49 protein-coding genes and 1 pseudogene (1 of these 50 running past the window's edge) are annotated in these 57671 nt (G+C 56.9%); 27 read left to right on the top strand and 23 right to left on the bottom strand.

The window, feature by feature from the left end; all coding sequences use genetic code 11:
• Window positions 1–86 precede the first annotated feature (86 nt).
• Window positions 87–1292: a serine-type D-Ala-D-Ala carboxypeptidase gene (dacC, locus tag C5687_RS10835; RefSeq protein WP_032672410.1), complete on the bottom strand. Its 1206-nt coding sequence runs from the start codon at window positions 1290–1292 to the stop codon at window positions 87–89.
• A gap of 241 nt (window positions 1293–1533) precedes the next feature.
• On the opposite strand from dacC, the gene C5687_RS10840 reads away from it, so the two are divergent.
• Window positions 1534–2160 (top strand): glutathione S-transferase family protein, encoded by a 627-nt coding sequence (locus C5687_RS10840; protein WP_047958105.1) that lies wholly within the window; start codon window positions 1534–1536, stop codon window positions 2158–2160.
• Here the strand turns inward: C5687_RS10840 and C5687_RS10845 are convergent, their stop codons facing one another.
• Together C5687_RS10845 and bssR are read right to left on the bottom strand one after the other, a co-directional pair.
• Window positions 2161–3279 carry a PQQ-dependent sugar dehydrogenase gene (locus C5687_RS10845; RefSeq protein WP_104556930.1) on the bottom strand — a complete coding sequence of 373 codons (1119 nt, stop codon included), beginning with the start codon at window positions 3277–3279 and terminating at the stop codon, window positions 2161–2163.
• A 106-nt stretch (window positions 3280–3385) separates the two neighbouring features.
• Complete coding sequence (gene bssR, locus C5687_RS10850; RefSeq protein WP_025756097.1) at window positions 3386–3769, bottom strand: biofilm formation regulator BssR; 384 nt, start codon at window positions 3767–3769, stop codon at window positions 3386–3388.
• Between the two features lie 216 nt (window positions 3770–3985).
• Between bssR and rimO the strand changes: the two genes are divergently transcribed.
• On the top strand, window positions 3986–5311 hold the full coding sequence (gene rimO, locus C5687_RS10855; RefSeq protein WP_104556931.1) for a 30S ribosomal protein S12 methylthiotransferase RimO: 1326 nt from the start codon (window positions 3986–3988) through the stop codon (window positions 5309–5311).
• Between the two features lie 63 nt (window positions 5312–5374).
• On the opposite strand, the gene gsiD is transcribed toward rimO, so the two are convergent.
• From gsiD to iaaA, 5 genes and pseudogenes are all read right to left on the bottom strand, one after another.
• On the bottom strand, window positions 5375–6286 hold the full coding sequence (gsiD, locus tag C5687_RS10860; protein ID WP_025756099.1) for a glutathione ABC transporter permease GsiD: 912 nt from the start codon (window positions 6284–6286) through the stop codon (window positions 5375–5377).
• A gap of 1 nt (window position 6287) precedes the next feature.
• Window positions 6288–7208, bottom strand: a complete 921-nt coding sequence (gene gsiC / locus C5687_RS10865; protein WP_025756100.1) for a glutathione ABC transporter permease GsiC — start codon at window positions 7206–7208, stop codon at window positions 6288–6290.
• A 5-nt stretch (window positions 7209–7213) separates the two neighbouring features.
• Entirely contained in the window at window positions 7214–8752 is a 1539-nt protein-coding gene (gene gsiB, locus C5687_RS10870) for a glutathione ABC transporter substrate-binding protein GsiB (protein WP_025756101.1), read from the bottom strand.
• Window positions 8753–8775: 23 nt separating this feature from the next.
• Window positions 8776–10647 carry a glutathione ABC transporter ATP-binding protein GsiA gene (gene gsiA / locus C5687_RS10875; RefSeq protein WP_095449393.1) on the bottom strand — a complete coding sequence of 624 codons (1872 nt, stop codon included), beginning with the start codon at window positions 10645–10647 and terminating at the stop codon, window positions 8776–8778.
• A pseudogene (gene iaaA, locus C5687_RS10880) lies at window positions 10634–11597 on the bottom strand (beta-aspartyl-peptidase). Before iaaA ends, gsiA begins: the two are co-directional and overlap by 14 nt.
• A gap of 187 nt (window positions 11598–11784) precedes the next feature.
• On the opposite strand from iaaA, the gene moeA reads away from it, so the two are divergent.
• Window positions 11785–13017, top strand: a complete 1233-nt coding sequence (gene moeA, locus C5687_RS10885) for a molybdopterin molybdotransferase MoeA (RefSeq protein WP_104556932.1) — start codon at window positions 11785–11787, stop codon at window positions 13015–13017.
• 1 nt (window position 13018) lies between these two features.
• Window positions 13019–13771: a molybdopterin-synthase adenylyltransferase MoeB gene (gene moeB, locus C5687_RS10890; protein WP_104556933.1), complete on the top strand. Its 753-nt coding sequence runs from the start codon at window positions 13019–13021 to the stop codon at window positions 13769–13771.
• A 99-nt stretch (window positions 13772–13870) separates the two neighbouring features.
• Here moeB and fsa read toward each other — a convergent pair whose 3' ends face one another.
• Complete coding sequence (fsa, locus tag C5687_RS10895; protein WP_047958097.1) at window positions 13871–14533, bottom strand: fructose-6-phosphate aldolase; 663 nt, start codon at window positions 14531–14533, stop codon at window positions 13871–13873.
• A gap of 128 nt (window positions 14534–14661) precedes the next feature.
• Here fsa and C5687_RS10900 point away from each other — a divergent pair, with 128 nt between their 5' ends.
• The 4 genes from C5687_RS10900 to C5687_RS10915 all read left to right on the top strand — a co-directional run bounded on the left by C5687_RS10900 (window position 14662) and on the right by C5687_RS10915 (window position 20440).
• Window positions 14662–15561 (top strand): glycyl-radical enzyme activating protein, encoded by a 900-nt coding sequence (locus C5687_RS10900; RefSeq protein ID WP_104556934.1) that lies wholly within the window; start codon window positions 14662–14664, stop codon window positions 15559–15561.
• A gap of 4 nt (window positions 15562–15565) precedes the next feature.
• Window positions 15566–17998, top strand: a complete 2433-nt coding sequence (locus tag C5687_RS10905) for a formate C-acetyltransferase/glycerol dehydratase family glycyl radical enzyme (RefSeq protein ID WP_104556935.1) — start codon at window positions 15566–15568, stop codon at window positions 17996–17998.
• A 221-nt stretch (window positions 17999–18219) separates the two neighbouring features.
• Window positions 18220–19035 carry a Cof-type HAD-IIB family hydrolase gene (locus C5687_RS10910; protein WP_104556936.1) on the top strand — a complete coding sequence of 272 codons (816 nt, stop codon included), beginning with the start codon at window positions 18220–18222 and terminating at the stop codon, window positions 19033–19035.
• A gap of 148 nt (window positions 19036–19183) precedes the next feature.
• Entirely contained in the window at window positions 19184–20440 is a 1257-nt protein-coding gene (locus tag C5687_RS10915) for a DUF1479 domain-containing protein (protein WP_095449995.1), read from the top strand.
• Here the strand turns inward: C5687_RS10915 and C5687_RS10920 are convergent.
• Window positions 20437–21510, bottom strand: coding sequence for a LacI family DNA-binding transcriptional regulator (locus C5687_RS10920; protein ID WP_104556937.1), 1074 nt, complete (start codon window positions 21508–21510; stop codon window positions 20437–20439). The genes C5687_RS10915 and C5687_RS10920 overlap by 4 nt on opposite strands.
• 288 nt (window positions 21511–21798) lie before the next feature.
• Between C5687_RS10920 and C5687_RS10925 the strand changes: the two genes are divergently transcribed.
• Entirely contained in the window at window positions 21799–23100 is a 1302-nt protein-coding gene (locus tag C5687_RS10925) for an MFS transporter (RefSeq protein WP_104556938.1), read from the top strand.
• A gap of 17 nt (window positions 23101–23117) precedes the next feature.
• Window positions 23118–25481, top strand: coding sequence for a glycoside hydrolase family 31 protein (locus C5687_RS10930; protein ID WP_146086278.1), 2364 nt, complete (start codon window positions 23118–23120; stop codon window positions 25479–25481).
• 78 nt (window positions 25482–25559) lie between these two features.
• Here the strand turns inward: C5687_RS10930 and C5687_RS10935 are convergent, their stop codons facing one another.
• Window positions 25560–27155: an ABC-F family ATPase gene (locus C5687_RS10935; protein ID WP_047958092.1), complete on the bottom strand. Its 1596-nt coding sequence runs from the start codon at window positions 27153–27155 to the stop codon at window positions 25560–25562.
• A 221-nt stretch (window positions 27156–27376) separates the two neighbouring features.
• On the opposite strand from C5687_RS10935, the gene ldtB reads away from it, so the two are divergent.
• On the top strand, window positions 27377–28297 hold the full coding sequence (ldtB, locus tag C5687_RS10940; RefSeq protein WP_025757284.1) for a L,D-transpeptidase: 921 nt from the start codon (window positions 27377–27379) through the stop codon (window positions 28295–28297).
• A 41-nt stretch (window positions 28298–28338) separates the two neighbouring features.
• Here the strand turns inward: ldtB and C5687_RS10945 are convergent, their stop codons facing one another.
• From C5687_RS10945 to mntR, 9 genes are all read right to left on the bottom strand, one after another.
• Entirely contained in the window at window positions 28339–29055 is a 717-nt protein-coding gene (locus tag C5687_RS10945; protein WP_047958091.1) for a GntR family transcriptional regulator, read from the bottom strand.
• An 11-nt stretch (window positions 29056–29066) separates the two neighbouring features.
• Complete coding sequence (locus C5687_RS10950; protein ID WP_059386095.1) at window positions 29067–30392, bottom strand: PTS sugar transporter subunit IIC; 1326 nt, start codon at window positions 30390–30392, stop codon at window positions 29067–29069.
• 51 nt (window positions 30393–30443) lie between these two features.
• Entirely contained in the window at window positions 30444–31820 is a 1377-nt protein-coding gene (locus C5687_RS10955; RefSeq protein WP_047958089.1) for a glycoside hydrolase family 1 protein, read from the bottom strand.
• A 147-nt stretch (window positions 31821–31967) separates the two neighbouring features.
• Window positions 31968–33008: an aldo/keto reductase gene (locus tag C5687_RS10960; protein WP_095440884.1), complete on the bottom strand. Its 1041-nt coding sequence runs from the start codon at window positions 33006–33008 to the stop codon at window positions 31968–31970.
• 104 nt (window positions 33009–33112) lie between these two features.
• Entirely contained in the window at window positions 33113–34636 is a 1524-nt protein-coding gene (locus tag C5687_RS10965) for an efflux transporter outer membrane subunit (RefSeq protein WP_104556940.1), read from the bottom strand.
• The gene (locus tag C5687_RS10970) at window positions 34636–36207 is read right to left on the bottom strand and encodes a DHA2 family efflux MFS transporter permease subunit (protein ID WP_104556941.1); all 1572 of its coding nucleotides are present in this window, start codon (window positions 36205–36207) and stop codon (window positions 34636–34638) included. Before C5687_RS10970 ends, C5687_RS10965 begins: the two co-directional genes overlap by 1 nt.
• Complete coding sequence (locus tag C5687_RS10975; RefSeq protein ID WP_104556942.1) at window positions 36204–37298, bottom strand: HlyD family secretion protein; 1095 nt, start codon at window positions 37296–37298, stop codon at window positions 36204–36206. Before C5687_RS10975 ends, C5687_RS10970 begins: the two co-directional genes overlap by 4 nt.
• Before the next feature lie 101 nt (window positions 37299–37399).
• Window positions 37400–38509: an anion transporter gene (locus C5687_RS10980; RefSeq protein WP_094918017.1), complete on the bottom strand. Its 1110-nt coding sequence runs from the start codon at window positions 38507–38509 to the stop codon at window positions 37400–37402.
• Window positions 38506–38979, bottom strand: a complete 474-nt coding sequence (mntR, locus tag C5687_RS10985) for a manganese-binding transcriptional regulator MntR (RefSeq protein ID WP_025757276.1) — start codon at window positions 38977–38979, stop codon at window positions 38506–38508. The genes C5687_RS10980 and mntR overlap by 4 nt, the downstream gene beginning before the upstream one ends.
• Before the next feature lie 183 nt (window positions 38980–39162).
• Between mntR and mntS the strand changes: the two genes are divergently transcribed.
• Complete coding sequence (gene mntS, locus C5687_RS10990) at window positions 39163–39291, top strand: manganase accumulation protein MntS (RefSeq protein ID WP_014831181.1); 129 nt, start codon at window positions 39163–39165, stop codon at window positions 39289–39291.
• 283 nt (window positions 39292–39574) lie between these two features.
• The gene (locus C5687_RS10995; protein WP_095451591.1) at window positions 39575–41158 is read left to right on the top strand and encodes a phosphoethanolamine transferase; all 1584 of its coding nucleotides are present in this window, start codon (window positions 39575–39577) and stop codon (window positions 41156–41158) included.
• Window positions 41159–41291: 133 nt separating this feature from the next.
• On the opposite strand, the gene ompX is transcribed toward C5687_RS10995, so the two are convergent.
• Window positions 41292–41810 (bottom strand): outer membrane protein OmpX, encoded by a 519-nt coding sequence (gene ompX, locus C5687_RS11000; RefSeq protein WP_025757274.1) that lies wholly within the window; start codon window positions 41808–41810, stop codon window positions 41292–41294.
• A gap of 354 nt (window positions 41811–42164) precedes the next feature.
• Between ompX and rhtA the strand changes: the two genes are divergently transcribed.
• The 6 genes from rhtA to ybiO all read left to right on the top strand — a co-directional run bounded on the left by rhtA (window position 42165) and on the right by ybiO (window position 48763).
• Entirely contained in the window at window positions 42165–43052 is an 888-nt protein-coding gene (gene rhtA, locus C5687_RS11005) for a threonine/homoserine exporter RhtA (protein WP_025757273.1), read from the top strand.
• A gap of 299 nt (window positions 43053–43351) precedes the next feature.
• On the top strand, window positions 43352–43855 hold the full coding sequence (gene dps, locus C5687_RS11010; RefSeq protein ID WP_025757272.1) for a DNA starvation/stationary phase protection protein Dps: 504 nt from the start codon (window positions 43352–43354) through the stop codon (window positions 43853–43855).
• 363 nt (window positions 43856–44218) lie between these two features.
• Window positions 44219–44962 carry a glutamine ABC transporter substrate-binding protein GlnH gene (gene glnH, locus C5687_RS11015; RefSeq protein WP_025757271.1) on the top strand — a complete coding sequence of 248 codons (744 nt, stop codon included), beginning with the start codon at window positions 44219–44221 and terminating at the stop codon, window positions 44960–44962.
• Between the two features lie 84 nt (window positions 44963–45046).
• On the top strand, window positions 45047–45706 hold the full coding sequence (gene glnP, locus C5687_RS11020; RefSeq protein ID WP_003858462.1) for a glutamine ABC transporter permease GlnP: 660 nt from the start codon (window positions 45047–45049) through the stop codon (window positions 45704–45706).
• Window positions 45703–46425, top strand: coding sequence for a glutamine ABC transporter ATP-binding protein GlnQ (gene glnQ, locus C5687_RS11025; RefSeq protein ID WP_025757270.1), 723 nt, complete (start codon window positions 45703–45705; stop codon window positions 46423–46425). The genes glnP and glnQ overlap by 4 nt, the downstream gene beginning before the upstream one ends.
• Window positions 46426–46549: 124 nt before the next feature.
• Entirely contained in the window at window positions 46550–48763 is a 2214-nt protein-coding gene (ybiO, locus tag C5687_RS11030) for a mechanosensitive channel protein (RefSeq protein ID WP_025757269.1), read from the top strand.
• Window positions 48764–48808: 45 nt separating this feature from the next.
• Here ybiO and rlmF read toward each other — a convergent pair whose 3' ends face one another.
• Window positions 48809–49720: a 23S rRNA (adenine(1618)-N(6))-methyltransferase RlmF gene (rlmF, locus tag C5687_RS11035; RefSeq protein ID WP_025757268.1), complete on the bottom strand. Its 912-nt coding sequence runs from the start codon at window positions 49718–49720 to the stop codon at window positions 48809–48811.
• Between the two features lie 242 nt (window positions 49721–49962).
• Between rlmF and mcbA the strand changes: the two genes are divergently transcribed.
• The 3 genes from mcbA (at window position 49963) to ybiJ (ending at window position 51159) form a co-directional block, all read left to right on the top strand.
• Window positions 49963–50229 (top strand): DUF1471 family periplasmic protein McbA, encoded by a 267-nt coding sequence (gene mcbA / locus C5687_RS11040; protein WP_025757267.1) that lies wholly within the window; start codon window positions 49963–49965, stop codon window positions 50227–50229.
• Window positions 50230–50346: 117 nt separating this feature from the next.
• Window positions 50347–50613, top strand: a complete 267-nt coding sequence (locus tag C5687_RS11045; RefSeq protein WP_094919212.1) for a DksA/TraR family C4-type zinc finger protein — start codon at window positions 50347–50349, stop codon at window positions 50611–50613.
• Between the two features lie 285 nt (window positions 50614–50898).
• Window positions 50899–51159 (top strand): DUF1471 family protein YbiJ, encoded by a 261-nt coding sequence (gene ybiJ, locus C5687_RS11050; protein WP_025757265.1) that lies wholly within the window; start codon window positions 50899–50901, stop codon window positions 51157–51159.
• A gap of 118 nt (window positions 51160–51277) precedes the next feature.
• Here the strand turns inward: ybiJ and ybiB are convergent, their stop codons facing one another.
• Complete coding sequence (ybiB, locus tag C5687_RS11055; protein ID WP_047958080.1) at window positions 51278–52240, bottom strand: DNA-binding protein YbiB; 963 nt, start codon at window positions 52238–52240, stop codon at window positions 51278–51280.
• 219 nt (window positions 52241–52459) lie between these two features.
• On the opposite strand from ybiB, the gene C5687_RS11060 reads away from it, so the two are divergent.
• The 5 genes from C5687_RS11060 to C5687_RS11080 all read left to right on the top strand — a co-directional run.
• Window positions 52460–52993, top strand: a complete 534-nt coding sequence (locus C5687_RS11060; protein ID WP_025757263.1) for a fimbrial protein — start codon at window positions 52460–52462, stop codon at window positions 52991–52993.
• Between the two features lie 61 nt (window positions 52994–53054).
• Window positions 53055–53729, top strand: a complete 675-nt coding sequence (locus tag C5687_RS11065; RefSeq protein WP_104556943.1) for a fimbrial biogenesis chaperone — start codon at window positions 53055–53057, stop codon at window positions 53727–53729.
• Window positions 53730–53753: 24 nt separating this feature from the next.
• On the top strand, window positions 53754–56297 hold the full coding sequence (locus C5687_RS11070) for a fimbria/pilus outer membrane usher protein (protein WP_146086279.1): 2544 nt from the start codon (window positions 53754–53756) through the stop codon (window positions 56295–56297).
• A 15-nt stretch (window positions 56298–56312) separates the two neighbouring features.
• Complete coding sequence (locus C5687_RS11075; RefSeq protein ID WP_238380473.1) at window positions 56313–57302, top strand: fimbrial protein; 990 nt, start codon at window positions 56313–56315, stop codon at window positions 57300–57302.
• A 10-nt stretch (window positions 57303–57312) separates the two neighbouring features.
• Window positions 57313–57671, top strand: partial view of a fimbrial protein gene (locus C5687_RS11080; protein WP_047958075.1) — the 5' portion only. Its footprint extends 142 nt past the window's final position; only the first 359 of its 501 coding nucleotides appear in the window; its start codon is at window positions 57313–57315; the stop codon falls past the right edge of the window.

The raw sequence follows: 57671 nt of genomic DNA on the forward strand, positions 1-57671 counted from the left end.
GTAAAAAAATTACTGGGGATTCCTCAGCCCACAGGGAGAGGGAGAAAAACGTAGGCCGGGTAAGCGCAGCGCCACCCGGCAAAAAATTAGCTAAACCAGCTTCCAAACCAGCTATGGAATTTCATCATCACGAAATCCCACATCCGGCTGAAGAAGCCGCCCTCTTCTACCGCTTCCATCACAATCAGCGGACGCTGTTCAATCGACTTCCCGTTGAGCTGGAAATCAATCGTCCCGACCACCTGGCCCTTTTTCAGCGGAGCCGTGAGCTGCGGGTCGGTGAGGGTGTAGCTGGCCTTCAGGTTTTTCAGCTGACCGCGCGGAATGGTCACTGAACCCGCTTCACCCGCGCCCAGGTTCACTTCACTCTTGTCACCAAACCAGACACGCTGGCTGACGAACGTGGCATCCGGTTTTATCGGCGTCACGGTTTCATAGAAGCGGAAGCCCCAGGTCAGCAGTTTTTCGGATTCGTTAAAGCGGATACGGTCGGTTTTGGTCCCCAGAACGACCGAGATCAGGCGCATATCGCCCTGGGTCGCAGAGGCCACCAGGTTGTAACCCGCCCCGGCCGTGGTGCCGGTTTTCATCCCGTCGACATTGACGTTGCTGCTCCACAGCAGGCGGTTGCGGTTCGGCTGACGGATTTTGTTGAAGGTAAACTCTTTCTCTTTATGGATGGCATATTCATCCGGCACGTCATGGATCAGCGCTTTCCCCAGCAGCGCCATGTCGCGGGCGGTGCTGAACTGGCCCGGCGCATCGAGGCCGTGAACGGTTTTAAAGGTGGTGTTGGTCAGGCCCAGCTTTTGCGCGTAACCGTTCATCAGACCGATAAACGAGTCCTGACTACCCGCAACGTAGTCCGCCAGCGCGATACAGGCGTCGTTACCGGACTGGATAATCACCCCTTTATTCAAATCCGATACGGAAACCTGATCGCCCGGCTTCAGGAACATTACCGACGATCCGCGAAGCGCCGGGTTGCCGGTCGCCCAGGCGTCCTTCCCGATGGTGACCATATCGTCCAGCTTGATCTTGCCCGCTTTTAACGCCTGGCCGACCACATAGCTGGTCATGATTTTGGTCAGGCTTGCCGGATCGAGTTTCTCATCCGCATTGCCTTCCGCCAGCACTTTACCGCTGGCATAGTCCATCAGGATCCAGGCGCGCGCATCCACAGGCGGCGCTTCGGGCGCAGACTGTTCGGCTGCGTAGAGCGTTGGTGCAAACAGGAAAAGGAGCGCAGAGCCTGCCGCCAGGCTGCGCAGAGAAGTCATTTTTCGCGTCATAAATGCCACCCGAGTGTCCATTCAAAAATTACGTCACATCACCGTGTCGCAAGAAGCGATGAGTAATAGCGCACTAAAACCGTTAAAGAAACCCAACGAGGGTAAAGTTATTAAAGTTTATGCAATAACATTCAGATACGCTTTGATTCAGGCGATTTTTTTCTCTTCTGTTGCGTAATTGTTAGGTTTATCTCACCATGACCAAAAGCTGATTCGGATTCACATCTCATCGGGAGTAAATATGATTACGCTGTGGGGCAGAAATAATTCGACCAACGTTAAGAAAGTGCTCTGGACGCTGGAAGAGCTGGATTTACCGTTCAATCAAATCATGGCCGGGATGTCGTTTGGCGTGAATAAAGAGGCCGACTACCTGGCCATGAACCCGAATGGCCTGGTGCCGCTGCTGCGCGATGACGAAACAGACGCCACGCTGTGGGAATCTAACACCATTGTGCGTTACCTGGCTGCCCAGTACGGACAGGGTCGTCTGTGGGTCGAAAACCCGGCCCGCCGCGCGCAAGGGGAAAAGTGGATGGACTGGGCGAACCAGACGCTTTCACCAACCCACCGGGTGATCCTGATGGGGCTTATCCGCACCCCGGAAGCTGAACGCGACTATCCCGCCATTCATGCCGCGCAGGATGCCTGCGAAAATCTGTTTGCGATGATGGATGACGAACTGGCGAAGCACCCGTGGTTCTCCGGTGATGCGTTCGGCACAGGCGATATCGCCGTGGCGCCGTTCGTCTGGAACCTGACCAACATGGGTCTGAAGTGGACGCCGCGCCCGCACCTGGAGCGCTGGCTTAAACAGCTGAGCGATCGTCCGGCTTACCGTAACGTTGTGATGATTCCGGTCACCTGATCACGTCCCGGACGGGCTGACTTTTAACAGCTGCCCGTCCGTCTCATCGGTCAGGACATACAGATATCCATCCGGCCCCACCCGCACATCACGAATACGTTGATCCCGGTCGCCCAGAATGCGTCCGTCCTCCGTGACCTTGTTCCCCTTCACGCTGAGCACGATCACGTCCTTCTCCTTCAGCGCGCCAATAAACAGCTTGTTTTTCCACTGCGGGAAAACCTCGCTGTTGTAAAACGCCATGCCGCTTACCGCCGGTGAAACTTTCCAGACAAACAGGGGTTTTTCGGTCCCCTCAACGTGCTCGCCTTTGGCTTCCGGAATTTTCAGCCCGCTGTAGTTGATACCGTGCGTCGCCAGCGGCCAGCCGTAGTTTTTGCCTTTCTCGGGAATGTTGATCTCGTCCCCGCCGCGCGGACCGTGCTCGTTCAGCCACAGCGTATCGCTCCAGGGGTTCATCGCCATTCCCTGCGGATTACGAATGCCGTAAGACCAGATTTCCGGCCTCGCGCCGGGCGTACGCACAAACGGGTTATCCGGCGGCACGTTTCCGTCCTCCGTCAGACGCACGACTTTACCCTGTAGCTTGTCCAGATCCTGCGCCGTCGGGCGCTGGTTGTTCTCGCCGAGTCCGATAAAGAGATAGCCTTTGCCGTCGAACACCAGTCGGCCACCAAAATGGTTACCGGTAGAGAGTTTCGGCGTCTGGCGGAACACCACCTGGAAAGCCTCAATGCGCGTCAGATCGTCACTTAAACGACCATAGCCTACTGCCGTTCCGGCTTTGCCGTCCTGTCCCGCTTCGGCGTAGCTGAGCCAGATGCGGCGTGATTGTTTAAAATCCGGGGCGAGGACGACATCCAGCAATCCGCCCTGCCCGTTTGCCCAAACCTTAGGTACACCGACGATCGGATCGGAAAGCCCTTTCCCGGCCTGCCAGTGTTTAAGCTGGCCGCCCTTCAGGGTCACCAGCAGCCCGTTATTGTCCGGCAGAAACGCCAGAGACCAGGGATGATCGAGTCTGTTTTGCAGCACCTCAACCCTGACCGCCTCTGGCGCAGCAAGCAGCGAAAAGGGAATAAACAACGCAGGCAGGAAAATCAGCGAGGATCGAGGCATAACGCGCTCCTTTATCGGCATATGGCATAAAGGTTAGCCACTGCGTCCGGGCGCGTTACCACTTTTACAAAAGCTTAATCAGAAGGGGGAGTTGCCTCCCCCTGGATCAGTGCTGTTCAAGCTGTTCGTGCTTGTTCAGGCACATGATGCATAGAGAGAGCGTTGTCAGGCAGTTTTCAAGCTTCTCTGCGTTTACGGCGATAAAATTCGGGCAGTCGTGGCGTCCGTTCATCAGACACACCCCTGCAATGGAGAGCACCTCGGCGGCGCGGCGCAGTGCGATAAGCTCGCTTTCGCCGTAATTCGCCTTCAGGGTCGGTGCTTTTTCACGCATGAAATTGCAAAGTTCAAACAGGTTATCACGCAGATGTTCGCTTTCGCTGACTGACATATACCCTTTTGCCTTCCTCAACTGCAGGTACGCGGCCAGGTCGATTCGGGCGTTGATCAGCTTATTCAGCAGATCGCGTTTTAGTCTGTCAACGGTCATGCTCTTTCCTCCTCTGTCAGCCATTGTGCATAGTCAGGATAAGTTCATTTTTTGTACAGTTTAATGCCTGGGATCAATTTTTATTAACTGATTAACATTATTTACAATGTTACAACGTCTCCCCGGCGCATCCGCCTTGCAAAGAGTGTATAAATCCCCCGCGATACGCTGTAAAATCCCGCCCTGATAACTCCATAATTGATGAATTTTTAACCTATGAGCAATGTTACGCACCAGCCGAAAATCGGCTTCGTCTCCCTGGGCTGCCCGAAAAACCTGGTGGATTCAGAACGCATCCTGACCGAACTGCGCACCGAGGGCTATGACGTGGTGCCAAGCTACGACAACGCCGATATGGTGATCGTTAACACCTGCGGGTTTATCGACAGCGCGGTTCAGGAGTCACTGGAAGCCATCGGTGAAGCCCTGACCGAAAACGGCAAAGTGATCGTGACCGGCTGTCTGGGCGCGAAAGAAGACCAGATCCGCGAAGTGCACCCGAAGGTGCTGGAGATCACCGGCCCGCACAGCTACGAGCAGGTGCTGCAACATGTTCATCACTACGTGCCAAAACCCAAGCACAACCCGTTCCTGAGCCTCGTGCCGGAGCAGGGCGTGAAGCTGACGCCGCGCCACTACGCGTACCTGAAAATTTCCGAAGGCTGCAACCATCGCTGCACCTTCTGCATCATCCCGTCAATGCGTGGCGATCTGGTGAGCCGTCCGATTGGCGAAGTGCTGGCGGAAGCGAAACGTCTGGCCGACGCGGGCGTGAAGGAGCTGCTGGTCATCTCCCAGGATACCTCGGCTTACGGCGTGGACGTCAAACACCGCTCCGGCTTCCACAACGGCGAGCCGGTGAAAACCAGCATGGTGGGCCTGTGCGAGCAGCTGTCTAAACTCGGTATCTGGACGCGTCTGCACTACGTTTACCCGTACCCGCACGTTGACGACGTGATCCCGCTGATGGCGCAAGGCAAAATTCTGCCGTATCTGGACATCCCACTGCAGCACGCCAGCCCGCGGATCCTGAAGCTGATGAAACGTCCTGGCTCCGTTGACCGTCAGCTGGCGCGCATCAAGCAGTGGCGTGAGATCTGCCCGGATCTGACCCTGCGCTCCACCTTCATCGTTGGCTTCCCGGGTGAAACCGAAGAAGATTTCCAGATGCTGCTCGACTTCCTGAAAGAAGCGCGTCTGGACCGCGTCGGCTGCTTCAAGTACAGCCCGGTAGAAGGCGCAACCGCCAACGAGCTGGCGGACCAGGTGCCGGAAGAGGTGAAAGAGGAGCGCTGGAACCGCTTTATGCAGCTACAACAGCAGATCTCTGCTGAACGCCTGCAGGAGAAAGTGGGTCGCGAAATTCTGGTCATTATCGATGAAGTGGACGAAGAAGGCGCGATTGGCCGCAGCATGGCGGACGCCCCTGAAATCGACGGCGCGGTGTACCTCAATGGCGAAACCAACGTTAAGCCGGGTGATATTATTCGCGTGAAGGTCGAAAACGCGGACGAGTATGACCTGTGGGGTAGCCGGGTTTAATCTTCCCACTCCGCTTTTGTAGGCCGGGTAAGGCGTCGCCGCCACCCGGCACATTCTACTGCCCTATCCCTTTATCCTCGGATCCAGCGCGTCGCGCAGCCCGTCACCCAGCAGGTTAAACGCCAGCACGGTCAGGAATATCGCCAGGCTCGGGAAGATCGCCACGTGCGGCGCAATCACCATATCCGCCCTCGCCTCGTTGAGCATCGCCCCCCACTCCGGGGTCGGCGGCTGCGCACCTAATCCCAGAAACGACAGGCTGGCCGCCGAGATAATCGACACGCCGATACGCATGGTGAAATAGACCACGATGGACGACACCGTCCCCGGCAAAATATGGCTGAAGAGGATGGTAGCATCGCTGGCCCCCATACTGCGGGCGGATTCGATAAACGTCTGCTGTTTCAGTACCAGCGTGTTGCCGCGCACCAGGCGCGCAAACGCCGGAATCGAAAACACCGCGACCGCAATGATGACGTTGGCCATACCGCTGCCCATGATCGCCACCACGGCAATCGCCAGCAGGATGCCGGGGAAGGCAAACAGCACGTCACAGATGCGCATGATGATGCGGTCCCACCAGCCTTCATAATACCCGGCGACGAGCCCCAGCACGGTACCGATGGCCGCGCCAATCAGCACCGCGAAAACCCCGGCGGCAAGGGAGATCTGCGCCCCGACCAGCACGCGGCTAAAGATATCGCGCCCAAGGGAGTCCACGCCAAACCAGTGCATCAGGGAGGGGCCGTCGTTCAGACGGTCGTAGTCAAAATAGTTTTCCGCATCAAACGGCGCCACCCACGGCGCAACGATCGCCACCGCAATCAGCAGCAGCACAAACAGCCCCGCCGCCATCGCGACCGGCTGACGACGAAAACGCCGCCAGAATTCAGACCACGGCGTGCGGATATGTTCCGGTTTAAGCCCCGGCATAGCGTCTAAAACGGCCTGGCGTCGCCAGTTCAACAATCGCATCTTACTTATACCTGATGGCCGGGTTAATGGCAGCGTAGAGCACATCCACCACTAAGTTGATAAGGATAAATTCCAGCGAGAACAGCAGGACTTCCGCCTGTATAACCGGATAGTCGCGCATCTCAACGGAATCGACCAGCAGGCGTCCCAGCCCCGGCCAGTTGAAGACCTTTTCCACCACAATAGAGCCGCCCAGCAGGAAGCCAAACTGTAGCCCCATCATCGTCACCACCGGGATCATCGCATTGCGGAACCCGTGCTTGAGAATGACCCACTTCTCGCTGACCCCTTTCGCCCGGGCGGTACGAATATAATCTTCGCTCAGGACGTCAACGAACGAGGCGCGGGTAAAGCGGGCCATCACCGCCGACACGGCAGCCCCCAGCGTCATGGAGGGCAGAATGTAATGCTGCCAGGTGTCGGCCCCGACGGTCGGCAGCCAGCCTAACTCAACCGAGAAGATCTGCATCAGCAGCATCCCCAGCGCGAACGCCGGGAAGGAGATACCAGTCACCGCCAGCGCCATCCCGAGCTTGTCCGGCCAGCGGTTTCGCCAGACGGCCGCGACAATCCCGGCGCAGAGGCCAAACACCACCGCCCAGCTCATACTGGCAATCGTCAACCAGAACGTCGGCATAAAGCGGCTGGCTATCTCCTCCGACACCGGACGTCGCGACACCATCGAGATGCCAAAGTCGCCCTGCAACACGTTGCCAATGTAGTGCAGAAACTGCATATACAGCGGCTGGTCGAGGCCCAGCTGCTTACGCACCAGCTCTATCACCGTCGCGTCCGCTTCGGGCCCGGCAATCAGGCGCGCCGGATCGCCCGGCAGCAGATGAACAAACAAAAACACCAGTACCGCCACGATCAGCAGCGTCGGAATAAGCCCCAGCAGGCGTTTACAAACATAATTCAGCATGAGGTTTATTTTAAATCCGCATCGTCAAAGCTAAAGCCGGTGTCCGGCATGATGTAGAACCCGGTCAACGCTTTGTTATGGGCTGACACCAGTTTCTCCACCACCAGCGGCACCCACGGTGACTCTTTCCAGATGATATCCTGCGCGTCTTTGTAGAGGCGTGCTTTCTCTTCCGGCTTGGTGGTTTTCAGCGCATCGGCAAGGTCTTTGTCGACCTGCGGGTTACTGTAGAACGCGGTATTGAACAGGGTTGGCGGCCAGTTCTGCGAAGCAAACAGCGGAGATAGCGCCCAGTCAGCTTCACCGGTCGAGGCCGACCAGCCGGTGTAGAACATCCGCACGCCGCTCTCTTTCTGCCCTTTCCCCTCGACTTCAGCCGCACGCTGCCCGGCATCCATGGCAGTGACCTGCGCCTTAATCCCCACCTGCGCCAGCTGCTGCTGGGTGAATTGCAGTACTTTCTGCGCGGTACTGTGATTGTGCGACGACCACAGCGTGGTGCTAAATCCGTTCGGGAAGCCCGCCTCTTTCAGCAGCTCGCGCGCTTTAGCCGGATCGTACGGCCACGGCTGATAGCTCTGGGCATAGGCAATCGCTGGCGGCAGCACGCCGGTGGCCGGGGTGGCATAACCGGCAAAAGCGACCTTCACCAGCGCCTGGCGGTTAATGGCGTAGTTGATGGCCTCACGCACCTTCGGGTTATCAAACGGCTTTTGCGTCACGTTCATGCTGATGTAGCGCTGCATGATCGACGGGCTGGCGACCAGCTCCAGCTTGCTGTTTTTCTGCAAAATCGCGGCCTGCTCATAGGGGATCGGGAAGGCAAACTGCGCTTCACCGGTTTGCAGCATCGCCGCGCGGGTGTTGTTGTCCACTACCGGACGCCAGGTGATGGTGTCCAGCTTCGGCAGCCCCTGCTGCCAGTAGCCGCTAAATTTTTTCACCTTCACAAAGTCGGTCTGGTTCCAGGTCACCAGTTCATACGGGCCGGTACCCACCGGATGGAAACCGATCTCTTTCCCGTATTTTTTCAGCGCGGCGGGCGAGATCATTGCCGTTGCCGGATGTGCCAGAATGTTGATAAACGCGGAGAACGGCTCTTTCAGGGTGATTTTTACCGTCGCCGGGTCAACCACCTCGGTTTTGGCGATGTTTTTATAGAGGTTATAGCGCTTGAGGCTATTTTCCGGGTTGCTGGCGCGGTCGAGGTTAACCTTCACCGCCTCTGCATTGAAATCGGTACCGTCCTGGAACTTGACCCCGGTTCTGAGCCTGATGGTATACACCAGCCCGTCATCGGAGACCGTGTAGCCCTCCGCCAGCACATTTTTCAGCTTCATCTCTTTATCCAGGCCAAAGAGTCCCTGATAAAACGATTTCGCCACCGCCTGCGACAGCGTGTCGTTGGCATCATACGGATCCAGGGTGGTGAAATTAGAGCCGACGGCAACCACCACATCTTTGGCAGCGAACGCGGGGGCAGCGGCCAGGGCTGCCGTCACGCTCGCGGCTAACAACCATTTACGCGCTACAAATGTAACCATTGTGTTCTCCTGCCTGTTGTAAGTTATAACCGCGAGAAAGCATTTGCCTGACGCGGGGGAGCGACGAAATGACCCGGACCCACTTCGCGCAGCGTGACACGTTCCACGACCTCGCCGCGTTTACGAATATTGCTCGGCATTTCATCCTGCAGCAGCACGCGCTGGCCGTGACGATGCGCCGGATCGGCGACCGGGACCGCCGCAATGAGCTTGCGGGTATACGGATGCTGCGGGTTTTCAAACACCGCTCGTCGCGGGCCGATCTCGACGATCTGCCCCATAAACATCACCGCCACGCGATGGCTGATGCGCTCAACCACCGCCATATCGTGCGAAATAAACAGAAAAGCGATGCCCATATCCCGCTGTAAATCGAGCAGCAGGTTAATGATCTGCGCCCGAATAGAGACATCCAGCGCCGAAACGGACTCATCGGCAATCACTACTTTCGGGTTCAGCGCCAGCGCGCGGGCAATGCAGATCCGCTGGCGCTGCCCGCCGGAAAACTCATGCGGGTAACGCCAGGCATGTTCCGGCTTCAGGCCAACGCGCTCCAGCAACCAGGCCACGCGACGCTGTGCCGCGTCGCCGTCCAGCAGGTTATGTACCCGCAGCGGCTCCATGATCGAGTACCCCACCGTGTGGCGCGGGTCGAGCGAGGCATACGGATCCTGGAAAATAAACTGAATATCCCGCCGCACCGCCTGCAGCCTGCTGTCGGGCAGGGTATCAATGCGCTCGCCGTTAAAGGTAATGCTCCCTTCCTGCGATTCCACCAGACGGAGCAACGCGCGCCCGGTGGTAGATTTACCGCAGCCGGACTCCCCCACCAGCGCCAGCGTTTCGCCAGGCCACAAATCAAAACTGACGTTTTCCACCGCGTGCACTTCGCGCTTCACGCGATTCAACACGCCGCTGCGCAGCGGGAAACGGGTGACCAGATTACGCACCTCCAGAATGGGCTTACCCGGCACCACGGTATCCTGCTCGCGTTCCTCCTCCTCCGGCCCTGTCGCATCGAGGGAAATCAGCGGGAAGCGGCGCGGCAAATCGCGGCCGTTCATGGCGCCAAGACGCGGGACCGCCGCCAGCAACGCTTTGGTATAAGGATGAACGGGCGCGTGAAAAATCTGCTCAACTGTGCCGGTTTCTACTCCGCAGCCCTTGTGCATCACCAGCACCCGATCGGCGATATCGGCGACCACGCCCATATCGTGGGTAATGAATATCACCCCCATCTCCATCTCCTGCTGCAGCACTTTAATGAGCTGCAGGATCTGCGCCTGAATCGTCACGTCCAGCGCCGTCGTCGGCTCATCGGCGATCAGTACCGCAGGACGGCAGGAGAGCGCCATGGCAATCATCACCCGCTGGCGCATGCCGCCAGAGAGCTGATGCGGGTAGCGGCCAAGAATAGCCTGCGCTTCCGGAATGCGCACCAGCTCAAGCATCCGTCTGGCTTCACTGAGCGCCTCATCGCCGCCGAGCCCCTGATGCAGGCGGATGGACTCGGCAATTTGTTCCCCCACCGGGAACACCGGATTGAGCGAGGTCATCGGCTCCTGGAAAATCATGGCAATATCCGCCCCGCGCACGCCCTGCATCTGCGCACTGCTCAGATCGTTTATATCAATGACCTGACGGTTACGGCGGCGCAGGAGCATTTTCTCGCTGCTGATTTGCCCGCCCGTCTGCTCCAGCAGACGCATCAGCGCCAGCGCGGTGACCGATTTACCGGAGCCGGACTCGCCAACAATCGCCAGCGTCTCGCCGCGTTTGAGCGAGAAGGATAAATTCTGTACTGCGGGGATGAACTGCCGCTCTTCCTGAAACGCAATATTCAACTGATGGACAGCCAGCACTTCGCGGTTGTCCAGCTCGTCACTGTGCGGCACGCGTTGCCCCCTTATTCACGATAGATCCCCGTGCTCGGTTCATCACCGGCATAACCCCAGGCGCGGTACATCCCTTCGCTGTTGAACGGCAGGGCCACGTTGCCCTCACGATCCACGGCAATCAGCCCGCCGATGCCGCCCAGCGCGGGCAACTTTTCCATCACCACGCGCTCGCAGGCCTCGCTCAGGCTTAGCCCGCCATAATCCATCAGCGCGGTGATGTCATAGGCCGCGAGGGCACGAATAAAGACTTCCCCGGTGCCGGTACAGGACACCGCCGCCGTGGCGTTATTGGCATAGCAGCCGGCACCGGGCAGCGGGCTGTCGCCGACGCGTCCAGGCAGCTTGTTGGTCATCCCTCCCGTTGACGTCGCCGCCGCGAGGTTTCCGGCCTTATCGAGCGCCACCGCGCCGACCGTGCCCATTTTGGTGGTTTCATCCAGCGGCGCAGCATGGTCAAGCTGCGTCATGCCCGCCGAACGCGCTTCAAGCAGCTGCTGGTAGCGCGCCTCGGTAGAAAAGAGATCGGGCGATACCTGTTCCATCCCGTGCCCGAAGGCGAACGCCTCCGCCCCGGCACCGGTCAGCAGCACATGGGGGCTCTCTTCCATCACCAGACGCGCCGCCAGCACCGGATTACGCAGGCGACTGACGCCCGCCACGGCCCCCGCTTTCAGGGTGATGCCGTCCATCACGCAGGCATCCAGCTCGTGGGTTTCGTCCCGGGTAAAGACCGAGCCGATCCCGGCATTAAATAACGGACACTCCTCCAGCAGGCGTACCGCCTCGGTGACCACGTCCAGCGCGCTTTCGCCCGCTTCCAGCATTTTCTGGCCCGTTTCCACAATGGCGTACAGCGCGTCAATGTAGCGCTTTTCATCCTCAGGACTGAGCTGTGCACGGGTGATAGCCCCGGCGCCGCCATGAATTGCGATTACCGCATTACCCATTCACATCACCCGTTAGCCTGATTTGCGGCTTTTTCTATAAATATCATTATCGTCAATGAAACTTCAGATGATTTTTGAATATAGAAAGACGCAACTGTGATGTAAAGCGTACACCTCCGGGTCATACTGTTAGTGGCACTTTTCTGCCATAATGGCCGCTTTCGTTGTTACTGTGCAGGAGCCCACCATGGATTTTACCGCCGGACTAATGTCGCTTGAGACGGCACTCACGCAGATGCTTGACCGAGTTTCCCCGCTACAGGACGTTGAAACGCTGCCCCTGGTGCGCTGTTTTGGCCGTATTGCCGCACGCGATATCGTCTCCCCGCTTAACGTGCCAGGGTTCGATAATTCCGCGATGGACGGTTATGCGGTACGCCTGGCGGATCTCCAGGCCGCTCAGGCGCTGCCGGTGGCGGGTAAAGCATTTGCCGGACAGCCATTTAACGGTGAATGGCCTGCGGGCACCTGCGTGCGCATCATGACAGGTGCACCGGTGCCGGCAGGCTGCGACGCCGTGGTGATGCAGGAAGAGACCGAGCAGACGGATGACGGCATACGGTTTACCGCCAGCGTCAAAGCGGGCCAGAACATTCGCCGCACCGGCGAGGATATTGCCCTTGGCGCGACGGTCTTTGCCGCCGGACAGAAGCTGACGGCGGGTGAACTGCCGGTGCTGGCCTCCCTCGGCATCGCGGAGATCGAGGTTATCCGTAAAGTGCGCGTCGCCGTATTCTCGACGGGCGACGAACTGCAGCTTCCGGGCCAGCCGCTGCAGGACGGACAGATTTACGACACCAACCGTCTGGCGGTACACCTGATGCTGGAGCAGCTGGGCTGCGAGGTGATTAACCTCGGCATTATTCCTGACGATCCGGAAAAACTGCGCGCTGCGTTTATTGAGGCGGACAACACCGCCGACGTGGTCATCAGCTCCGGCGGCGTCTCCGTGGGCGAGGCGGATTACACCAAAACCATCCTTGAAGAGTTGGGTGAAATCGCTTTCTGGAAGCTGGCGATCAAACCGGGCAAACCGTTCGCCTTTGGTAAACTGCGGCACAGCTGGTTCTGCGGCCTGCCGGGTAACCCGGTCTCGGCGGCACTCACCTTCTACCAGCTGGTGATCCCGCTGCTGGCGAAGCTCTCCGGTAACCGGGCCCACCCGCTGCCGGAACGCCTGCGCGTGCGTGCCGCGACGCGCCTGAAAAAATCACCGGGCCGTCTCGATTTCCAGCGTGGGATCCTGACGCGCAACGCGGACGGTGAGCTCGAAGTAAGCACCACCGGGCACCAGGGCTCGCACATTTTCAGCTCCTTCAGCCAGGGCAACTGCTTTATCGTGCTCGAGCGCGAGCGCGGCAACGTGGAAGCGGGCGAATGGGTTGAGGTGGAGCGCTTTAACCAGTTGTTCGGAGGCTGACATGACGGTGGAGCTGAGCGATCAGGAGATGATGCGCTACAACCGCCAGATTGTGCTGCGCGGGTTTGATTTCGAGGGTCAGGAAGCGCTCAAGGCGGCCAGCGTGCTGGTCGTCGGACTTGGCGGTCTGGGCTGTGCCGCCGCCCAGTACCTCGCCGCGGCGGGTGTGGGCAGGATGACGCTGCTGGACTTTGATACCGTGTCGGTGTCTAACCTGCAGCGCCAGACGCTGCACAGCGACGCAACGGTTGGCCAGCCGAAAGTGGATTCTGCCCGCGTGGCGCTGGCCCGCATTAACCCCAACGTTCAGTTCACTCTGCTTGACGCGATGCTGGATGATGACGCGCTCTCCGCGCAAATTGCCCGGCACGATCTGGTGCTCGACTGCACCGACAACGTCGCCGTCCGTAATCAGCTAAACGCGGGCTGTTTTGCCCACAAAACCCCGCTGGTCTCCGGGGCGGCGATCCGCATGGAGGGGCAAATCAGCGTCTTCACTTACGCGGACGGTGAACCCTGCTACCGCTGCATGAGCCGCCTGTTTGGCGAGAACGCGCTCACCTGCGTCGAGGCGGGCGTGATGGCGCCGCTGGTCGGTGTGATTGGGTCATTACAGGCGATGGAAGCGATCAAGGTGCTGGCGCATTACGGTACGCCGGCGGCGGGGAAAATCGTGATGTACGACGCAATGACCTGCCAGTTCCGCGAAATGAAGCTGATGCGTAATCCGGGATGTGAGATTTGCGGAGGTTAAACCCTACTGCGGCCTGATGCCCTCACCCCGGCCCTCTCCCACAGGGAGAGGGAGAAAATCGTAGGCCGGGTAAGGCGAAGCCGCCACCCGGCAACAGCGTCAGATCGACGTCCGTCCAAATGCCCCCTGCCAGTCCTGCTCAAACTTCACAATCGCCGCGTCCACGGCCGGAGAGGTAATAAACTGCTGCGCCACGTCCAGCGGCAGCGTGATGGACTTGCAGCCTGCCAGCAGGCAATCCAGCGCCTGACGCGGGGTTTTAAAGCTCGCGGCCAGCACCTTTGACTGCGGGGCATGCAGGGTCAGCAGCTGCTGTAATTCCACCACCGTCTGGATCCCGTCCCCGCCCTGCGCGTCCACGCGGTTAACGTAAGGCGCGACATACTCAGCCCCCGCAAGCGCGGACAACATCCCTTGTGCAGCGCCGTATACCGCCGTGCCCAGCGTCGGGATCCCTTCTGCTTTCAGCATTTTGATGGCTGCCAGCCCTTCTGCGGTCACCGGCACTTTCACCACCAGATCGTTAATGATGGCGCGCAGCTTACGCGCGTCTTCCACCATCCCTTCGGCGGTGGTCGCCATCACCTGCGCGAACAGACGGCCCTTGCCGCCCAGAGCATCGTGCAGGGCTGGCAACAGCTCCTCCAGCGGCGTTTTACCGGCCGCAACGATGCTTGGGTTAGTGGTCACGCCTGCCAGCGGGAAGATACGCGCCAGCTTTTTCACCGCCGCAACGTCAGATGTGTCGAGATAAAGTTCCATGATGTCACCCTCAAAATTAGCCTGCACTTACCCTATCACGACAAAACCTGCTCAGGAGTTGACCTGCATCAAGATAACTTTCATTCGAAAGTAATTTAATCTTCATATGCAAGATGAGAGGCGAAAACATGATCTTCAATATTCAGCGTTACTCTACCCACGACGGCCCCGGTATTCGTACCGTGGTGTTCCTGAAAGGCTGCTCGCTGGGCTGTCGCTGGTGTCAGAACCCGGAAAGCCGCTCCCGCAGCCGGGACGTGCTGTTTGATGCGCGCCTGTGCCTGGACGGCTGCGACCTGTGCCAGCAGGCGGCGCCGGGCTGCATCGAACGTGCGCTGAACGGGCTGGTCATTCATCGCGAGAAGCTTAACGACGAGACGCTGAACGCCCTCACCGACTGCTGCCCGACGCAGGCGCTGACCGTCTGCGGTGAAGAGCAGCAGGTCGGGGAGATCATGGCGACCGTCCTGCGCGACAAACCCTTCTACGACCGCAGCGGCGGCGGAATTACGCTTTCCGGCGGCGAGCCGTTTATGAACCCCGATCTGGCACTTGCGCTGTTTAAAGCCAGCCACGACCAGGGCATCCACACCGCCGTTGAAAGCTGCCTGCACGTGCCGTGGCACTTTATCGAGCCCTCTTTACCGTACGTCGATCTGTTCCTCGCCGACCTGAAGCACGTCGATGGCGAGGTATTCAAACAATGGACGGACGGCTCAGCGAAACGGATCCTGGATAACCTGAAACGCCTGGCGGCAGCCGGGAAAAAGATGACCATTCGCGTGCCGCTGATCCCGGGCTTTAACGCCGATGAAGCGTCTGTTACCGCCATCACCAATTTCGCCGCCGACGAACTCGGCGTCAACGATATTCATTTTCTGCCATACCACACGCTGGGCATGAACAAATACACCCTGCTCGGCCAACCCTACTCTGCCCCTGACAAACCGCTGGATAACCCTGCCCTGCTGGACTTCGCGCAGCAGTACGCCTGCCAGAAAGGGTTAACCGCGACCTTACGAGGATAAACTTATGACCACACTGAATCTCAACACCCTCAGCGAGCGCATTAAGGCGCACAAAATGGCCCTGGTGCATATCGTCAAGCCACCGGTCTGTACCGAGCGCGCGCAGCACTACACCGAAATGTATCAGCAGCACATGGACAAACCGATCCCGGTGCGTCGCGCCCTGGCGCTGGCGCATCACCTGGCCCGGCGCACCATCTGGATCAAACACGACGAGCTCATCATCGGTAACCAGGCAAGCGAAGTGCGCGCCGCGCCGATCTTCCCGGAATACACCGTTTCCTGGATTGAGAAAGAGATCGACGATCTGGCCGACCGTCCGGGCGCGGGCTTTGCGGTGAGCGAAGAGAACAAGCGCGTTCTGCATGCGATCTGCCCGTGGTGGCGCGGCCAGACGGTCCAGGATCGCTGCTACGGCATGTTCACCGACGAGCAGAAAGGCCTGCTGGAAACCGGCATCATCAAAGCCGAAGGCAACATGACCTCCGGCGATGCGCACCTGGCCGTTAACTTCCCGCTGGTGCTGGAGAAAGGTCTCGACGGCCTGCGCGCCAAAGTGGCCGAGCGCCGCTCGCGCATTAACCTGACGGTGCTGGAAGACCTGCACGGCGATCAGTTCCTGAAAGCGATTGATATCGTGCTGGAGGCAGTGAGCCTGCACATCAAACGCTTTGCCGATCTGGCGCGTGACATGGCCGCCAGCGAAACACGCGAAAGCCGCCGCGACGAACTGCTGGCGATGGCGGAAAACTGCGACGTGATTGCCCACGAACCGCCAAAAACCTTCTGGCAGGCGCTGCAGCTGTGCTACTTCATTCAGCTGATCCTGCAGATTGAGTCCAACGGCCACTCCGTCTCCTTCGCGCGGATGGACCAGTACCTCTATCCGTTCTACCGCCGCGACGTGGAGCTGAACCAGAGTCTCGACCGCGAGCACGCCATCGAACTGCTGCACAGCTGCTGGCTGAAGCTGCTGGAAGTAAACAAAATCCGTTCCGGCTCGCACTCGAAAGCCTCTGCCGGTAGCCCGCTGTACCAGAACGTCACCATCGGCGGCCAGACGCTGGTCAACGGTGAGCCGATGGATGCGGTCAACCCGCTCTCTTACGCGATTCTGGAGTCCTGCGGCCGTCTGCGCTCCACCCAGCCTAACCTGAGCGTGCGCTACCACGCGGGCATGAGCAACGACTTCCTCGACGCCTGCGTGCAGGTGATCCGCTGCGGCTTCGGGATGCCGGCATTCAATAACGATGAAATCGTGATCCCGGAATTCATCAAGCTCGGCGTTGAGCGCGATGATGCTTACGACTACGCGGCGATTGGCTGCATCGAAACCGCCGTCGGCGGCAAATGGGGCTATCGCTGCACCGGCATGAGCTTTATCAACTTCGCCCGTGTGATGCTGGCGGCGCTGGAAGGCGGCCGGGACGCCACCAGCGGGAAAGTGTTCCTGCCGCAGGAGAAAGCGCTCTCTGCCGGTAACTTCGATAACTTCGACGAGGTGATGGCGGCGTGGGATACCCAGATCCGCTACTACACCCGCAAATCCATCGAGATTGAATATGTGGTGGACACCATGCTGGAAGAGAACGTCCACGATATTCTCTGCTCCGCGCTGGTGGACGACTGTATCGAACGGGCGAAGAGCATCAAGCAGGGTGGCGCGAAGTATGACTGGGTCTCCGGCCTGCAGGTGGGGATCGCCAACCTCGGCAACAGCCTGGCGGCGGTGAAGAAGCTGGTATTCGAGCAGGGCGTCATTGGTCAGCAGCAGCTGGCGGTCGCGCTGGCGGATGACTTCGACGGGCTGACCCACGAGCAACTGCGTCAGCGTCTGATCAACGGTGCGCCGAAATACGGTAACGACGACGACAGCGTGGATATGCTGCTGACGCGTGCCTACCAGACCTACATTGAAGAGCTGAAACAGTACCACAACCCGCGTTACGGCCGCGGCCCGATTGGCGGAAACTATTACGCAGGCACCTCTTCTATTTCCGCTAACGTGCCGTTTGGCGCGGCGACGATGGCCACCCCGGACGGACGAAAAGCCCATACCCCGCTGGCGGAAGGCGCCAGCCCGGCATCCGGTACCGATCACCTTGGTCCAACGGCGGTCATTGGCTCCGTGGGCAAATTGCCGACCGAAGCGATTCTCGGCGGCGTGCTGCTAAACCAGAAGCTGAACCCGTCAACGCTGGAAAACGACAGCGACCGCCAGAAGCTGATGGTGCTGCTGCGCACCTTCTTCGAGGTGCATAAGGGCTGGCATATTCAGTACAACATTGTTTCCCGCGAAACGCTGCTGGAAGCGAAAAAACACCCTGACCAGTATCGTGACCTGGTGGTGCGCGTGGCGGGCTACTCGGCGTTCTTCACCGCCCTGTCGCCGGATGCGCAGGACGATATTATTGCGCGTACGGAGCATACGCTGTAACCGAGCTATCCCCTCTCCCTTGAGGGAGAGGGTTAGGGTGAGGGAGAAATACGCGCGCTGATGCCCTCACCCCGGCCCTCTCCCACGGGAGAGGGAGAAAACACTAAAAACGGCAACCTCGGTTGCCGTTTTGCTTTTACTTTCGAATGAAATTAAATTTGTGCTCCTCGTCACCTTGTTATTAGAATGTTTCAAAACGCAGTGACCCAGGAGCGCAATGTATGACCGTTAAAGTTATCGTCACCGATATGGATGGAACTTTCCTTGATGATGCCAAGCAGTACGATCGGGACCGCTTTCAGGCACAGTTTGAGCAGCTTAAAGCCCGCAATATTGAATTCGTTGTCGCCAGCGGCAACCAGTATTACCAGCTCATCTCCTTCTTCCCGGAGCTGAAAGATCAGATCTCCTTCGTGGCGGAAAACGGCGCGCTGGTCTTCGATCACGGCGAGCAAATTTTCCACGGCGAGCTGACGCGCCATGAGTCGCAGATCGTCACTGGCGAGTTGCTGAAAGACAAAGGGCTGAACTTTGTGGCCTGCGGTCTTGAAAGTGCGTACGTCAGCGATAAAGCGCCGGAGGCGTTCGTGGCGCTGATGTCAAAGCACTATCACCGCTTAAAGCGCGTCAGCGATTACCATGACATTGACGACGTGCTGTTTAAGTTCTCCCTGAACCTGCCGGACAGCGATATCCCGAATCTTATCGACAAACTGCACGTGTCGCTGGACGGCATCATGAAACCGGTCACCAGCGGCTTTGGTTTTGTGGATTTGATTATCCCTGGCCTGCACAAAGCCAACGGCATCAGCCGACTGCTGAAGCGCTGGGCTATCTCCCCGCAAGAATGTGTGGGTATCGGCGACAGCGGCAACGACGCGGAAATGCTGAAGCTGGTGAAATACTCGTTTGCAATGGGCAACGCGGCCGACAGCATCAAAGACATCTGCCGCTACAGTACCGACGACAATACCCACCAGGGCGCGCTGAACGTGATTCAGGCCGTGCTCGACGCCCACTCCCCGTTCGACGCCTAATCCTTCCCCGCCGGAGCCTCGCTCCGGCTCTCTCCTTCTTTACCATCCTGTGGCACGCGTCAAGTTTTTAAACTTGCATTAACTTATTTTTAACTTAAAGTATCACTTGTAAATATTTTTACTTTCGAATGAAAGATGCGAGGCAGTTATGACCTTTACCAGTGAAACCTTACCGGCGGATCACAAAGCGGCAATCCGTCAGTTGAAACGTGAGTTACGCGCACAGATTGGCGACGTGCAGGCGGTGTTCGACAAGCTCAGTGATAAAATCGCCACCCGCGTGGCGGAAATCAACGCCCTGAAAAACAAAGGTGATTCGGTCTGGCCGGTGATCCCGTTTGCGGATGTGAAAAATGGCACCATCACGCCCGCGCAGCGCGACGCCATCAAACGCCGCGGCTGCGCGGTGATTAAAGGTCACTTCCCGCGCGAGCAGGCCCTGGCGTGGGATCAGTCGATGCTCGACTACCTCGATCTCAACCAGTTTGACGAGGTGTATAAAGGACCGGGCGATAACTTCTTCGGCACCCTAACGGCCTCCCGCCCGGAGATATACCCGATCTACTGGTCGCAGGCGCAAATGCAGGCGCGTCAGAGTGAAGAGATGGCGCAGGTGCAGTCGTTCCTGAACCGTTTATGGACATTCGAGAGCAACGGCAAGCAGTGGTTCGACCCGGATGTGAGCGTGATTTATCCGGATCGTATTCGCCGCCGTCCGCCGGGAACCACCTCGAAAGGGCTGGGGGCGCATACCGACTCCGGCGCGCTGGAGCGCTGGCTGCTGCCGGCCTATCAGCAGGTCTTTGCCCGCGTGTTTGACGGCAATGTCGATAAATACGACCCGTGGAACGCCGCGCACCGCACCGAAGTGGAGGAGTACACCGTGGATAACACCACCAAATGCTCCGTGTTCCGCACCTTCCAGGGCTGGACGGCGCTGTCGGACATGATCCCAGGCCAGGGGCTGCTGCACGTGGTGCCCATCCCGGAGGCCATGGCGTACATTCTGCTGCGCCCGCTGCTGGACGACGTACCGGAGGACGAGCTCTGCGGCGTCGCACCGGGGCGCGTGCTGCCGGTCTCTGAGAAGTGGCACCCGCTGCTTATCGAGGCGTTAAGCAGCATTCCGGCACTGGAGGCGGGTGATTCCGTGTGGTGGCATTGCGATGTGATCCACTCGGTTGCACCGGTTGAGAACCAGCAGGGCTGGGGCAACGTGATGTACATCCCTGCCGCGCCGATGTGCGAGAAGAACCTCGCCTATGCGAAAAAGGTCCGGGAAGCGCTGGAAACCGGCGCGTCACCGGGTGACTTCCCGCGTGAAGATTATGAAAAGACCTGGCAGGACCGTTTTACCGTGGCCGACCTGAATATCCACGGCAAGCGCGCGCTGGGCATGGTTTAACTGTCGTACAACCCTTCCCGCTCCACGGCGGTGCGTCGTTTCCCCTGACGTATCCGCCGGACTGATTCCCGTACGGTCAGAGTGCCGTTAAGCAGCAAGGTTCCCACCGGCGCGTCCGGGCGCATCAGCCGCTGCTGGAGCATATGCACCGCTTCCGTTCCCAGCTCGTCGCGCGGAACATGCACCGCCGTTAACGGCACATCCTGAATGGCTGCCAGATTAAAGCCGTCAATGCTCATCACCGAGATGTCCTGCGGCACGCGCAACCCTTGTTTTTGCAGCGCACTGATGGTGCCCGCGGCCATAAAGTCGCCACCGACCAGAAACGCCGTCGGCAGATCGTTGCCCTGCATCTGGCTCAGCCAGTCGCTGACCATCTGTTCCGTTTCGCGCGCGCTGAAACTCGGTACCACCAGCAGATCGCGTTTGTCGTTGAACGTCAGGTTGTGGGATTGCCACGCATCGCGGATGCCGGAGAGGCGCAGTTCCATGGTGTAGCGACGCAGGCAGAGCACGTTCATCACTTCGCGGTGCCCCATCTCAAACAGATACTCCGCCGCCCGCTCGCCAATCGCCCGATGATCCGGCGCCACGGCCGGCAGGCGCATATGGCGATCGCGACAGTTAATCAGCATGCAGGGTTTACCGACATCCACCGCCAGATCGTGGATATGCGGATCGTCAATCCCGAGAAGGATGGCGGCCTGGGTGTCCGGTTCGTTCATACGTGCCAGAAAAAGCTGGGCGTCGCTGTCGTTCTCCTCCAGTGCACAATAGCGCAGGCGTACGTCGTGGGAAGCCAGGCCTTTGCTCACGCTCTGGCTCACACGGTAGTAAAAGATGTCAGACCGCTCGTCAAACGCCCGCTGCGGGGCGAACACCACCAGGCTGTTGAGCAGCAAACGCCCCGCCGCCATCCCGTCCAGCACCCCCAGCTCGCGGGCGCATTCCAGCACCTTCGCCCGCGCTTTTTCGCTGGTATTGGCCTTCCCCGCCAGCACCCGCGAAACGGTGCTGATCGAGAGCTGAGTCCGGGTGGCAATTTCGGTGATTTTTAGCCTTTTGTCCATTTTGTGATCTGGCTCCATTTGCGAAATGACAAAATTTTCATAGCGTGTCCGTCAGGTCATTACTGATACGCACACCATCATGCCAAATGATTAAGCTCAGTTATGAGAATTTTTGCACAAAATCCACTACTGCCCACTCATTTTCTCCCTTAAGGTGAATCTGTCACACAACTTCCATACTAGTTGTATAGCAACTTAAGCATTCTAAACGGATAGAAATCAAAGGCATAAAAAACTGTGTGACACCTGAACCTCCGTCCCCTTAGCGTCCGTCTTGTGGAGAGTAAAATGAGTCAGGACATCAATAACACCGTTGCGGTAAGCAAAACCCGTCGCGTCATTAAAAACCTGCGCTGGTACGTACTGGTGCTGTTCTTACTGGGCGTCACCGTTAACTACATCACCCGAAATTCGTTAGGTATTCTCGCGCCGGAGCTGAAAGAGAGCCTCGGGATCACCACCGAGCAGTACTCCTGGATCGTCGGGGCCTTCCAGATCGCCTACACCATTTTCCAGCCCCTGTGCGGCTGGCTGATTGACGTCATCGGCCTGAAGATTGGCTTTATGATCTGCGCCGGGATCTGGGCGCTGATGTGTATTTTCCACGCGGGCGCCGGAAGCTGGCTACATCTCGCTATTCTGCGCTTCTTTATGGGGGCCTCTGAAGCGGCCGCCACGCCGGCGAATGCCAAAACGATTGGCGAATGGTTCCCGAAATCAGAGCGTCCTGTCGCCGCCGGTTGGGCGGGGGTGGGCTTCTCCATCGGTGCGATGCTGGCTCCGCCTATCATCTACTTTGCCCACGCCTCGTTCGGCTGGCAGGGAGCGTTTATGTTCACCGGCGTGCTGGCGCTGCTGTGGGTGATCCTGTGGTGGGCGTTCTACCACAACCCGGAGCAGCACCCGAACCTGAGCAAAGACGAGCTGGCGTTTATCAAACAGGATAATGAACCGCCTGCGGTGAAGCTGCCGTTCCTGACCGCGCTGAAAACCGTCTCGAAGAACAAACGTTTTTACGGTATCGCCATCCCGGCCTTTATGGCAGAGCCGGCCTGGGCGGTGCTGAGCTTCTGGGTGCCGCTGTATCTCGCCAAAGAGCACGGCATGGATCTGAAACAGATCGCGATGTTTGCCTGGCTGCCGTTCCTCGCCGCTGACCTTGGCAGCGTAGCGAGCGGCTACCTCACCCGCCTGTACACCCGTCTGTTCGGCTGCTCCCGCGTGAACTCGGTCGTGGCAAGCTCCGTGACCGGCGCGTTCCTGATGATCTCTCTGGCCATCGTGGCCATTACCCGCGACCCGTATATCACCATCGTGCTGATCTCCATCGGCGGTTTCGGGCACCAGATCATCTCCTGCATGCTGAGCGCCCTGGTCGTGGAGTCGTTTGATAAAGGTCAGATGGCGACCGTCAACGGCATGCGCGGCTCGGCGGCGTGGATCGCCAGCTTCCTGTTCTCGCTGTTAATTGGGGTGACCGCCGACAAAATCGGCTTTAACCCGCTCTTTATTGCCATGGGCTTCTTTGACCTGATTGGCGCTCTCTTCCTGGTAGCATTTATTGCTGAACGTCGCGCCAAGCGCGCCTGATAGTGGATGTATTGCATATGAAAACCCTGAAAAACTGGACCGTCGATAAGCAGTCGGCAAACCATCTGGAACTGCTGGTGGATAACCAGCACCGCCTGTGCCTGTATGTGCTGGAAGAGAACCTGTTCCGCGTGCTGATCAAACGCAAAGGCGAACTGGCGCTCGACCGTACCTGGAGCATCGCCCCGGAGAAAGACGTACCGTGGGAAGGCCGCCGTCGCGACGATCTCAGCGGTTTCACCTGCCCGGCCTGGACGCTGACGCAGCAGGATGACACGTTAACCGTGGCGACCGATCGGCTGCGCGTGACCGTCCACCAGCCGCTGTGGCTGGAGTGGCACTACCGTAATGACGCGGGTGAGTGGCAGCCGCTGGTCAACGACCGTCCGACCAGTGCCTACCTGCTGAATGCCCACGGCGACGGGGTGGCGCACTACCTGAGCCGCCGCAAGGACGAGCGTTTTTACGGTCTGGGTGAGAAAGCGGGCGATCTGCAGCGTAACGGTAAACGCTATGAGATGCGTAACCTCGATGCGATGGGCTACAACGCCGCCAGCACCGACCCGCTGTACAAGCATATTCCGTTCACCCTCACCCACCGTGACGACGTGAGCTACGGCCTGTTCTATGACAACCTGAGCAGTTGCTGGCTGGACCTGGGTAACGAGATCGACAACTACCACACCGCCTATCGCCGCTGGCAGGCGGAAGCGGGCGATATCGATTACTACCTCTTTACCGGCAAACGGGTACTGGACGTCACCAAAGCCTTCGTGCGCCTGACCGGGAAAACGGTATTCGGGCCGAAATGGAGCCTGGGCTACAGCGGCTCAACCATGCACTACACCGACGCGCCGGATGCGCAGAATCAGCTGATGAACTTTATTCGACTGTGCGAAGAGCACGCCATCCCGTGCGACTCGTTCCAGCTCTCCTCGGGCTATACCTCGATCAACGGCAAGCGCTACGTCTTTAACTGGAACCATGACAAAGTGCCGCAGCCGAAGGTGATGACCCAGGCGTTCCACGACGCGGGGCTGAAACTGGCGGCAAACATCAAGCCGTGCCTGCTGCAGGACCATCCGCGCTATAGCGAAGTGGCAGAGAGCGGCCTGTTCATCCGCGATTCAGAAACCGATGCCCCCGAACGCTCCAGCTTCTGGGATGACGAAGGATCGCATCTCGATTTTACCAATCCGCAGACGGTGCAGTGGTGGCAGAACGGTGTCACCACGCAGCTGCTGGAGATGGGCATTGATTCCACCTGGAACGACAACAATGAATATGAAGTGTGGGATGGCGAAGCCCGCTGCCACGGCTTTGGCAAGGAGATCGCCATCAAGCATATTCGCCCGGTGATGCCGCTGCTGATGATGCGCGCCTCGCTGGAAGCGCAGCAGCGCTTTGCCCCGGAAAAGCGCCCGTATCTGATCTCCCGCTCCGGCTGTGCCGGGATGCAGCGCTACGTTCAGACCTGGAGCGGGGATAACCGCACCAGCTGGGAGACCCTGCGCTATAACATCCGCATGGGGCTGGGGATGAGCCTGTCCGGGCTGTTTAACGTTGGCCATGACGTGGGCGGCTTCTCCGGCGACAAACCGGACGCCGAGCTGTTTGTCCGCTGGGTGCAGAACGGCGTGATGCACCCGCGCTTCACCATTCACTCGTGGAACGATGACCACACGGTGAACGAGCCGTGGATGTACCCGGGCGTGACCCCTGCCATTCGCGCGGCCATTGAGCTGCGCTATCGTCTGCTGCCGTATCTCTACACCCTGCTCTGGCAGGCACACGCCGACGACGAACCGATGCTGCGCCCGACCTTCCTCGACCACGAGCACGACGCGCAGACCTTCGAAGAGTGTGATGACTTCCTGCTGGGCCGCGATGTGCTGGTCGCAAGCGTCGTCGAAGCCGGTCAGCGTGCGCGCCGTCTCTGGCTGCCGGATAATGAAACCGGCTGGTACGATTTTTATACCCATGAGTGGTATGCGGGCGGGCAGTGGATCGTCCTCGACGCGCCGCTGGAAAAACTGCCGCTGCTGGTGCGAGCCGGTGCCGGTCTGCCGCTCAGCGAACGTATTAGGCATGTGTCTGCTGAAAAGGACGATGCCCGCGAACTGAAGCTGTTCCCGGTGAAAGGTGTCGGCGCCAGCGCTGGCCTGCTGTTTGAAGACGACGGTGAAAGCTGGGGCTACCAGAATGGCAATGCGCTGTGGGTGGAATGGGAAATGGTGTGCAACGGGGCAACCATCGACCTGAAGGTTAACGCGCGCGGGGATTACCGTCCGGCGTGGAAAGCCCTGAAGGTGTCGTTACCGGCGGGGGAGAAACGCAAACTGCGGGTGAATGGGGTTGAAGGGGGCGAGTGGGTGGTGTAACCCTCACCCTAACCCTCTCCCACAGGGAGAGGGAATAGACCGTAGGCCGGGTAAGGCGAAGCCGCCACCCGGCTTTTTTTAACTCTCGATACCTTTGCTGCGCAGGTAATCTTCGTAGTTACCGGTGAAGTCCACCACGCGCTCTGGCGTAATTTCGATCACGCGGGTCGCCAGCGAGCTGACGAACTCGCGGTCGTGAGAGACGAAGATCAGGGTGCCCTGATACATCTCCAGCGCCATGTTCAGCGACTCGATCGATTCCATATCCAGGTGGTTGGTCGGTTCGTCCATCACCAGAATGTTGGGTTTTTCCATCATCAGCTTGCCGAACAGCATGCGGCCCTTCTCGCCACCGGAGAGCACTTTAGCCGGCTTCTTGATGTCGTCCTGGCTGAACAGCAGACGCCCGAGAATGCTGCGCACCGCCTGCTCGTCGTCGCCTTCCTGCTTCCACTGGCTCATCCAGTCGAAGACGGTCAGATCGTTTTCGAACTCATACTCATGATCCTGCGCGTAGTAACCGATTTGCGCGTTTTCAGACCATTTCACGGTGCCGTTGTCCGGCTGCAGTTCGCCCACCAGGGTTTTCAGCATGGTGGATTTACCCACGCCGTTCGCCCCCAGAATGGCAATCTTCTCGCCCACTTCCAGCAGCAGGTTGAAGTTTTTGAACAGCGGACCTTCATCGAAGCCTTTGGTAAGGGCTTCCACTTCCAGCGCGTTACGGAACAGTTTCTTGTCCTGCTCGAAGCGGATGAACGGGTTCTGACGGCTGGAGGCTTTAACCTCTTCCAGCTTGATTTTGTCAATCTGACGCGCGCGCGAGGTGGCCTGACGCGATTTAGAAGCGTTGGCACTGAAGCGGCTAACGAAGGACTGCAGGTCTGCAATCTGCGCTTTTTTCTTGGCGTTGTCCGCCAGCAGACGTTCACGCGCCTGGGTGGCCGCTGTCATGTATTCGTCGTAGTTGCCCGGATACACGCGCAGCTCGCCGTAGTCCAGATCCGCCATGTGCGTACAGACCATGTTCAGGAAGTGACGGTCGTGCGAGATGATGATCATCGTGCTGTCGCGATCGTTCAGCGTCTGCTCCAGCCAGCGAATGGTGTCGATGTCCAGGTTGTTCGTTGGTTCGTCGAGCAGCAGAATGTCCGGGTTTGAGAACAGCGCCTGCGCCAGCAGCACGCGCAGCTTCCAGCCTGGCGCAACTTCGCTCATCGGGCCATAGTGTTGTTCTACCGGAATACCCACGCCCAGCAGCAGCTCGCCCGCACGGGCTTCCGCGGAGTAACCGTCCATTTCGCCGTACTGCGTTTCCAGATCGGCCACTTTATAACCGTCTTCTTCGCTCATCTCGGCCAGCGCATAGATACGATCGCGCTCCTGCTTCACTTCCCACAGCTCCGCGTGCCCCATGATCACCGTGTCGAGCACGGTGAATTCTTCAAAGGCGAACTGATCCTGACGCAGCTTACCGATACGCTCGTTAGGGTCGAGCGAAACGTTGCCGAGGGTCGGCTCCAGGTCACCGCCGAGGATCTTCATAAAGGTGGATTTACCGCTACCGTTGGCACCAATCAGGCCGTAACGGTTGCCGCCGCCAAATTTGACGGAAATGTTTTCGAACAGCGGCTTACTGCCAAACTGCATAGTGACGTTGCTGGTAACTAACACGGGGAGATTCCTGCGAAAAGTGTGATAAACACGGCATTATGCCACAATTCCGAATTGAGATCCCGTGTTGCGACGCTCCACTAAACTTTAACAAAATCGAAAAAAATGTGATTTCGTACACATCTGAATTCCCTGTTAGCGGGAATGCACATATAATGCGCTCCCATCACAGATTCAGACTTATCAACTCACGCCTGAATGGCTTAGATACCTCGCACAACATGAACATGAAATTAACAACGCTTTTTGCGGCGGCGTTAGCCGTAGTAGGTTTTTGCAAAACCGCTTCTGCGGTGACTTATCCGCTGCCGACAGACGGTAGCCGTCTGGTGGGTCAAAACCAGGTAGTGACGGTGCCTGAGGGTAACACTCAGCCGCTGGAGTATTTTGCGGCGCAGTACCAGCTGGGCCTGTCTAACATGCTGGAAGCGAACCCGGGCGTTGACCCGTATCTGCCAAAAGCCGGGACCGTGCTTAACATTCCTCAGCAGCTGATCCTGCCGGATACCGTTCATGAAGGTATCGTCATCAACAGCGCGGAAATGCGTCTGTATTACTACCCGAAAGGCACCAACACCGTGATCGTGCTGCCAATCGGTATCGGTCAGTTGGGCAAAGACACCCCGCTGAACTGGACCACCAAAGTTGAGCGTAAGAAAGCAGGCCCAACCTGGACCCCAACGGCGAAAATGCACGCGGAATACATCGCAGCAGGCGAGCCGCTGCCAGCCGTGGTCCCGGCAGGCCCGGATAACCCGATGGGTCTGTACGCGCTGTACATTGGCCGTCTGTATGCTATTCACGGTACTAATGCCAACTTCGGTATCGGCCTGCGCGTGAGCCACGGCTGCGTACGTCTGCGTAACGACGACATCAAATTCCTGTTCGAAAACGTACCTGTCGGGACGCGTGTGCAGTTCATCAACGAACCGGTGAAAGCCACGTCTGAGCCAGACGGTAGCCGTTACATCGAAGTGCACAACCCGCTGTCCACCAGCGAAGATCAGATCAACAATAACGAAATCGTACCGATTACGCTGAACAGTGCGGTGCAGGCAGTGACCTCTCAGCCTGACGTCGAGACGACGATTGTTGACCAGGCGGTGCAGAACCGCTCCGGTATGCCGGTGCGTTTGAACTAATCGCCAAAAAGAAAAAAGCGGGCTTCGATGCCCGCTTTTTTTTACCCGTTATTGACGATCACAATCCCGCCGTGGTCGTACCGGTAGTGGCAGTGGGCATACTCCAGCGGCGTGCCATCTTCCAGATAGATCACCTGCTCCACCTCCAGCACCGGGTCGCTCTCCTCGCAGACCAGATGCTGCATGTCCAGCGCATTCGGCTTTAATGCCCGCACTACCCGGTACGACCCCATAATCTTCAGCCCCAGCGTCTCCTGGACATAGCGAAACACCGAGCTTTCAAGATGGCTCTTATTCAGGCCGGGCACCAGATTGAGCGGCATCACCGTGGCGTCCAGCGACATCGGCTCACCGTTGAGCAGACGCAGGCGAATGAAATCATAGACGGGCGTATCGACGTTGATCATCAGCGAAGCCTGCTCTTTCTCGTTCGGAAAACGCAGTTCAAAATGCACCACCTGGCTGGTCACCGTACCCAGATGCTCCCAGGTTTTGGTCGCGCCAAAGTAGTCGCTGCCGGAGAGATCCCACTGCGACAGCTGAAGAAAATTCTTGCGGATGAACGTCCCCTGCCCCTGGCGGGTATACACCAGCCCTTCGACAATCAGCTGACGCATGGCCTGCTGAATGGTCATCCGGCTGGTATTGAACTCCGCGGCCAGCGCAAACTGGTCCGGCAGCGGTTCATTGGCGGCGTACTGCTGGCTTATGATGCGTTTCTTGATTTCCCGCGCTATGGTGATGTACTTCGCCGCCATCGTCCTTCCTTTCAGTTAGTTTCTATCCCGCTGTTTTTTAACGCCACTCTCTCGGCAATCTTGAGGAAAGGCAGGTAGAAGAATACACCAAATACGATGATTGCCAACTGCACCACCACCGCCCGCCAGTCCCCCGCCGTCGCCAGCCAGGCGCTCAGGATCGGCGGTGTCGTCCAGGGGATCATCACCACGCAGCGCGACATCAACCCCAGGGTCGTACAGAGCCAGGCAAAATAGATGCCGATGGCGGGTAACAGCACAAACGGGATCATCAGCGGCAGGTTAAAGACAATCGGCAGCCCAAAAATCACCGGCTCGTTGATATTGAACAGACCCGGCGCCAGCGACAGACGCGCCACCTGCTTCGCCGACTGTTGCCGCGAGAAGATAAAGATGGCGATCAGCAGAGAGATCGTGCTGCCGGTTCCGCCCACCATGCCAAACGTCGGCACGAAGATGTTATTGATGATATGCGGGATCGGCTGACCGTTGGCGAAGGCCAGCATGTTCTCATTGGTGTTGATCAGCAGGAACGGTTCCAGCACCACGCTGTTCACCACCGACTGATGGATCCCCAGCGTAAACAAAAAGTTACCAAAGCTATAGATGAAAATCGTTCCCGGCAGGCTGGTGTTGATGAGCCGCAGCGGCTGCTGGATAAAGGTGGTGATCAGATGAATCAGATCCGTGTGCAGCACGTTTGCCAGCAGAGCTGCCAGGATAGCAAACAGCGAGAGCGTCAGGATGGTCGGGATCAGGGCGGTAAAGGATTTGCTCACCGCCGGCGGCACGTTTTCCCCGAGCGAAATGTGCAGCGCCTTCAGCCGCGAGATGGCGATAAACAGCTCCGTCGACAGCAGACCAATCAACACGCCGGCGAAAATCCCGGTCGAGCCGATATTGGCGAAGGTCAGCACCTGGGTGACGTTAACCGCGGTGTCGCTGCCGACGGGCGTGACCTGTAAGCGCATCGGCATCATGATGATAAAGCTGCTGACGGCAATAACCACTGCCGAGACCGGATTGTCGAAATCTTTGTTGCGTGCCAGCGACCAGGCAATCATCGGTGCCAGCAGCAGCGCGGCGATGTTCAGCGTGCCGTTGATGATCGCCTCGCCCCACACCTTAAAGTGGGTAAGCGTGTCGCCTTCCAGGATCCACGGAAACACCACGTTGTTCACCAGCACTGCCAGTCCGGCGAGGATGAAAATCGGCATCACCGTGGCGAAGGCGTCGCGCAGGGAGCGGAGGTGCACCTGGTTTGCCAGGCGCGCCGAGAACTCAACAAATTTGTCGACAAAGGACTGCATATGCGGTGTGATTTTTGTTTCAGACATAGCGGATAGTTCCCATCAATCAGTCACAAAAACGGCCCGGCAGCGTACGGCTTACATCTCGCGTCCGTTGGTATGGATTACCTGTTTTAACCACGCGTAGCTCTTTTTCGGCACACGTTTCAGGTCTTTCAGGTCGTGGTTTTCACGGTTGACATAGACCACCCCGTAGCGCTTACGCATATCGCCCTGGGAGCTGAGAATGTCGATCAACCCCCAGCCGAGGTAGCCCATCACCTCTGCACCATCCTCAAATATCGCGGCTTTCATCGCCTCAATATGCGCCCGGTGATAGTCGATGCGATAGGTATCCTCGATGGGGTTGACGCCATCCCATGACTCAATCACGCCAATGCCGTTTTCAATCGGGAATACCGGCATGCGCCAGTCGTTGGCGTAGCGGGTAATGATGGTGCGAAAACCGAGCGGGTCGATCTGCCAGTTCCACTCGGTGGCTTTCAGGTATGGGTTATTTTTCTCGCCGTGCAGCAGGTAATAGTTGACCGGCGTGCCCTCCGGGATCGCATCGCTGTCCAGCGTTTTACTGGCGTAATAGCTGAAGGCCATAAAGTCGTTTTTGGTGCGCGCCAGTAGCGCTAAATCCTCGGCGCGGTAGAGATCGCCAAATCCTTCCTGCTCCACCACCGCCATGACCGCCGGGCTGTAGCCCTGACCGGCAAAAACGCGCAGCAGGTTCTGGTTGAGGAATTCGTCGTACTGCTGGGCGCAGAAGATATCGCGCGGTTTGCAGGTGGCCGGGTAGATCAGCTGATGCGCCAGCATGCCGCCCATCAGCTGGCCCGGGCGGGTCTGGTGCAGATACTCGGTCAGCGCCATGTGCGCCACCATCGTATGGTGCTGCAGTTCGTACAGCTCGCGCAGGGTTTTCTCCCCTTTCATGTAGCCGGAAATACGAAACGCTTCCGGCATATGGAAGATGTTCTGCTCGTTGAACGTCAGCCAGTACTTCACGCGGTCGCCGAAGCAGTCGATCATCTTTTTGCCGTAGCGGATAAAGGCGTCCATCACCCGGCGGTCATTGAAGCCGTTGTACTCCTGCGCCAGCGCCAGCGGCATATCGAAGTGGTAGAGGCAGACCATCGGCTCAATACCGCGAGCGATCAGGTCGTTAATAAAGCGGTCATAAAACGCGATGCCCTCGTCGTTGAACGCACCGTCCCCCTGCGGGCAGACCCGGCTCCAGGAGATCTGGAAGCGGTAGCAGTTCATCCCCAGATCCTGCATCAGGTCGAAATCTTCCCGGTAGCGGTGGTAGGAGTCGGTCGCCACCTTCCAGTCAGAGATGTTCTCCCCGGCTTCGCGAATGTCGTAGACCGACATCCCCTTTCCGCCCTCATTCCATGCTCCTTCCGTCTGCATGCTGGATACCGAGTTGCCCCATAAAAAGTTGGCTGGCAGCTGATTGTTCATGGTCTCTCCCTATATGACTAGTCATTTAAATTTCATGACTAGTCATATAGACGAAGAGGTAAAAGCGATCAAAGAGGAGGATCGTTTTTTGTGAGCAAGGCGGGAAAAAAGCCCCGATAAGCGAAGCGCCTACCGGGGAAAGGAAGGTTATTGTTGTGCGAGCTGATTACGACGATATTCCCCCTGCCGCTCCAGCATCCAGCCGGGATATTCCCGCGGCAGCGCGCTTACCGCATCAAGCTGTTTAAGCTCGTCTTCGCTTAAGCGGATCCCGGTAGCGGCAATGTTGTCATCCAGCTGTTCGACGCGTTTGGCACCAATGATCACACTGGTGACGGCTTTTTGATGCAGCAGCCACGCCAGTGCGATTTGCGCCACGGAAACGCCTTTGCTTTGCGCAATCACGCGCATCACGTCCACGCAGTCGAAGGCGCGTTCTTTATTCACCGGCGGGAAGTCGAACTCCAGACGACGACCACCGGCTTCACTCTGCCCGTCGCGGCCATATTTTCCGCTCAGCAGACCGCCCGCCAGCGGGCTCCAGACCATCAGCCCGACGCCTTCGCTCTGCATCATCGGCACCAGCTCGCGCTCCAGATCGCGTCCGGCGATGGTGTAATACGCCTGGAGCGATGCGAAACGCGCAAGGCCGAGACGTTCAGAAATACCGAGCGCTTTGGCAATCTGCCATGCTGCCCAGTTCGAGACGCCGATGTAGCGCACATGGCCGTGCTGCACCAGGTTATCCAGCGCGTACAGCGTCTCTTCAATCGGCGTGGCCGGGTCGAAACCGTGAAGCTGGTAGAGATCGATATGATCGAGCTGCAGACGGCGCAGGCTCTCCTTCACGCTGCTAATAATGTGGTAGCGCGAGCTGCCGCGTGAGTTCACCCCTGCCGTCCCCGTTTCGCCGAATACTTTGGTAGCCACCACCACGTTTTCGCGCGGGATTTTCAGGTTTTTGAGCGCCTGACCGGTAATCGCCTCCGAGCGCCCTTCCGAATAGACGTCCGCAGTGTCGATAAAGTTGATCCCGGCATCCAGCGCGCGGCCCACCAGCTGCTCGGCCTCATTTTGCTGCAGCTGGCCAATCTTGCCCCACATGCCGCCTTCACCGCCGAACGTCATGGTGCCGAGGCAGAGTTCAGAAACAAACAGACCGGTGTTGCCCAGTTTTTGATAACGCATATGTCATTCCTCGCATGTCGATTGGGTACCCGATAGTTATACCCGCCTCTCAGCCATCGCGAATGTGGCGTTCCTGTCCGTTTCTTGCCCAATCCTCTGAAAATTTATCCGCGCGGGGCATCGCCAAAGACGGTGTAGTCCGGTAATTGCACCTGCTGATACGGCTCCCAGCCGCCACCGAGCGCCTTGTAGAGCGCCACCAGGTCAAGGGCGCTTTGCACCTGCGCCTGGGCGCGCTGCTGCTGGGCCTGCGCCAGCTGTCGCTGGGCGTCCAGCACGTCGATAAAGCTGGCGATCCCCTGTCGATAGCTGTCGCTCGCCAGGTCAAAGGCGTTTTGCAGCGCGTCGATGGTTTTCGCCAGGCCCGCTTCACGCTGCTGATCGGTACGGTAGCTCACCAGCGCATTTTCCACATCCCCGAGCGCGGTCAGCACCGTCTGGCGATAGTCCAGCACCGCCGCCCCCTGCTGCGCGCGCGCCAGTTTCACGCTGGAGACCAGCCGTCCGCCCTGGAAGATGGGAATCGATACCTGCGGACCAAAACTGTAGAAATGGCTGCTCCAGTCGGTCAGCCAGTTGGTTTCGCTGTTTCGCAGGCCAAACTGCCCGGAAAGGGTAAAGCTCGGGAACAGCTGGGCCACCGAGACGCCGATTTGCGCCGTGGCGGCATGAAGATTCGCTTCCGCTTCACGCACGTCCGGGCGGCGTCGCGCCAGCGTCGACGGAATGCCCGTTTGTACGATATCCGGCAGCGCCGGCATCGGCTGCGCGGATTGCAGTTCCGCATCCAGCGCGCCCGGCGGCTTACCAAGCAGGATCGCCAGACCGTTCATCGCCTGGCGCTCCTGCGCCTGATACTGCGGCAGCTGTGCTTCAAGATTGCCCAGCTGCGCCCGGGCGTTTTCGACATCCATCTGCGGTGACAGCCCGCCGCGCTGGCGGCTTTCGGTGAGATCCAGCGTCTGTTGCGCGCTTTTAATCTGCGTGTTCAGGGTGGCGATAATGCTCTGCGCCCCGCGCAGCTGGAGCCAGGCGCGGGCCACTTCCGCTTCCAGCGACACCAGCGCATCGTTACGCTGTTCAATAGCCGCTTTCTGCTGCGCTTGTGCCGCCTCGACCTGCCTGCGCACCTTGCCCCACAGGTCGATTTCCCACTGGGCGTCAAAGCTGCCCTGATAGAGGTTGATCGGCTGCGTCAGCGGTCCTAACGCGCCCCGCAACTCAGGATCGACATTATCAAGCTGGTCATACACCCCGTGGGATTTCAGCTCCCCTTCCAGCCCGAGCTGCTGGCGCGTCGCCTGCAGATTGCCGTTCACCGACGGGTAAAACGCCCCGCCCGCCTGGTTAATCTGTTCACGCGCTCCCGCAATGCGCAGCACCGTTTGCTGCAGCGTCAGGTTTCCGGCGATGGCGCGTTCAACCAGGCTGTCGAGCTGCGGCGAGCCGAAGGTTTTCCACCAGCGCGGGTTGGTCGCGGCGGAGGTGGTTTGCGATTTCACCGCGCCGTCGCCTTTGTCGTTCCAGTGCGTCACGGCAGGCGGCGCGGGCGGCTGATAATCCGGCCCGACGGCGCAGCCGGCCAGCAGCATCATTATCATCAGGGGGTGTAAACGTCTGTGTATCATCAGTGTGCTCCTGCACTCCCCTCGCTCTTAACCGGCGAGAGCAACAAACAAAACGGAATCAGCAACAAGGCCACCGCGCTCAGAAGGGTGAAGACATCGATGTAGGCCAGGAAGCGCGACTGCTCAATCATGGTCTGGTACAGGCGTCCGGTGGCAATCCCGGTGGGATCCCCCACCTGGGTGGTGAAATTCTGGATCGCCTGGGCGCTCTCGCGTATCGCCTGCTGGAACTGCTCGTTAAACGGCGAGGCGTGGTACGCCAGATGCGCGCTGTGCGCCTGTGAGCGTTCGGTGATGGCCGCCGTCGACAGCGAGATCCCAACCGAGCCCGCAACGTTACGGAACATGGTAAACAGCGCCGCCGCATCGGCGTTCAGCCGTCGCGGGATCGAAATAAAGGCAATGGTGGTCAGCGGAACAAACAGGAACCCCAGCCCCAGCGACTGGGCGCTGCGAAACAGCACCAGCGTTTCGAAGTCGATATCCGGAGTGAGCGTGCGCGACCAGAAGAACGACACCGCCAGACAGGTAAAGCCAAAGGCAATAATCCAGCGCGTCTGCACCACCGGCATTAGCTTCAGCACCAGCGGGATGGTCAACACAATCAACACCGCGCCAGGGGACAGCACCAGCCCGGACCAGGTGGCGGTATAGCCCAAATCCTGCTGCGCCAGTTGCGGGATGACCACCGAGCTGCCGTAGAGGATCATCGCCATCCCCGCCATCAGCAGGCTTGAGACGGCAAAGTTGCGGTCCTTCATGCAGTGCAGATCCACCACCGGTTTTTTGGCATACATCAGCCAGTAAATGGCGCCGATAATGCCGATCAGGGTTAACACCGCGAAGGTGCGAATAAAGTGCGAGTAGAACCAGTCCTCGTCTTCGCCCCTGTCGAGCATCACCTGCAGGCAGCCGAGGCCGAGCGCGATCAGGCCGATCCCCGTCCAGTCGATGGTCAGCTTCTCTTTCGATTTACTCTCCCAGGGCGGATCTTCCAACAGCTGGTAGATCGCCAGCACCGTAACAATCCCCACCGGGATATTGATAAAGAAGACCCAGCGCCAGGAGTAGTTATCCGTGATCCAGCCCCCCAGCGTCGGGCCGAGTACCGGGGCAACGATAATCGCAATGGACGAGAGCCCAAACGCTTTGCCCCGGTCCTCGGGCTTGAAGTAGTCGAGCAGTACCGACTGCTGGGTAGGCTGCAGGCCGCCGCCAAAGAAGCCCTGCATCACGCGAAACAGAATGATCTGCCACAGCTCGGTGGCAATCCCGCACAGGAACGAACAGACCGTAAACATCACGATGCAGATCAAGAAGAACTGCTTGCGGCCGAACACGCGGCTCAGAAACGCCGAGATGGGCAGCACAATGCCGTTCGCGACCAGATAGCTGGTTAACACCCAGGTGGATTCGTCGTAGCTGGAGGAGAGCGACCCCGCCACGTGGGGCAGCGCCACGTTGACGATGGTGGTGTCGAGGATCTCCATAAACACCGCCAGCGTGACGACAATCGCCACCGCCCATGGATTACTGGCGGGTTTCCATTTGTCGTGGCTGTGATCCGTCATTCCACCGTCACCTTCGGTGCCACCGACAGCCCCAGCGGCAGCGGTTTGTTCGGATCGAGCCCCTTATCAATCACGATTTTCACCGGCACGCGCTGCACAATTTTGACAAAGTTACCGGTGGCATTTTCAGCCGGGAAGGCGGAGAAACGCGAGCCGCTCCCCTGCTGGATACTGTCGACATGTCCCTCAAGTTCCATATCCGGCCATGCATCCACGGAGACGGTGACCTTATCACCCGGCTTCATCCGCTCAAGCTGCGACTCTTTGAAGTTCGCTACGACCCACACATTGGGGGAAACCAGCGAGAACAGCGCCGTTCCCGCCTGCACCAGCGTACCGGGCTGCACGTTGCGTTTGGTGACAACGCCGTCGAACGGGGCGCGGACTTCGGTATAGGAGAGGTTCAGGTTTGCCGTTTCCAGCTGCGCTTTAGCCTGCTCGACCTGACGCTCGCGCGCTTCAACGTTGGTTTCCTGCTGACGGATTTGCAGCTGTACCTGCTCTGCCACTTCCAGCTGCGCCTGGGCGCTGGCCAGACCCGCCTGGGCGCTGCGCAGCTGCGCATTCGCGGAATCAATACTTTGCTGGGTGGTCGCACGCGGGTCGACGCCGCGCTGGCGGCGATACTCTGCCTGCGCGTTCGCCAGATCGGCCTGCGCTTTCAGCATCTGCGCTCTGGCCTCATCACGCTGGGCGGGATACTGCACTCTGGAGAGCGCCAGCTGCGCCTGGGCCTGATGCAGCTGCGCGATAGCCAGCCCAAGCTGGGCCTGAGCCTGATCGCGCTGTGCGGTGGTATCCCGCGGATCGATGACCACCAGCAGATCACCCTTTTTCACGCGCTGGTTATCGCGCACGCGCAGCTCGGTGACATAGCCTGCCGTTTTGGGGGCAATCGTCACCACGTCGCCGTCGGTGAAGGCGTCGTCGGTTGTCTCTTCGTTACGGGTTAAAAACCACCAGACCAGCGCCACAACGACCATGATCACCACGACAATGCCGAGGATGATTAACGGTTTTTTGCCCGGACGCTTACGCTCATTATTGTTTTTGTCCTGCTCGTCAGCAGGCGGATTTTGATCTTCAGCCATAGGTCAGCAACAGTCCTGTCAGTGAGCGGCATCACACTATGCCGTTCACTAAAGCTAGGACGTTGCTATACGTTTGCCAGGAAAAACTGACAAATTGCGCACTATATGAGAAGGAATATTCCGAAACCGATCGTCGCGGCCCATAACAGCATCGGGATCGACCAGAGATGGAAGCGCCACCAGATACGGCGATCGTTCGCCATCCGCAGGGCAATCAGGTTGGCAAGCGATCCAGGCAGTAGCCCAAACCCGCCAATGTTAACGGCCCAGGCCAGCAGCGTGTCCGGCGGAACGTAGTTGAGCAGCAGAATGGTGGAAGGCACGTTGCTGATAACCTGCGACAGGCCAATCGCCGTCAGCCACAGTCCCGGCTGAGACAGCGTACTGACGCTGTGCAGCACGTTTTGCAGCACCGGAAGCTGGATGAGCAGATGCACATCAATAAACATCACCATAAAGACCAGCAGCAGCGTCCAGTCCACGCTCACCAGCACGCGACGCGCCAGCACGACAAACCCCGCCGCCACGAGCAGCACGCCCGCCAGCTCATACTTCAGCTCCAGCGCGAACAGGAAGACGATGTATAGCCCAAGGCAACTCCAGACCAGACGAGGCTGCCACTGCGGGCCGGTTGTACCGCTGTGGTATTGCAGCTTTTTATCCGGAAACGCAAACCAGCAGACCGCCAGCAGCGACGCCATCATCACCAGCGCCAGCGGCGCCATCTGCCAGGTGAATGCGGCGAACGACAGCCCGGAACGTCCCCAGAGAAGGATGTTCTGTGGGTTGCCGACAGGCGTTAACAGCGAACCCGCGTTGACCGCCAGCGCTTCAAAGATGATCAGCCGGCTAACCGGGATCTCGCACAGCTTACGCAGGGTGAGCGTGAGGGGCACGATAATAAACAGCGCCACGTCGTTGGTCAGAAACGTCGACAGTACCGCGGCGGAGAAGACCATAAACAGGGACAGCCTGCGCTCGGTGGCAAAGCGGCGCACCATTTTACGTCCCAGCACGTCAAAATAGCCGCTCAGCTCGACCCCTTTGGTGAGCATCATTAAGCCGCTCAGGGTAATAATGGTGCGCCAGTCAATCGCAGCAGGCCAGGCGTGCGGCGCAAACGGCACAAAGAGGCTTAACCCTGCGCCAGTGATCAATAACAGATGAAAGAAGCGATCGCGTGCCAGGGCCTGCAGTCCAGGGATTTTCATTCAGCGGAGGGACCATATTTAAGGGTAAATTCGCGAAACTTCACCAGCGTCTCTTCGCTGACGTGGTGTTCCATACCTTCCGCATCCCGGCGGGCAATCTCCGGGCTGACGCCCAGCACCAGTAAAAAATTCTCGACAAGCTGATGGCGCTCGCGGCTCTCCTGCGCGAGTTTCTCCCCTTCTGGCGTCAGGAAAACCCCGCGCCAGGGGATCATTTCGATCAATCCCACAGAAGCCAGCCGTTTTAACATCTTCGCAACGGTTGGTTGCGACACTCCCAGCCTGGCGGCCATATCGACCTGGCGCGCTTCCCCAACCTCACGGATCAGATCGGAAATGAGTTCAACATAATCATCAATCAGTTCACGCCGGTGCGCTTCACGGACCTGGCGAAAACCTTCGACATGTTCTTCAACATTCACCAGTTGCGTCGTTTTCCTCATTGCTGGCTTACCTGCGCGACGGTTCATTGTACTTCCTCAGTGGGGTGACGCTTCCAGCGCCCGGTATCGAGAGCGCACATTGTAAACCATAGCTCTGCAAGCACAAAAAATTAACGAAATAGCCATAGCTATACAATATAGCCTGTGCTATATCTGTATGTAATGCAGTCACCCTTCACGGATCGAAGGGATCAAAAATCAGGAGGTCTTATGAACGAATTCAAGAGGTGTATGACCGTGTTTACCCACTCTCCTTTTAAAGTGCGCTTAATGCTGTTGAACATGCTGTGCGATATGTTTAACAACAAACCGCATCAGGACGACAAACCTTCCCACTAAGCGGCGTTGCGGTACGCCGCGTCATTTTCCCGTCACACTCTCGCTGTAAACTGGCTTTTAGCCGCCCTATTCCCGATCTTTTTTACGGATTTGCAATCCCCTTCGCAAAACATCTGCTTAGCAACTGTTGATATTATTTAGCGCTCGCACTATCTTCTTGCAGCCCTGCACAATTTGCGGCTCGCTGAAGCGGACCCTCATTCCCTCTCCACGCACTGTCAGGCAGGTTATGACCCTTGACGCCAGGGTGAGCACATGGCGTTTTCATCCATGATAGTGACCTATGAATTTAACCCTGATAGATACCGTTGTGACCCGCAGTCGGGCCTTAAGCCCGTGGACGGGATTTTACTTTTTGCAGTCATTACTGATTAACTTTGCACTCGGTTATCCCTTTAGCCTGCTCTACGCAGTGGCTTTTACCTGCATTCTGCACCTGCTGTGGCGAACCGCGCCACGTGCGCAAAAAGCGTTAATCGGCATTTGTTCGCTGGTTGCTGCGCTCTATTTTCCGTTTGGTCAGGCGTACGGCTCGCCAAACTTTAATACCCTGCTGGCGCTGCACTCGACCAACATGGAAGAGTCGACGGAGATCCTGACGATCTTCCCGTGGTACAGCTACGTGGTCGGGCTCTTTATCTTCGCGTTGGGCGTTATCGCCATACGTCGTCAGTCTGACGAGAAAAAATCCTGGGGTAAGATCGAAGTACTCTGTCTGGTGTTCAGCGTTGCCGTGGCGTTTGTCGCCCCCATCCAGAATATTCCCTGGGACGGCAAGCTAAGGCTCACCAATATCGGCTATCCGGTTTTCCGCTTCGTGAAAGATGTGGTGGTGAACAATAAAGAGGTGCTCGACGAACAGGCGCGTATGGCTGAGCTTTCCAATATGAAAGACACCTGGAACGTGCTGGCGGTGAAGCCGAAATATCACACTTATGTGGTGGTGATTGGTGAAAGCGCGCGTCGCGATGCCATGGGGGCGTTTGGCGGGCACTGGAATAACACCCCGTTTGCTGATTCGGTCAAGGGGACCCTGTTTACCGATTATGTCGCGGCCAGCGGCTCGACGCAGAAATCGCTCGGCCTGACTCTTAACCGGGTGGTGGATGGCAAACCCCAGTATCAGGATAATTTCGTCACTCTGGCAAACCGCGCAGGTTTTCAGACGTGGTGGTTCTCCAATCAGGGGCAAATTGGCGAATACGATACCGCCATCGCCAGCATCGCCAAACGGGCTGATGAAGTGCAGTTCCTGAAAAACGGTGATTTTGAAGCCGATAAAAACACCAAAGACGAAGCTTTGCTTAAGATGACGGCGCAGGTCTTTGCCACCCAGCGCACGCAGCCTCAGCTGATTGTCCTGCACCTGATGGGGTCACACCCGCAGGCGTGCGACCGTACTGGCGGGAAGTACGCGGAGTTTGTGCAGTCCAAAGAGACCTCGTGCTATCTCTACACCATGACGCAAACCGACGACCTGCTCAGCAAGCTGTACGAGCAGTTACGCAATACAGGCGACAGCTTCTCCATGGTCTATTTCTCGGATCACGGGCTGGCGTTTAAAGAGCGCGGCAAAGAGGTGCAGTATCTGGCGCACGATGACAAGTTCCAGCAGAACTTCCAGGTACCGTTTATGGTGCTGTCGAGTGATGATAAAACGCACCGCATCATTAAAGCGCGTCGTTCGGCAAATGACTTCCTGCAGTTCTTCTCGCAGTGGACGGGGATTACTGCCGAACAGATAAAAAATGCTTACCCGTTTGTCTCAAACAAGAAAGCGCCCCCAGTGTACGTTACCAACTTCAAGTTACAGAAAGTTGACTACAACCATCTGGGTACGGATATTTTCGATATTAAGAGTAAGTAGCGGCCTGATGCCCTCACCCACGGGGAGAGGGAAAAAACAGTAAAAACGGCAACCCAGGGTTGCCGTTTTGCTTTTACCTTGCAAAAAAAAATCCGCCACAGTGGGCGGATTTTTTATTTAATCACCGAAGTGATTAGAAGCGGTAACCTACGCCCGCGATCCAGGTGCCAACGTCAACGTTGCGGATACGGCTCTGCTCATAGGAGAAGTCCAGAGCTACGTCCTGGATTGGGTTGAACTGCAGGCCTGCGCCATAGGAGAAGCCATAGTCGCTGTTGCTTGCAGTGCGGTTCAGACCTTCGTTTTCGGTCTGCTGGAATTTACCGTAGCCAACACCAACAACACCGTAGATGCTTGCCCAGTCGTTCAGACGGTAAGCTGGACCTGCGGTGATACCGTAGTATTGACCTTTGTTGTATGCGCCGTTTTCAGAACGATCTTTCTCGGTGTAGGTGAAAGAACCGATCACGCCCAGTGGGTTGTTATCCTGCTCGTAACGATACTTCAGGTTGAAACCGTTAGCTTTGTTCATCACGCCCTGCATATCGCTCTGAGCGTAACCACCAGTTACAGTAGAAGTAGCAGCTACAGCGGTACCTGCGGAAACAGCCAGTACAGCGGCCAGTGCTGAAAGACATGCAATTTTTTTCATAACCACCTCAAATGTGCTTCAAGTAAGTCCGTAAGTTTTAAATATATCAAAAAAATTTGCGAAACTCTTTGTGATTCGTGATGTCTAACGAAGCCTTTCCTGTAACAGAACGTTTCCATCGACAGTTATCTTATTCAAATCACGAAGGTTTTCTGCTGCAAAACGCCAATAGTGCGCGTCAATGCCGTTACATTCATCCAGATTATTCCTAATCTGACAGGCGATAAAACCAGCAGTGCTTATCTATTTTACGGATTTTCCCTGGTTTTTTTTCAACAGTAGCTCAACCGTTGCGCCATATTTCCATTACACTGCGGCTTTTACCCTTTTTGACAAAACATGACAGGAGAAAGGATGCCAGGGTTATCCCGCAGGTCGTCGGTCTGGATGCCGGTAGCTGTAATACTGATTGCGATGTTGTCCATTCAGAGCGGCGCATCACTCGCGAAATCACTCTTCCCGCTGGTGGGCGCGCCGGGCGTGACGGCGCTGCGTATCGCATTAGGCACCCTGATCCTCGTGGTCATCTTTAAACCCTGGCGGCTGCGCGTCCAGAAAGCACAGCGACTTCCGCTGCTTTTCTACGGGCTGGCGCTGGGGGCTATGAACTATATGTTCTATCTCTCTATCCAGACCATTCCTCTGGGCATTGCCGTCGCGCTGGAATTTACCGGCCCGCTGGCAGTGGCGCTTTTCGCGTCCCGTCGGCCTGTTGACTTTATCTGGGTGATATTAGCCGTTCTGGGATTATGGTTCCTGTTACCGCTGGGCCAGAACGTCTCAGAGATCGACCTGACGGGGGCCGCGCTGGCTCTGGGGGCAGGTGCCTGCTGGGCGGTCTATATCCTTACGGGTCAACGTGCCGGGGAAGAGCATGGGCCGGCGACCGTCGCGCTGGGGTCATTAATAGCGGCCATCATCTTTGTGCCTCTCGGCATGGCGCAGGCCACGGAGTCCATCTGGCAATGGTCAGTGATGCCGGTTGGGCTCGCTGTCGCCGTCCTCTCGACTGCGCTGCCCTATTCGCTGGAGATGATTGCCCTCACCCGCCTGCCCACACGCATCTTTGGTACGCTGATGAGCATGGAGCCCGCGCTTGCCGCTATCTCCGGGATGATCTTCCTCGGTGAAACCCTGACCTTTACCCAGACGCTGGCACTGTGCTCCATTATTGCGGCATCTATGGGCTCGACGCTCACCATGCGTCCCGAGTCAAAAGTTCAGAAAGTAGACCTTAGCTAATGACGTATATTCTGCATGGCTTCATGGTCATGCAGAATAAATGCCAGGGAGAAAATCCTTATATTTCCTGACAAGCTTTGTCACAAAGAAGACATATTCTCCTCGTACCTGAAGCGGCAAGCAGAATTAAGATTGATCTGCATCAATTCCAGAATTCCCCCTCACTTTCAGTGACTTAAAAATACAACGCACTTCTTGCTATTAAACCAATAGGCACAGCCAGACCGCAGGGAAAAAATCCGGTGCTATACTTAGTTCCGTAATTACCTGGGACATAAACATCAAGAGGATATGAGATTATGAGTACCGCTAAACTGGTGAAAACGAAAGCGTCTAATCTGCTTTATACCCGTAACGATGTATCGGACAGCGACAAAAAAGCAACGATTGAGTTGCTCAATCGCCAGGTGATCCAGTTCATCGATCTTTCGCTGATCACCAAACAGGCCCACTGGAATATGCGCGGTGCAAACTTTATTGCCGTTCATGAAATGCTGGATGGCTTCCGCACAGCACTGGTGACCCACCTCGATACCATGGCCGAACGCGCTGTGCAACTGGGCGGTGTGGCGCTGGGTACCACGCAGGTGATCAACAGCAAGACGCCACTGAAAAGCTATCCGCTGGATATCCATACCGTTCAGGAGCACCTGAAAGAGCTGGCGGACCGTTATGCCATCGTGGCAAACGATGTGCGTAAAGCCATCAGCCAGGCGAAAGACGAAGATACCGCAGACATCTTCACTGCTGCCTCCCGCGACCTGGATCAATTCTTGTGGTTTATCGAATCTAACATCGAATAATTCATACGAATTATCTATTAAGCCCTCGCCCCGCTGGCGAGGGTTTTGCACATCTATGGTGCACACTTTTTGCCTGAGACCGTGCAAAAGTGAAGAAATTGTAATAATCACCTCACACAACCGTTAACGAAAGATTGTTTTTTCGTCAGAATTTCCGCTAAATGTCTCCCGGTCAGTTGCACCAAACCAGACGCACCAAAACAGTGCTTCACTTTGGTGCAACAGAACGCCATTGCCACGTTTATTGTGCAATGCATGACATCATCCCCTTTACAAAACAATAGCTTGTAAAGTTGGCACGATTTTTTCATTGTGCCACGTGTTCTCGCAGGGGATCGCCCCGTGGATATAAAAGGAAATGCTATGAAGTCTGTATTAAAAGTTTCACTGGCTGCACTTACCCTGGCTTTTGCGGTGTCCTCTCAGGCTGCCGACAAACTGGTTGTAGCGACCGACACGGCGTTCGTTCCGTTTGAATTCAAACAGGGTGATAAATACGTTGGTTTTGATGTGGATCTGTGGGCCGCTGTTGCAAAAGAACTCAAGCTGGATTACACCCTGAAGCCAATGGACTTCAGCGGCATTATCCCGGCACTGCAAACCAAAAACGTAGATCTGGCGCTGGCGGGTATCACCATCACTGATGAGCGTAAAAAAGCGATCGACTTCTCTGACGGCTACTACAAAAGCGGCCTGCTGGTGATGGTCAAAGCCGATAATAACGACGTAAAAAGTGTGAAAGATCTCGACGGCAAAGTGGTTGCTGTGAAGAGCGGCACCGGTTCTGTTGATTACGCCAAAGCGAATATCAAAACCAAAGACCTGCGTCAGTTCCCGAATATCGATAACGCCTACATGGAACTCGGCACCAACCGCGCTGACGCGGTTCTGCACGACACGCCTAACATCCTGTACTTCATCAAAACGGCGGGCAACGGCAAGTTCAAAGCGGTGGGTGAGTCTCTGGAAGCACAGCAGTACGGTATCGCCTTCCCGAAAGGCAGCGACGAGCTGCGCACCAAAGTTAACGGCGCGCTGAAAACGCTGAAAGAGAACGGCACTTATAACGAAATCTACAAAAAATGGTTCGGTACCGAGCCTAAATAATAAGACGTAAAAATGACGTTCACTCGGGGGCGACCTTTCGCCCCTGATATTTTTGAAACACGGTAACAGTAACAGGAAATTATCATGCAGTTTGACTGGAGCGCCATCTGGCCTGCCATTCCACTCTTGCTTGAAGGCGCTAAAATGACCCTGTGGATTTCGGTCCTGGGTCTGGTTGGTGGGTTGATTATCGGTCTTGTCGCCGGTTTCGCCCGCACCTACGGCGGCTGGATTGCAAACCACATCGCACTGGTATTCATCGAAGTGATCCGCGGCACGCCCATTGTCGTGCAGGTCATGTTCATTTACTTCGCCCTGCCCATGGCGTTCACCGACCTGCGCATCGACCCGTTCAGCGCCGCCGTCGTCACCATTATGATCAACTCAGGCGCCTACATTGCGGAAATCACCCGCGGTGCGGTGCTGTCGATTCATAAAGGTTTCAGTGAAGCCGGTCTGGCGTTAGGTCTTTCTCGTCGCGAAACGATCCGTCACGTTATTCTGCCGCTGGCGCTGCGCCGCATGCTGCCGCCGCTCGGTAACCAGTGGATCATCAGCATTAAAGATACGTCGCTGTTCATTGTTATCGGCGTGGCTGAGCTGACCCGTCAGGGCCAGGAGATCATCGCTGGCAACTTCCGTGCGCTGGAAATCTGGAGTGCGGTAGCCGTTGTCTACCTGATCATTACTCTGGTTCTGAGCTTCGTTCTGCGTCGTCTTGAAAGAAGGATGAAAATCCTGTGATTGAATTTAAAAACGTTTCCAAGCACTTTGGCCCAACCCAGGTGCTGCACAATATCGATCTGAGCATCAAACAGGGTGAAGTGGTGGTGATTATCGGGCCGTCCGGCTCCGGTAAATCGACCCTGCTGCGCTGCATCAACAAGCTGGAAGAGATCACCAGCGGCGATCTGATCGTCGATGGTCTGAAGGTGAATGACCCGAAAGTGGATGACCGCCTGATTCGTCAGGAAGCGGGCATGGTGTTCCAGCAGTTCTACCTCTTCCCGCACCTGACGGCGCTGGAAAACGTGATGTTTGGCCCGCTGCGCGTGCGCGGCGCCAACAAAGCGGCGGCCGAAGCGCTGGCAAAAGATCTGCTGGCGAAAGTGGGTCTGGCAGAGCGTGCGCACCACTACCCTTCTGAGCTCTCCGGCGGCCAACAGCAGCGTGTGGCGATTGCCCGCGCGCTGGCGGTTAAACCGAAAATGATGCTGTTTGATGAGCCAACCTCAGCGCTTGACCCGGAACTGCGTCATGAAGTGCTGAAGGTCATGCAGGATCTGGCCGAAGAAGGGATGACGATGGTTATCGTGACCCACGAAATCGGCTTTGCCGAGAAAGTGGCTTCCCGTCTGATCTTTATTGATAAAGGCCGTATCGCGGAAGATGGTAACCCGCAGGAGTTGATTGCGAATCCGCCGAGCCCGCGTTTGCAGGAGTTCCTGCAGCACGTCTCCTGATCCACCGCATTACGCTGAGCCGGGCATGCCCGGCTTTTTTACGCCAGATTGTTCTCAAAAATCCTCCTCTGCGTCCCGACTTCTATACTTATCATTTTGTTCGACATTTTCACCGGAGGACGCCGTGCCGTGGATCCTGTTGCTGTTGATAAGCCTGTTTAGTGCGCCATCGTTCGCCGTTACGATCCCCGGCGTCACCACCGGAACGACCGCGACGAAGGAAAATACACCGCCACCTGAGCCCGATGTCGAACAGAAAAAAGCCGCCTACAGCGCCCTTGCCGACGTTCTTGAGAACGATGCTTCCCGCCAGGAGCTCATCAGCCAGCTGCGAAAAGTCGCCGCCACGCCGTCTCAGGAGCCGGTCCCTGACATCATCCCTCCGCAGGTGGAAGAGCAAAAAACGGTGCTTGAAAACGTCACCGACGTCAGCCGCCACTATGGCGAAGCCCTCTCCTCACGCTTTGCCCAGCTCTATCGTAATCTGATTGGCTCACCGCATAAGCCCTTTAACCCACAAACGTTTACCGTCGCCGCCACGCAGTTCCTGATGCTGGCGGGCGCAGTATTTCTTTTTTACTGGCTGGTGCGTCTGAGCGCGTGGCCGCTGTACCGCAAAATGGGGCAATGGGGTCGCAGGAAGAATCAGCAGAGAAGCAGCTGGCTCCACCTGCCGTTGATGATCGCGTCAGCGTTTATCATCGATTTACTACTGCTGGCGCTGACGCTGTTTTTAGGCCAGATGCTGGCCGACAGGCTGAATGCGGGCAACAAAACCATCGCCTTCCAGCAATCGCTGTTCCTCAATGCCTTTGCCCTGATTGAGTTCTTCAAGGCACTGCTGCGGCTACTGTTTTGCCCCCACGTGCCGGAACTGCGTCCTTTTTCCATACGGGATGAGAGCGCGAAATACTGGGCGCTGCGTCTGAGCGTGCTCAGCGGGTTAATTGGTTATGGTCTGCTGGTGGCGGTGCCGATCATCTCGAACCAGGTGAACGTCCAGTTTGGCGCGCTGGCAAACGTGGTGATCATGCTGTGCATTACCGTCTGGTCGCTGTACCTCATCTTCCATAATAAAAAGACCATCACCGAGAGTCTGCTGCATCTGGCCGATCGCTCCCTCTCGTTCTTTAGCCTCTTTATTCGCGCCTTCGCCCTCGTGTGGCACTGGCTGGCCAGCGCCTATTTCATTGTGCTGTGCTTCTTTTCGCTGTTCGACCCGGGTAATAGCCTGAAATTTATGATGGGTGCCACATTCAAAAGCCTGGCCATTATCGGCATCGCGGCGTTTGTGTCGGGCCTGTTATCCCGCTGGATATCAAAAACCATCACCCTCTCACCGCAGGTGCAGCGCAATTACCCGGAACTGCAAAAACGGGTGAACGGCTGGATGTCAGTCTCGCTCAAGGTCGCGCGCATCCTGACCGTCTGCGTGGCGATTATGCTGCTGCTCAACGCCTGGGGGCTGTTCGATTTCTGGAACTGGCTGCATAACGGTGCCGGGGAAAAGACCGTTGATATTTTAATTCGAATCGCGCTGATCCTGTTCTTCTCTGCCGTCGGCTGGACGCTGCTGGCAAGCCTGATAGAGAACCGTCTGGTCTCCGACATTCACGGCAGGCCGCTGCCCAGCGCGCGTGCCCGCACGTTGCTGACGCTGTTCCGCAATGCGCTGGCGGTAATTATCAGTACCATCACCATCATGATTGTGCTGTCCGAGATTGGCGTGAATATCGCCCCGCTGCTGGCCGGTGCCGGTGCGTTGGGGCTGGCGATCTCCTTCGGGTCACAGACGCTGGTGAAGGATATTATTACCGGCATCTTTATCCAGTTTGAGAACGGGATGAATACCGGCGATCTGGTGACGATTGGGCCGCTCACCGGCACGGTGGAGCGCATGTCCATCCGATCTGTCGGCGTGCGTCAGGACACCGGGGCGTACCATATTATTCCCTGGTCTTCGATCACTACCTTCGCCAACTTTGTGCGCGGGATTGGTTCCGTCGTGGCGAACTACGATGTGGATCGTCATGAGGATGCAGACAAAGCGAAGCAGGCGCTGAAAGATGCGGTAGAAGAGCTGATGCAGATGGAGGATATTCGCGGGCTGGTGATTGGCGAGCCATCATTTGCCGGCATTGTCGGGCTGACGAATACGGCATTTACCCTTCGCGTCTCCTTCACCACCCAGCCGCTGAAGCAGTGGACGGTGCGCTTTGCCCTCGACAGCATGGTGAAGAAACACTTTGATCTGGCAAATGTAAGGATGCCGGTGCAGACGTATCAGGTCTTGTCACCGCCTGCCTCACCGCTCCCTCCTCAGGAGCCGACGCTGTAACCGAGCCGGGTGGCGGCTTCGCCTTACCCGGCCTACGACGGCGTGTTATTTGCGACGTTTGTTATCGTCCATAAACGACCAGGCGATAAAACGGCTCTGTTTCTGGCCTTGCGCCATCTCTTTTTTCACCACTTTGACGGCACCGGCTTCGGTCAGCGCGCGGTACAGTGGCGGCAGGTTATCTCCCCGGGAAACCAGCGTTGTGAACCACTTCACCTGACGGGCAAACTGCTTGCTTTCTGCGATCATGCGCAGAATGAACGCGACTTCGCCCCCTTCACACCACAGCTCCTGCTGCTGGCCGCCAAAGTTCAGCGCAGCGTCTTCCGCCTGACCGAGATTGCGGCGCTTGCGCTCGCTGCCCGCGCGGGCGGCGGCGGCTGAATCATGAAACGGCGGATTGCACATCGTCGCGTCGTAGCTTTCATTTTTATGGATAATACCGTTGAAAATAGAGGCGGCGTCTTTCTGACGACGCAGGCGAATAGCACGGCTTAATCCCGGGTTAGCGCTGATAATCGCCTGGGCGCTGGCGAAGGCCTCGGCACCGATTTCGCTTCCGGTAAAGCGCCAGTGATACTCATGCGCGCCGATCAGCGGATAAATCAGGTTCGCGCCGGTCCCGATATCGAGCACGGAAGCGTTCTGGGGTACCACGCCGTCACGATCGTCTGCGAGGAGATCGGCAAGATGGTGCACATAATCCGCGCGGCCTGGTACAGGCGGACAGAGAAAGCCTTCCGGAATATCCCAGTGCGCCACACCGTAAAAATGCGCCAGCAGGGCTTTGTTCAGCATTTTAACCGCCTGCGGGTCAGCAAAGTTGACCGACGGTTCACCTGCTGGGGTCTGAACAAGGTAATCCTGCAGCGGCGGGCAGCTCAGGCATAAGGCCTTCATGTCGTAGCGGCTGCGGTGGCGATTTCGCGGGTGCAATCCCGGCTTTTGGGAAGTCATGGCATTCTCCTTTAAACAGCGGCGTAAGATACCCTTTGCTGGCCCAACGGTAAATCTTTCTCTTCTGCGCTTAAAAAAACGCCATAAATCAAACACCTTTATGTCTATGATCTGTCAGCGAATTGTCAATTAACATCGTTCAAAAAATAAGCAGATCATCATCAAATATTTGCGCCTAATCACACTCGTCCGGCTTCTAAACTTAAAGGGAATCACCTGTTGTTTCCCCTGAGGATGTGATTATGAAAAAATATCTGACCCTTGTCGTTGTTGCCGGTGTTCTGGCCACCGCGTCATTTTCTGCCATGGCCGTTCAGTCACTGACCCAAAGTACCGATACCAGCCAGCTCCGCCCTGCGGGCACCGTGTCGGTAAGCCGTGCCAGCAACCTTGACGATCTGCAAAATAAACTGGCTGAAAAAGCCCGCGAGGAAGGTGCGAAAGGCTTCGTGGTGAATTCCGCCGGTGGCGATAACCACATGTATGGCACAGCAACCATCTATAAATAGTCTCCCCTTCTGAGAATCACTGCATCTGGCCGACAGGTGCAGTTCTCATCCCCCTGTCTTGATTGCACATTTTTTGACCCCATATGACTCAGATAACCCCCGCGTGAGGAGAATGCCATGGCTTCCGGATGGGCGAATGACGACGCCGTTAACGAACAGATCAACAGTACAATTGAAGATGCCGTTGCCCGCGCTCGCGGCGAAATTCCGCGCGGTGAGAGCTTAACGGAATGTGAAGAATGTGGAGAGCCCATCCCGGAGGCGCGGCGTAAAGCCATTCCCGGCGTGCGGTTATGCATCCAGTGTCAGCAGAATAAAGATTCGAAAAATGCATCTCATTCGGGATATAATCGCAGAGGATCGAAAGACAGCCAGTTACGTTGACTTTCCTTTACCTAAGTAAACCCCGAAAGTGCGTTCCTTTACGCTCACGATTTTTCGCCCGCCGCGTAGCAAAATGTGCCCTTCATCACGCCTCTGTAAAGCGCAGCGACAAGAAATGTAAATCTCTCTTCTGAATTTATTAATATTCAATAAGTTATTTGTCATTCAATTTTTTTGAGCAACCACGTCAATTCTCTTCGATTTTATCTGTCGGAAAAAAGCGTGATACTTATCACATCGACGGAACATCGTCCCCTTAACAGAATAACCTGCGAGAGATTAATTATGAAAACCATCAAATATGCTGTTGCTGCTGTTGCCCTGTCTGCTCTGTCTTTTGGTGCATTCGCTGCAGAACCGGTTTCTCCAGCTCAGGCGCAAAACATGAATAAAATCGGTGTGGTGAGTGCAGAAGGCGCGACCACGCTGGACGGTCTGGAAGCCAAACTGGCTGAGAAAGCGGCAGCTGCTGGTGCAAGCGGATACAGCATCACTTCCGCGAACACCAATAACAAGCTGAGCGGTACTGCGGTTATCTACAAATAATCGACTGAATGAATGCTGTCCCCTCACCATACCCTCTGGTGAGCTGCTCCAACCCTCATTGACCCTGTTGTTTGTTACCCTTGCTTGCCCGTCCGCCACTGGACGGGCTTTTTTTTATCTAAAACGCCTGCGCCACGCGTGCAAGCCCGGCCTCGACTGACTCCACCTCTCCGGTCGCCAGCAGACAGCAGGCCATCTGGAGTTTGATCGAATGCGGAACAGGCACATTTCCGGCCAGACACTGCTCAATCCAGTGGGCGGTGGTATGCGGATCTTTTGCCTCAGGCACTATCACGCCGACATTCTCTTCCTGACGTTCCAGTACGGGCCGCGTGCCTGCGGGATCGATTAAGACCAGCTGCGGACAGCGCTGCGGGTTGGCGTATACCTCCCCTTCTGTGCCGTGCATCAGCAGTGCCCTGCCGCCAATCTCTTCAAAAAATGTGCCTACACGCGTCACGTACTCCGGATGCGACACGCTGGAGAGGCGCAGGGCATCCGCTTCGCCAAAGGGTGTGGCGAGTTTCGCCAGCGTGTGTGCGCTGTTGCGCACGCCCATGCGCCAGCGCATATCCAGCTGCTTTTCCAGCGGCGGGCAGAGTGCCTTCACCGGAATATAGACTGGCTGATGGCCATCCAGCTTCGCCTGCGCCTGGCCGGCGTGCAGCGTCGGTTCAATACCTAACATGCCAAAGATGGTTTCCGTCAGCACGCGCGTGGGATCTTCGCTGACGCCATGGACCACCACCGGAAAACCCAGCTTGTGCAGCAGAATCGCCAGCAGAGGGGTGAGATTCGCCTGCTTGCGCGCGCCGTTATAGGTGGGGATGACAATCGGCATCGGTTTTGCCACCGGGGGGGTTAAACGCAGCGTTTGCGCCTGCATCGCTTCATAGAAGCCGCGCATCTCCGCTTCACCTTCGCCTTTAATACGGAGCGCAATCAGGATACCGCCCATCTCCAGATCGGGAACATCGCCGTTGAGCATATGGGTGTACAGGGCACGGGCCGTTTCCTGATCCAGGTCGCGGGCATGGTTTTTTCCTCGCCCTACCTCTTTGATAATTTTACGATAATCCACGACATCTCTCCTTGCGGCTCTTTGCAGATACTATAGCCCTGATAAATGCCTGGCGGGTAATCATTTTCCTCTCCCCGTGCCGCCGAAGGCGCTTCGAGGGTAAAAATGGTCTGAAGATAAATTGAACGAAAAATAGTTCTCAGCGATAGTTCCTGCCGAATTAATCAGCCACGTGATGATTAATACCCGAAGTGCCCTATTTTCATTCAGAGGATTTAAATGAAAAAATTAATTATTGCGGGGATCGCTGCCGGGATGGCGTGTGCTTCCGTTTCTGCTTTTGCATCCAGTGGTGAGGGTCAAATTAATTTCACCGGTGAAGTTATTGACTCGGCATGTACGGTTGTAAACGGTTTAAGCAATCCACTTACCGTATCATTAGGTAAGGTTGCGAAATCGGCATTTACCGGAAGTGGTTCGACGACGTCGACTACCCGCTTTAGTATTCAACTTAAAAATTGTCCCGATACTGTTACCAGCGCCTCGGTAACATTCGGCGGGACACCTGATGGTAACAATAAGGATATCCTTGCTGTGACGTCAGGAACCGGTACCGCGTCAGGAGTGGGTGTCCAGTTGCTGGATAAAACGCAAACCCCACTGAGTTTATATACGTCTTCCGCTGCGTATACCCTCACGTCAGGTACTACAACGAACGATCTGGAGTTTGGTGCACGCTATATCCAGACCGGAGGAACCGTTTCCGCCGGCGTGGCGAATGCTGCATCCACCTTCACCATCGTTTACAACTAATAAAACAGATATTAGCTACCCCAGTGGCTAATATCTGTTATTTCTTGATGACGGTTTCACTATGCGAAAATATCTTCTGGCCTCCTCCTTTTTATTTATTGTCTCTGTCGCCCATGCCGGTATTACTATCGGCGGTACGCGCGTGGTCTATCCAGAAAATAAAAAAGAGTCTTCCATTGGAATCACCAACCCGGACAACCTCGACTACCTTGTCCAGTCATGGGTGGAAACGGAAGATAACGCACGCGAGAAAGCCCCGTTCCTGATCACGCCGCCCCTGTTCCGCCTTGACGGAAAGCAGGATAACGTGCTGCGTATCATCAGAACCGGGGGGGATTTACCCGCCGATCGCGAATCGCTGTTCTGGTTGAATATTAAATCCATTCCCTCTTCTGAGCGCAATGCAAACATCAACACGCTGCAGATCGCGATTAAAACCCGAATTAAATTGCTGTATCGCCCGGCGAGTATTACCGGTAATCCGGAAGATATGACCACGCAATTATCCTGGCACACGCGGGGAAATCAGCTGATTATCGAAAACCCCACGCCGTTTTATATGAATTTCCAGGAAATAAAACTCGACGGTGAAAAAGTTGACAAAGCCACCTATGCCGCACCGAAAAGTGAAACGGTTTTCACCACCCCTAGAAATATAACTGCACATACCGTGAGCTGGAAAATCATCAATGACTACGGCGGTATTAGCCAGTCATATTCTGCGCAAATTAAATAACCGCTGGATTCGCTAAACATCATTATGAGCTGGGAATATTCCACCGAACCACCCAAACAACACGGGCGCTCAATGCTGATTGCATTGAGTTGTACCCTGTTGGGTGTTTGTGTGCAAAAAGTTCTGGCCGATGATTATTTCAACCCGGCGCTGCTGGATATTGACAACCCGAGCCAGGGAAAGACTGACCTGAGTATCTTTGAGATCGGCCCTGGCCAGGCGCCGGGTAAATACCACGTCGACGTGTTCGTTAACAACAATAAAGTTGCAGCCAAAGAGATTGAATTCACGCTGAAAAAAGACGCCAGCGGAAAATCAACGCTGCAGCCGTGCCTGAGCGCGGCTCAGTTAAAAAGCTTCGGCATTAATATCGATAAATACGTGCAGGACGATAAGGCCCAATGTATTGATCTGAGCCTCATCCCCTCCGCCAGCGCAACGTTTCATGTTAATCCTCAGCAATTACTGTTAAGCATTCCGCAGACCGCGATTACCCAGGTCCCGCGAGATTACGTCGCCCCACAGGAATACGACGAGGGAATTAACGCCCTGCTGCTGAATTACAGCTTCAGCGCCGGGAACAACCGCGGCAAAGGTGAAAACAGTACCGATCAGCACAGTGAATTTCTTAACCTGCGTCCGGGTCTTAACCTCGGGGCGTGGCGTTTACGGAACTACTCCACCTGGAGCAAAACCAGCAGTGACGGTGACGCGGAGAGTGCGTTTTCCTCCGTCTATACCTATGCCCAGCGCGATATCGTGCCGCTTGGCGGTAACGTCAAATTCGGGCAAAGCTCTTCCCCTGCGGACGTGTTTGACAGCATCTCTTTCACCGGGGCGCAGATCGCCTCGGACGACGATATGCTGCCGGACAGCATGAAAGGGTTTGCGCCGGTGATCCGCGGTACCGCGCACAGTAACGCTCAGGTGATTGTCCGCCAGAACGGTTACGTCATTTACCAGAACTATGTCGCACCCGGCGCGTTTGAGATTAACGACCTCTACCCCACCGGCGGGAGTGGAGATTTGAACGTCACCGTGAAAGAGACGGACGGCAGCGAACAACATTTTGTCGTGCCCTACGCGTCGGTGCCGGTATTGCAGCGTGAAGGCCACTTTAAATACAGCCTTACCGCGGGGCGCTATCGCAGCTATGACAGCGACGTCGAGAAAACGCCGTTCATCCAGGGGACCGCAATCTACGGTTTGCCTTATGGCTTTACGGCCTACAGCGGCGTGCAGGCCAGCCAGTACTACGAAGCGCTGGCGCTGGGGTTCGGGAAGAACATCGGCGAGCTCGGCGCGTTTTCAGTGGATGTCACCGACGCCAGATCGGAGATGCAGGACCAGGATGCCACCCACGGTCGCTCCTGGCGCATCCGCTACAGCAAAGATTTCGCCACCACTGGCACCCATTTTTCCATTGCCGGCTATCGCTATAACAGCAAGGGGTTCTACACCCTGCAGGACACCCTGGATTCCCATACCCGCAATGATGACTGGGAAACCCCGGATACCCGGCGCAGCCGTGAAGAGGCCACTGTCGACCAGTCGCTCGGCGGCACGTTTGGTTCGCTGACGTTAAGCCTGGTGAAAGAGAACTACTGGAACGCAAGCCAGGGGATGACCTCCCTGAGCCTCGGCTACAACAACGCCTGGCACGGGATCAGCTACGGTCTGAGTTACGGGCTGGATAAAAACACGCGTGGCGGCAGTGACGATAATAATGAGAAAACCAGCGAACAGACCCTCGCGTTCAACGTCTCTGTTCCCCTCGATCGCTGGCTCAGCAACACCTGGGTGAACTACAACCTGAACAGCACCAGACACGACACAACCCAAAGCGTAGGCCTGAACGGCACCGCGCTGGCGGGCAATAATCTCAGCTGGGGCGTGCAGCAGGGCCACAGCCAGAGCAGCGGCGACAGCACCAGCCTGAACGGCGATTACAAAGGCACCTATGGTGAAGTGAGCGCCGGCTATTCGCAGGACAACCAGCAGCAACAGCTCAACATCGGTCTTCAGGGCAGTGTGATTGCCCATGCTCACGGCATCACCCTCGGTCAACCAATGGGTGAGACCGCAGCGCTGGTGGAAGCGCCGGGCGCAGACGACACGAACATCACCAACCAGACAGGCGTGAATACTGATTTCCGCGGCTACGCCATTGTGCCGTACGTCACGCCATATCGACATAACACCCTCGCGCTGAATACCGAGACCCTGCCGGGCAATGCGGATATTGACCAGGCCGCGAAAACAGTGACGCCAACGCGCGGCGCGATTGTGCGCGCACATTATGAAACCCACGTCGGCAGCCGGGTGTTGATGACCTTAACACGCGCGGATGGTCGGCCGATTCCGTTTGGGGCAACGGCCTCGCAGGCCCATCAGGACGGGGAATTTATTGTCGGTGACGGCGGTCAGGTCTACCTGACCGGTATGCATGAGCAAGGCACGGTGAAGGTCAGCTGGGGAAAAACCGCCGACAGCCACTGTACCGCGGCGTATCACCTGCCGTCGAAAGACGACAGTGCGGTTCTTAACATCACGGCGCAATGCGTATGACTTTTCCGGGGAAAAATGAACATGTTTAAATATGCCTTTGCGCTACTGGTGCTCCTCACCAGCGTATGTCTCATGCCGCACGCCCATGCGGCGACAACCTGCGACAGTGCCGATCTGCCCTATAACATTAATGTCGGCACGCTGTCCGTTCCAACAACCCTCGACACGGGCAGCGTCATTCCGGGATCCGCAAAGACGCACACCGTCAGCGGCAGCTGCACCGGAACGCTTGCAAATCATATCCTTATTGCCTGTTATTACGGGACGGGAGCTGAAGTGCCGGGCATGCCAGGCGTTTATGCCACCAATATTGACGGCATTGGCATTGAACTTCTGAACAGCAGCGGGCAGGTCGTTCGCGGAACGGGGTATACCTGTGACTCAAGCGCTACGCCGGTAGGCAGTGTCAGCAGCGACAGCGGGCAAACATTCTCTTTCAGCTATACCGAACGGTTAATTAAAACCGCCTCACACATCGCAGCGGGGACAGTTTCCAGTGCGCAGGATCCGTTTGGATTCGGGGTATATAACTCTGTCGGTATTTCTGGTGCCCGCAATACCAGCCACTATTCCACCACGATTTCGGAGAGAACGGCCACCTGCTCCATTGACCCGCTCAATCTGACGGTCACGTTAGGGGACTTCCCGGTCTCACAATTTACCCATGTGGGCAGTTATACGGCATGGAAATCATTCAATATCACCGCAACCTGTACAGAAACGGTGAATCTTACCGCGTCGGTCACCAGCGCGAATGGCTATAACAGCCAGTATCCTGATGTTCTGAACCTGACGCCTGGCAGCGGTAGCGCCACGGGTATCGGCGTGAGAATGCTGCTTGACGGCGTCGATCTTCGCTACAACTACCCTATTCCGGTGGGCGGAAGTACCGAGCCCAACGTGCCCGACGTCATCCCCTTTTCCGTTCAGTATTACCAGACTGATGCCACCGTAACGGCCGGAACAGCCAATACCGTTGCCACCATCGATCTTGAATATCAGTAAGGATGAACCGATGAAACCGTTTTTGTACTGTCTTTGGCTGGCGACTCTCCCGGTGGCCGCAACCGACGTCACCGTCAATATTGCAGGGAATATTTACGATACCACCTGCCAGGTGGACAGCAGCAGCCAGAACATGGTGGTCGATCTGGGTCAGACGCTTTCCAGCAATTTTAAATCCGTCGGTGATACGGGGAAATGGAAAGACTTTGACCTTCTCCTGACAAATTGTCCTGCCAGCCTGATGGTCGCCACCATCACGGTCAATGGCCAGCCGGACGCAAAGCATCCCAACAAGTACGCCAACACGGGAACAGCAGGTGGCCTCGCCCTTGAACTGGCAGACCGGATAGATTTTATCACCCTCGCCCC

The sequence above is a fragment of the Enterobacter sichuanensis genome (assembly GCF_002939185.1).
Lineage (GTDB): Bacteria > Pseudomonadota > Gammaproteobacteria > Enterobacterales > Enterobacteriaceae > Enterobacter > Enterobacter sichuanensis.

Coding starts and splice junctions, on each gene's coding strand:
- C5687_RS11060 (WP_025757263.1), top strand. CDS start 52,460: ATGAAAAAATTAATTATTGCGGGGATCGCTGCCGGGATGGCGTGTGCT.
- C5687_RS11045 (WP_094919212.1), top strand. CDS start 50,347: ATGGCTTCCGGATGGGCGAATGACGACGCCGTTAACGAACAGATCAAC.
- ldtB (WP_025757284.1), top strand. CDS start 27,377: ATGAACATGAAATTAACAACGCTTTTTGCGGCGGCGTTAGCCGTAGTA.
- C5687_RS10980 (WP_094918017.1), bottom strand. CDS start 38,509: ATGAAAATCCCTGGACTGCAGGCCCTGGCACGCGATCGCTTCTTTCAT.
- moeB (WP_104556933.1), top strand. CDS start 13,019: ATGACGGTGGAGCTGAGCGATCAGGAGATGATGCGCTACAACCGCCAG.
- C5687_RS10945 (WP_047958091.1), bottom strand. CDS start 29,055: ATGGCGGCGAAGTACATCACCATAGCGCGGGAAATCAAGAAACGCATC.
- glnP (WP_003858462.1), top strand. CDS start 45,047: ATGCAGTTTGACTGGAGCGCCATCTGGCCTGCCATTCCACTCTTGCTT.
- C5687_RS11065 (WP_104556943.1), top strand. CDS start 53,055: ATGCGAAAATATCTTCTGGCCTCCTCCTTTTTATTTATTGTCTCTGTC.
- dps (WP_025757272.1), top strand. CDS start 43,352: ATGAGTACCGCTAAACTGGTGAAAACGAAAGCGTCTAATCTGCTTTAT.
- C5687_RS10965 (WP_104556940.1), bottom strand. CDS start 34,636: ATGATACACAGACGTTTACACCCCCTGATGATAATGATGCTGCTGGCC.
- rhtA (WP_025757273.1), top strand. CDS start 42,165: ATGCCAGGGTTATCCCGCAGGTCGTCGGTCTGGATGCCGGTAGCTGTA.
- C5687_RS10840 (WP_047958105.1), top strand. CDS start 1,534: ATGATTACGCTGTGGGGCAGAAATAATTCGACCAACGTTAAGAAAGTG.
- glnH (WP_025757271.1), top strand. CDS start 44,219: ATGAAGTCTGTATTAAAAGTTTCACTGGCTGCACTTACCCTGGCTTTT.
- C5687_RS10960 (WP_095440884.1), bottom strand. CDS start 33,008: ATGCGTTATCAAAAACTGGGCAACACCGGTCTGTTTGTTTCTGAACTC.
- C5687_RS10910 (WP_104556936.1), top strand. CDS start 18,220: ATGACCGTTAAAGTTATCGTCACCGATATGGATGGAACTTTCCTTGAT.
- moeA (WP_104556932.1), top strand. CDS start 11,785: ATGGATTTTACCGCCGGACTAATGTCGCTTGAGACGGCACTCACGCAG.
- fsa (WP_047958097.1), bottom strand. CDS start 14,533: ATGGAACTTTATCTCGACACATCTGACGTTGCGGCGGTGAAAAAGCTG.
- mntS (WP_014831181.1), top strand. CDS start 39,163: ATGAACGAATTCAAGAGGTGTATGACCGTGTTTACCCACTCTCCTTTT.
- rimO (WP_104556931.1), top strand. CDS start 3,986: ATGAGCAATGTTACGCACCAGCCGAAAATCGGCTTCGTCTCCCTGGGC.
- ybiJ (WP_025757265.1), top strand. CDS start 50,899: ATGAAAACCATCAAATATGCTGTTGCTGCTGTTGCCCTGTCTGCTCTG.
- dacC (WP_032672410.1), bottom strand. CDS start 1,292: ATGACGCGAAAAATGACTTCTCTGCGCAGCCTGGCGGCAGGCTCTGCG.
- mcbA (WP_025757267.1), top strand. CDS start 49,963: ATGAAAAAATATCTGACCCTTGTCGTTGTTGCCGGTGTTCTGGCCACC.
- mntR (WP_025757276.1), bottom strand. CDS start 38,979: ATGAACCGTCGCGCAGGTAAGCCAGCAATGAGGAAAACGACGCAACTG.
- C5687_RS11070 (WP_146086279.1), top strand. CDS start 53,754: ATGAGCTGGGAATATTCCACCGAACCACCCAAACAACACGGGCGCTCA.
- C5687_RS10900 (WP_104556934.1), top strand. CDS start 14,662: ATGATCTTCAATATTCAGCGTTACTCTACCCACGACGGCCCCGGTATT.
- C5687_RS10930 (WP_146086278.1), top strand. CDS start 23,118: ATGAAAACCCTGAAAAACTGGACCGTCGATAAGCAGTCGGCAAACCAT.
- gsiB (WP_025756101.1), bottom strand. CDS start 8,752: ATGGTTACATTTGTAGCGCGTAAATGGTTGTTAGCCGCGAGCGTGACG.
- C5687_RS10950 (WP_059386095.1), bottom strand. CDS start 30,392: ATGTCTGAAACAAAAATCACACCGCATATGCAGTCCTTTGTCGACAAA.
- gsiC (WP_025756100.1), bottom strand. CDS start 7,208: ATGCTGAATTATGTTTGTAAACGCCTGCTGGGGCTTATTCCGACGCTG.
- C5687_RS10970 (WP_104556941.1), bottom strand. CDS start 36,207: ATGACGGATCACAGCCACGACAAATGGAAACCCGCCAGTAATCCATGG.
- C5687_RS10955 (WP_047958089.1), bottom strand. CDS start 31,820: ATGAACAATCAGCTGCCAGCCAACTTTTTATGGGGCAACTCGGTATCC.
- C5687_RS10920 (WP_104556937.1), bottom strand. CDS start 21,510: ATGGACAAAAGGCTAAAAATCACCGAAATTGCCACCCGGACTCAGCTC.
- C5687_RS10925 (WP_104556938.1), top strand. CDS start 21,799: ATGAGTCAGGACATCAATAACACCGTTGCGGTAAGCAAAACCCGTCGC.
- C5687_RS10905 (WP_104556935.1), top strand. CDS start 15,566: ATGACCACACTGAATCTCAACACCCTCAGCGAGCGCATTAAGGCGCAC.
- C5687_RS10915 (WP_095449995.1), top strand. CDS start 19,184: ATGACCTTTACCAGTGAAACCTTACCGGCGGATCACAAAGCGGCAATC.
- bssR (WP_025756097.1), bottom strand. CDS start 3,769: ATGACCGTTGACAGACTAAAACGCGATCTGCTGAATAAGCTGATCAAC.
- gsiD (WP_025756099.1), bottom strand. CDS start 6,286: ATGCGATTGTTGAACTGGCGACGCCAGGCCGTTTTAGACGCTATGCCG.
- ompX (WP_025757274.1), bottom strand. CDS start 41,810: ATGAAAAAAATTGCATGTCTTTCAGCACTGGCCGCTGTACTGGCTGTT.
- rlmF (WP_025757268.1), bottom strand. CDS start 49,720: ATGACTTCCCAAAAGCCGGGATTGCACCCGCGAAATCGCCACCGCAGC.
- C5687_RS10995 (WP_095451591.1), top strand. CDS start 39,575: ATGAATTTAACCCTGATAGATACCGTTGTGACCCGCAGTCGGGCCTTA.
- C5687_RS10845 (WP_104556930.1), bottom strand. CDS start 3,279: ATGCCTCGATCCTCGCTGATTTTCCTGCCTGCGTTGTTTATTCCCTTT.
- C5687_RS10975 (WP_104556942.1), bottom strand. CDS start 37,298: ATGGCTGAAGATCAAAATCCGCCTGCTGACGAGCAGGACAAAAACAAT.
- C5687_RS11075 (WP_238380473.1), top strand. CDS start 56,313: ATGAACATGTTTAAATATGCCTTTGCGCTACTGGTGCTCCTCACCAGC.